This window comes from Streptomyces sp. NPDC085866 (genome assembly GCF_044541035.1).
GTDB lineage: Bacteria > Actinomycetota > Actinomycetes > Streptomycetales > Streptomycetaceae > Streptomyces.
The window spans coordinates 263,405-319,260 of record NZ_JBITSQ010000004.1; the positions used below are offsets into that span (position 1 = coordinate 263,405).

53 protein-coding genes and 2 pseudogenes (2 of these 55 running past the window's edge) are annotated in these 55,856 nt (G+C 71.3%); 35 read left to right on the top strand and 20 right to left on the bottom strand.

The window, feature by feature from the left end:
* Positions 1–1,114: the 3' portion of a jacalin-like lectin gene (locus tag ACIF83_RS11265; protein WP_399725657.1), read on the top strand. The gene continues 203 nt to the left of window position 1, outside the view; only the last 1,114 of its 1,317 coding nucleotides appear in the window; its start codon lies off the left edge, out of view; the stop codon is at positions 1,112–1,114.
* On the opposite strand, the gene ACIF83_RS11270 is transcribed toward ACIF83_RS11265, so the two are convergent.
* On the bottom strand, positions 1,107–1,505 hold the full coding sequence (locus tag ACIF83_RS11270; protein WP_399725661.1) for an ATP-binding protein: 399 nt from the start codon (positions 1,503–1,505) through the stop codon (positions 1,107–1,109). The two genes, ACIF83_RS11265 and ACIF83_RS11270, sit on opposite strands and share 8 nt — an antisense overlap.
* Positions 1,506–1,620: 115 nt before the next feature.
* Between ACIF83_RS11270 and ACIF83_RS11275 the strand changes: the two genes are divergently transcribed.
* The 5 genes from ACIF83_RS11275 (at position 1,621) to ACIF83_RS11295 (ending at position 5,550) form a co-directional block, all read left to right on the top strand.
* Complete coding sequence (locus tag ACIF83_RS11275) at positions 1,621–2,466, top strand: helix-turn-helix domain-containing protein (RefSeq protein WP_399725664.1); 846 nt, start codon at positions 1,621–1,623, stop codon at positions 2,464–2,466.
* Positions 2,463–2,654 carry a DUF397 domain-containing protein gene (locus ACIF83_RS11280; protein ID WP_393473252.1) on the top strand — a complete coding sequence of 64 codons (192 nt, stop codon included), beginning with the start codon at positions 2,463–2,465 and terminating at the stop codon, positions 2,652–2,654. The genes ACIF83_RS11275 and ACIF83_RS11280 overlap by 4 nt, the downstream gene beginning before the upstream one ends.
* Positions 2,651–4,195 (top strand): hypothetical protein, encoded by a 1,545-nt coding sequence (locus tag ACIF83_RS11285; protein WP_399725667.1) that lies wholly within the window; start codon positions 2,651–2,653, stop codon positions 4,193–4,195. Before ACIF83_RS11280 ends, ACIF83_RS11285 begins: the two co-directional genes overlap by 4 nt.
* Before the next feature lie 61 nt (positions 4,196–4,256).
* Positions 4,257–4,841, top strand: a complete 585-nt coding sequence (locus ACIF83_RS11290) for a TetR/AcrR family transcriptional regulator (protein WP_399725670.1) — start codon at positions 4,257–4,259, stop codon at positions 4,839–4,841.
* On the top strand, positions 4,834–5,550 hold the full coding sequence (locus ACIF83_RS11295) for an alpha/beta fold hydrolase (RefSeq protein WP_399725673.1): 717 nt from the start codon (positions 4,834–4,836) through the stop codon (positions 5,548–5,550). Before ACIF83_RS11290 ends, ACIF83_RS11295 begins: the two co-directional genes overlap by 8 nt.
* Here ACIF83_RS11295 and ACIF83_RS11300 read toward each other — a convergent pair.
* Together ACIF83_RS11300 and ACIF83_RS11305 are read right to left on the bottom strand one after the other, a co-directional pair.
* The gene (locus ACIF83_RS11300) at positions 5,484–6,302 is read right to left on the bottom strand and encodes an isocitrate lyase/phosphoenolpyruvate mutase family protein (protein ID WP_399725676.1); all 819 of its coding nucleotides are present in this window, start codon (positions 6,300–6,302) and stop codon (positions 5,484–5,486) included. The two genes, ACIF83_RS11295 and ACIF83_RS11300, sit on opposite strands and share 67 nt — an antisense overlap.
* An 89-nt stretch (positions 6,303–6,391) precedes the next feature.
* Entirely contained in the window at positions 6,392–6,760 is a 369-nt protein-coding gene (locus tag ACIF83_RS11305) for a VOC family protein (RefSeq protein ID WP_399725679.1), read from the bottom strand.
* 79 nt (positions 6,761–6,839) lie between these two features.
* Here ACIF83_RS11305 and ACIF83_RS11310 point away from each other — a divergent pair, with 79 nt between their 5' ends.
* A complete protein-coding gene (locus ACIF83_RS11310) occupies positions 6,840–7,214 on the top strand; it encodes a hypothetical protein (RefSeq protein WP_399725682.1) in 375 nt (124 codons plus the stop codon).
* Here ACIF83_RS11310 and ACIF83_RS11315 read toward each other — a convergent pair.
* The gene (locus ACIF83_RS11315) at positions 7,159–8,880 is read right to left on the bottom strand and encodes a DUF2264 domain-containing protein (protein ID WP_399726295.1); all 1,722 of its coding nucleotides are present in this window, start codon (positions 8,878–8,880) and stop codon (positions 7,159–7,161) included. The genes ACIF83_RS11310 and ACIF83_RS11315 overlap by 56 nt on opposite strands.
* Before the next feature lie 92 nt (positions 8,881–8,972).
* A complete protein-coding gene (locus ACIF83_RS11320) occupies positions 8,973–10,016 on the bottom strand; it encodes a rhamnogalacturonan acetylesterase (RefSeq protein ID WP_399725685.1) in 1,044 nt (347 codons plus the stop codon).
* Positions 10,017–10,206: 190 nt separating this feature from the next.
* On the opposite strand from ACIF83_RS11320, the gene ACIF83_RS11325 reads away from it, so the two are divergent.
* On the top strand, positions 10,207–11,886 hold the full coding sequence (locus ACIF83_RS11325; RefSeq protein WP_399725688.1) for a rhamnogalacturonan lyase B N-terminal domain-containing protein: 1,680 nt from the start codon (positions 10,207–10,209) through the stop codon (positions 11,884–11,886).
* Positions 11,887–12,221: 335 nt separating this feature from the next.
* Positions 12,222–12,782, top strand: coding sequence for an acyl carrier protein (locus ACIF83_RS11330; protein WP_399725691.1), 561 nt, complete (start codon positions 12,222–12,224; stop codon positions 12,780–12,782).
* A 12-nt stretch (positions 12,783–12,794) separates the two neighbouring features.
* On the opposite strand, the gene ACIF83_RS11335 is transcribed toward ACIF83_RS11330, so the two are convergent.
* Together ACIF83_RS11335 and ACIF83_RS11340 are read right to left on the bottom strand one after the other, a co-directional pair.
* Complete coding sequence (locus ACIF83_RS11335) at positions 12,795–14,204, bottom strand: RICIN domain-containing protein (protein ID WP_399725694.1); 1,410 nt, start codon at positions 14,202–14,204, stop codon at positions 12,795–12,797.
* 1 nt (position 14,205) lies between these two features.
* A complete protein-coding gene (locus ACIF83_RS11340) occupies positions 14,206–15,300 on the bottom strand; it encodes a family 43 glycosylhydrolase (RefSeq protein WP_399725697.1) in 1,095 nt (364 codons plus the stop codon).
* A 196-nt stretch (positions 15,301–15,496) separates the two neighbouring features.
* Between ACIF83_RS11340 and ACIF83_RS11345 the strand changes: the two genes are divergently transcribed.
* Complete coding sequence (locus ACIF83_RS11345) at positions 15,497–17,602, top strand: autotransporter (RefSeq protein WP_399725700.1); 2,106 nt, start codon at positions 15,497–15,499, stop codon at positions 17,600–17,602.
* A 75-nt stretch (positions 17,603–17,677) separates the two neighbouring features.
* Here the strand turns inward: ACIF83_RS11345 and argG are convergent, their stop codons facing one another.
* Positions 17,678–19,126: an argininosuccinate synthase gene (gene argG / locus ACIF83_RS11350; protein WP_393473285.1), complete on the bottom strand. Its 1,449-nt coding sequence runs from the start codon at positions 19,124–19,126 to the stop codon at positions 17,678–17,680.
* Positions 19,127–19,378: 252 nt separating this feature from the next.
* Between argG and mmuM the strand changes: the two genes are divergently transcribed.
* On the top strand, positions 19,379–20,302 hold the full coding sequence (gene mmuM, locus ACIF83_RS11355) for a homocysteine S-methyltransferase (RefSeq protein WP_399725703.1): 924 nt from the start codon (positions 19,379–19,381) through the stop codon (positions 20,300–20,302).
* A 51-nt stretch (positions 20,303–20,353) separates the two neighbouring features.
* Here the strand turns inward: mmuM and ACIF83_RS11360 are convergent, their stop codons facing one another.
* A complete protein-coding gene (locus ACIF83_RS11360; protein ID WP_399725706.1) occupies positions 20,354–23,074 on the bottom strand; it encodes a hypothetical protein in 2,721 nt (906 codons plus the stop codon).
* Positions 23,075–23,268: 194 nt separating this feature from the next.
* Between ACIF83_RS11360 and ACIF83_RS11365 the strand changes: the two genes are divergently transcribed.
* A complete protein-coding gene (locus ACIF83_RS11365; RefSeq protein ID WP_399725709.1) occupies positions 23,269–23,478 on the top strand; it encodes a hypothetical protein in 210 nt (69 codons plus the stop codon).
* A gap of 73 nt (positions 23,479–23,551) precedes the next feature.
* On the opposite strand, the gene ACIF83_RS11370 is transcribed toward ACIF83_RS11365, so the two are convergent.
* Complete coding sequence (locus ACIF83_RS11370; RefSeq protein ID WP_399725712.1) at positions 23,552–24,172, bottom strand: TetR/AcrR family transcriptional regulator; 621 nt, start codon at positions 24,170–24,172, stop codon at positions 23,552–23,554.
* Positions 24,173–24,277: 105 nt separating this feature from the next.
* On the opposite strand from ACIF83_RS11370, the gene ACIF83_RS11375 reads away from it, so the two are divergent.
* Positions 24,278–24,706 (top strand): nuclear transport factor 2 family protein, encoded by a 429-nt coding sequence (locus tag ACIF83_RS11375; RefSeq protein WP_399725715.1) that lies wholly within the window; start codon positions 24,278–24,280, stop codon positions 24,704–24,706.
* Complete coding sequence (locus ACIF83_RS11380) at positions 24,703–25,590, top strand: NmrA family NAD(P)-binding protein (protein WP_399725718.1); 888 nt, start codon at positions 24,703–24,705, stop codon at positions 25,588–25,590. The genes ACIF83_RS11375 and ACIF83_RS11380 overlap by 4 nt, the downstream gene beginning before the upstream one ends.
* 21 nt (positions 25,591–25,611) lie before the next feature.
* Here the strand turns inward: ACIF83_RS11380 and ACIF83_RS11385 are convergent, their stop codons facing one another.
* Positions 25,612–27,180, bottom strand: coding sequence for a carboxylesterase/lipase family protein (locus tag ACIF83_RS11385; RefSeq protein ID WP_399725721.1), 1,569 nt, complete (start codon positions 27,178–27,180; stop codon positions 25,612–25,614).
* Between the two features lie 283 nt (positions 27,181–27,463).
* Here ACIF83_RS11385 and ACIF83_RS11390 point away from each other — a divergent pair, with 283 nt between their 5' ends.
* From ACIF83_RS11390 to ACIF83_RS11405, 4 genes are all read left to right on the top strand, one after another.
* On the top strand, positions 27,464–27,838 hold the full coding sequence (locus ACIF83_RS11390; protein WP_399725724.1) for a VOC family protein: 375 nt from the start codon (positions 27,464–27,466) through the stop codon (positions 27,836–27,838).
* 171 nt (positions 27,839–28,009) lie between these two features.
* Complete coding sequence (locus tag ACIF83_RS11395) at positions 28,010–28,552, top strand: GNAT family N-acetyltransferase (RefSeq protein WP_393473308.1); 543 nt, start codon at positions 28,010–28,012, stop codon at positions 28,550–28,552.
* Positions 28,553–28,804: 252 nt separating this feature from the next.
* Positions 28,805–29,869, top strand: a complete 1,065-nt coding sequence (locus tag ACIF83_RS11400) for a LacI family DNA-binding transcriptional regulator (protein WP_399725727.1) — start codon at positions 28,805–28,807, stop codon at positions 29,867–29,869.
* 30 nt (positions 29,870–29,899) lie between these two features.
* Complete coding sequence (locus tag ACIF83_RS11405) at positions 29,900–30,103, top strand: hypothetical protein (RefSeq protein WP_398138395.1); 204 nt, start codon at positions 29,900–29,902, stop codon at positions 30,101–30,103.
* A 54-nt stretch (positions 30,104–30,157) separates the two neighbouring features.
* On the opposite strand, the gene ACIF83_RS11410 is transcribed toward ACIF83_RS11405, so the two are convergent.
* Positions 30,158–30,619: a MarR family winged helix-turn-helix transcriptional regulator gene (locus tag ACIF83_RS11410; RefSeq protein WP_399725730.1), complete on the bottom strand. Its 462-nt coding sequence runs from the start codon at positions 30,617–30,619 to the stop codon at positions 30,158–30,160.
* Positions 30,620–30,721: 102 nt separating this feature from the next.
* Here ACIF83_RS11410 and ACIF83_RS11415 point away from each other — a divergent pair, with 102 nt between their 5' ends.
* Positions 30,722–31,570, top strand: coding sequence for an SDR family oxidoreductase (locus tag ACIF83_RS11415; RefSeq protein WP_398138396.1), 849 nt, complete (start codon positions 30,722–30,724; stop codon positions 31,568–31,570).
* A 110-nt stretch (positions 31,571–31,680) separates the two neighbouring features.
* Here ACIF83_RS11415 and ACIF83_RS11420 read toward each other — a convergent pair whose 3' ends face one another.
* From ACIF83_RS11420 to ACIF83_RS11430, 3 genes are all read right to left on the bottom strand, one after another.
* On the bottom strand, positions 31,681–31,944 hold the full coding sequence (locus ACIF83_RS11420; RefSeq protein WP_393473322.1) for a hypothetical protein: 264 nt from the start codon (positions 31,942–31,944) through the stop codon (positions 31,681–31,683).
* Positions 31,941–32,804 (bottom strand): oxaloacetate decarboxylase, encoded by an 864-nt coding sequence (locus ACIF83_RS11425; RefSeq protein ID WP_393473324.1) that lies wholly within the window; start codon positions 32,802–32,804, stop codon positions 31,941–31,943. The genes ACIF83_RS11420 and ACIF83_RS11425 overlap by 4 nt, the downstream gene beginning before the upstream one ends.
* 162 nt (positions 32,805–32,966) lie before the next feature.
* Positions 32,967–33,617: a ThuA domain-containing protein gene (locus ACIF83_RS11430; protein WP_399725734.1), complete on the bottom strand. Its 651-nt coding sequence runs from the start codon at positions 33,615–33,617 to the stop codon at positions 32,967–32,969.
* Between the two features lie 222 nt (positions 33,618–33,839).
* On the opposite strand from ACIF83_RS11430, the gene ACIF83_RS11435 reads away from it, so the two are divergent.
* Together ACIF83_RS11435 and ACIF83_RS11440 are read left to right on the top strand one after the other, a co-directional pair.
* On the top strand, positions 33,840–34,472 hold the full coding sequence (locus ACIF83_RS11435; protein WP_393473330.1) for a VOC family protein: 633 nt from the start codon (positions 33,840–33,842) through the stop codon (positions 34,470–34,472).
* A 127-nt stretch (positions 34,473–34,599) separates the two neighbouring features.
* On the top strand, positions 34,600–35,118 hold the full coding sequence (locus ACIF83_RS11440) for a hypothetical protein (protein WP_398138398.1): 519 nt from the start codon (positions 34,600–34,602) through the stop codon (positions 35,116–35,118).
* A gap of 6 nt (positions 35,119–35,124) precedes the next feature.
* Here the strand turns inward: ACIF83_RS11440 and ACIF83_RS11445 are convergent, their stop codons facing one another.
* Complete coding sequence (locus ACIF83_RS11445) at positions 35,125–36,135, bottom strand: hypothetical protein (RefSeq protein ID WP_399725738.1); 1,011 nt, start codon at positions 36,133–36,135, stop codon at positions 35,125–35,127.
* A 176-nt stretch (positions 36,136–36,311) separates the two neighbouring features.
* Between ACIF83_RS11445 and ACIF83_RS11450 the strand changes: the two genes are divergently transcribed.
* Complete coding sequence (locus tag ACIF83_RS11450) at positions 36,312–36,710, top strand: VOC family protein (RefSeq protein WP_393474090.1); 399 nt, start codon at positions 36,312–36,314, stop codon at positions 36,708–36,710.
* Here ACIF83_RS11450 and ACIF83_RS11455 read toward each other — a convergent pair.
* A pseudogene (locus ACIF83_RS11455) lies at positions 36,702–37,391 on the bottom strand (helix-turn-helix domain-containing protein); the annotation flags it as partial. The gene ACIF83_RS11450 and the pseudogene ACIF83_RS11455 sit on opposite strands and share 9 nt — an antisense overlap.
* Positions 37,392–37,401: 10 nt before the next feature.
* On the bottom strand, positions 37,402–38,373 hold the full coding sequence (locus tag ACIF83_RS11460) for an AraC family transcriptional regulator (RefSeq protein WP_399725741.1): 972 nt from the start codon (positions 38,371–38,373) through the stop codon (positions 37,402–37,404).
* A gap of 81 nt (positions 38,374–38,454) precedes the next feature.
* Here ACIF83_RS11460 and ACIF83_RS11465 point away from each other — a divergent pair.
* A pseudogene (locus ACIF83_RS11465) lies at positions 38,455–39,367 on the top strand (NAD(P)H-binding protein).
* 27 nt (positions 39,368–39,394) lie between these two features.
* On the opposite strand, the gene ACIF83_RS11470 reads toward ACIF83_RS11465, so the two are convergent.
* The gene (locus tag ACIF83_RS11470; RefSeq protein WP_393473342.1) at positions 39,395–40,579 is read right to left on the bottom strand and encodes a YihY/virulence factor BrkB family protein; all 1,185 of its coding nucleotides are present in this window, start codon (positions 40,577–40,579) and stop codon (positions 39,395–39,397) included.
* Positions 40,580–40,709: 130 nt separating this feature from the next.
* Between ACIF83_RS11470 and ACIF83_RS11475 the strand changes: the two genes are divergently transcribed.
* The 4 genes from ACIF83_RS11475 (at position 40,710) to ACIF83_RS11490 (ending at position 46,052) form a co-directional block, all read left to right on the top strand.
* Positions 40,710–42,347 (top strand): acyl-CoA dehydrogenase family protein, encoded by a 1,638-nt coding sequence (locus tag ACIF83_RS11475; protein ID WP_399725744.1) that lies wholly within the window; start codon positions 40,710–40,712, stop codon positions 42,345–42,347.
* Between the two features lie 320 nt (positions 42,348–42,667).
* Positions 42,668–43,933, top strand: a complete 1,266-nt coding sequence (locus tag ACIF83_RS11480; RefSeq protein ID WP_393473348.1) for a GAF domain-containing protein — start codon at positions 42,668–42,670, stop codon at positions 43,931–43,933.
* 164 nt (positions 43,934–44,097) lie between these two features.
* Entirely contained in the window at positions 44,098–45,432 is a 1,335-nt protein-coding gene (locus ACIF83_RS11485) for a hypothetical protein (protein WP_399725747.1), read from the top strand.
* A 56-nt stretch (positions 45,433–45,488) separates the two neighbouring features.
* Entirely contained in the window at positions 45,489–46,052 is a 564-nt protein-coding gene (locus ACIF83_RS11490) for a GNAT family N-acetyltransferase (protein ID WP_399725750.1), read from the top strand.
* Here ACIF83_RS11490 and ACIF83_RS11495 read toward each other — a convergent pair.
* Positions 46,049–48,970 (bottom strand): NACHT domain-containing protein, encoded by a 2,922-nt coding sequence (locus tag ACIF83_RS11495; protein ID WP_399725753.1) that lies wholly within the window; start codon positions 48,968–48,970, stop codon positions 46,049–46,051. The genes ACIF83_RS11490 and ACIF83_RS11495 overlap by 4 nt on opposite strands.
* 207 nt (positions 48,971–49,177) lie before the next feature.
* Here ACIF83_RS11495 and ACIF83_RS11500 point away from each other — a divergent pair, with 207 nt between their 5' ends.
* The 8 genes from ACIF83_RS11500 to ACIF83_RS11535 all read left to right on the top strand — a co-directional run.
* A complete protein-coding gene (locus ACIF83_RS11500; RefSeq protein ID WP_309486338.1) occupies positions 49,178–49,261 on the top strand; it encodes a putative leader peptide in 84 nt (27 codons plus the stop codon).
* Between the two features lie 125 nt (positions 49,262–49,386).
* Entirely contained in the window at positions 49,387–51,084 is a 1,698-nt protein-coding gene (locus ACIF83_RS11505) for a nitrite/sulfite reductase (protein ID WP_398138404.1), read from the top strand.
* Positions 51,081–51,263, top strand: coding sequence for a hypothetical protein (locus tag ACIF83_RS11510; protein WP_385840688.1), 183 nt, complete (start codon positions 51,081–51,083; stop codon positions 51,261–51,263). Before ACIF83_RS11505 ends, ACIF83_RS11510 begins: the two co-directional genes overlap by 4 nt.
* Positions 51,260–51,970, top strand: a complete 711-nt coding sequence (locus tag ACIF83_RS11515) for a phosphoadenylyl-sulfate reductase (protein WP_393473361.1) — start codon at positions 51,260–51,262, stop codon at positions 51,968–51,970. Before ACIF83_RS11510 ends, ACIF83_RS11515 begins: the two co-directional genes overlap by 4 nt.
* Positions 51,967–52,593 (top strand): adenylyl-sulfate kinase, encoded by a 627-nt coding sequence (gene cysC / locus ACIF83_RS11520; RefSeq protein WP_399725758.1) that lies wholly within the window; start codon positions 51,967–51,969, stop codon positions 52,591–52,593. Before ACIF83_RS11515 ends, cysC begins: the two co-directional genes overlap by 4 nt.
* Entirely contained in the window at positions 52,590–53,525 is a 936-nt protein-coding gene (gene cysD, locus ACIF83_RS11525) for a sulfate adenylyltransferase subunit CysD (protein WP_393473366.1), read from the top strand. The genes cysC and cysD overlap by 4 nt, the downstream gene beginning before the upstream one ends.
* A gap of 2 nt (positions 53,526–53,527) precedes the next feature.
* On the top strand, positions 53,528–54,862 hold the full coding sequence (locus ACIF83_RS11530) for a sulfate adenylyltransferase subunit 1 (RefSeq protein ID WP_399725761.1): 1,335 nt from the start codon (positions 53,528–53,530) through the stop codon (positions 54,860–54,862).
* A 222-nt stretch (positions 54,863–55,084) separates the two neighbouring features.
* Positions 55,085–55,856: the 5' portion of an aliphatic sulfonate ABC transporter substrate-binding protein gene (locus tag ACIF83_RS11535; protein ID WP_399725764.1), read on the top strand. The gene runs 335 nt beyond the window's last position; the window shows 772 of its 1,107 coding nt (coding positions 1–772); the start codon lies at positions 55,085–55,087; its stop codon lies beyond the right edge, outside the window.

Here is a 55,856-nt window from a genome sequence, read left to right on the forward strand (position 1 = left end):
CGTCAACGTCCAGGAGGACTTCAACTACCACGCGGCGCTGTACGCGGGCGACAACCACCCGTACCGCACGGCCACCAGCGGCGGCGCCGGCATCGGCGACGGTCTCAACACCCTCTCGAAGTACCCCTTCGAGGACTTCGAGCGGGTCAAGTGGAACGACTGCACCGGCACCAACTGCCTGACCCCGAAGGGCTTCACACTGGCCCGGCTGCGTCTGGCCGAAGGCGCCTTCGTCGACCTGTACAACCTGCACCCCAACGCCGACGACACCGACGACGCCCTCGCCGCCCGCCGCGCCAACATCGCCCAGGTGTCAGCCTTCATCAAGGCCAACTCGGCGGGCAACGCGGTGATCGTCATGGGCGACACCAACACCCGCTACACCCGCGCCGGCGACAACATCCGCACGCTCGTCGACGACAACGGGCTGACCGACGCCTGGGTGAAGCTGGTGAAGGGCGGTACGGCTCCCACACAGGGCGCCGACCCGCTGCTGTGCCCGACGTCGGCTCCGCCGAACGACTGCGAGGTGGTCGACAAGGTCCTCTACCGGAGCAGCGACCTGGTCTCCCTGAACGCCACCCGCTACAACGACGAGTGGGCCAAGTTCCTCGACTCCAGCGGCGGGAACCTCTCCGACCACTTCCCGCACACCGTCGACTTCTCGTACACCCTCAACACGAAGCTCCGCGCGAGCGACTTCTTCGGCGGCCCGCACGGCACGGCCTTCAACGACGCCGACGACCTCCCGGCCACCCCCGCCCCCCGCACGCTGACCCTGCGCGGCGACGCCCGCCTGGACGCGGTCTCCCTCACCCACGACGGCGGCACGACCCTCACCCACGGCGGCACGGGCGGTACGGCGACCTCCCTGGCCCTGGCCTCCGGTGAGCACCTCACCTCGGTGAAGCTGACGGAGGGCCAGAAGGGCGGCCGCACCCGGATCTTCTCGGCCGCCTTCGGCACCGACAAGGGACGCACCCTCTCCGCCGGCACGGCCACCACGGACACCGCCACCTTCACCGCGCCGTCCGGCTGGCAGATCGTCGGCTTCACCGGCCGCTCCGGCGACGAGATCGACAAGCTGGGGGTGCTGTACGCGCCGATCAGCTGAGCGGGACGTCTGCCCAGACCGTCTTGTGCACGCCGTCCGGGCGGAGTTCCACGCCCCACTTCTCCGCCAGCGCCTCGACCATCAGCAGCCCGCGCCCACCCTCGTCCGGCTCCCCCTGCGCCCGCAGGGGAAGCCGTTCCACGCGCGCGTCCAGCACCTCCACGCGCACGACATCCCCCTCCAGCAGCAGCCGTACGCGGAAGCCGCGCCCCCGGACCCGTCCGTGTCGTACGGCGTTCGCGGCGAGTTCGGCGGCGACCAGAGTGACGGCGTCACTCGTCTCGCTCCCGCGCGCGAACCCCCACACATGCATCCGATTGGCGACCAGCAGCCGCGCCTGCCGGGCGCCGTGCGGTGTCGCGCTGAAGAGCTGGGTGAACGTACGTTGCATGCCCCAACCGTCCCGCCGGACACGGGAGTCGACCAGCGACAGAACTCGTACGCCGAGCACTGTACGAGTTCACGCTCTGGACAGTCGCCGTGACTTTCCGTGACCCTTGGTCGACATGACCGACAGCACCACCAGCATCGAGCAGACCCCCACCGAGCCCGAGCCGTCCGACAGCCTGAAGGCGTTCGGCGCGGCACACAAGGCCTTTCGCAGGCGGGCGGGTTACACGCAGGAGCAGTACGCGCCGCTGGTCCGGTACCAACCGGGAACCGTCGCCTCGATCGAGCAGGGGCGGCGGTTTCCGCCCCGGGTGTTCGTCGAGCGGGCGGAGCAAGTCCTTGACGCCTTTGGTGTGTTGCAGGGGGTGTACAAGCACGCGACGAGGGAGAAGGGGCTGGCTTCGTGGTTCCGGCAGTGGGCGGAGCTGGAGGAGCAGGCGATCAGTCTGTACACGTTCGAGAACCGGTTGGTGCCGGGGTTGTTGCAGACGGAGGCGTACGCGCGAACGTTGTTCCGCGACCGAGTACCGATGCTCAGCGACTCGGAGATCGAGGCTCAAGTCACGGCCCGTCTTGAACGGCAGTCCCTGCTGAGGGAGCGCCCCAACACGGCGTTCAGCTTCATCACCGAGGAGCACGTGATCCTGCGGCAGACCGGCGGCGCGGAGGTCATGCGCGAGCAGATCGGCCACATCCTGGAGGTGGCGGCAGCGCGCAACGTCGAGTTCCAGGTGATGCCGATGTCGCGCGGCAATCACGCGGGCACCGACGGCCCCATCCAACTGCTGGAGACGCCGGACAACGAATGGTTCGCCTACTGCGAAGGGCAGGAGAACAGCCAGTTCATCACCGACGCGAAGAAGATCAGCGTGCTCCACATGCGCTGTGCGAAACTGCGTTCACAGGCTCTGACCCCGGAGGACACCCGGAGCCTGCTGGAGCAGATGCGAGGAGCACTATGACCACCACCCAACTGGCTTGGTTCAAGAGCAGCTACAGCAGCGGCAGCTCCGGCGACTGCATCGAAGTCGCCACCAGCCCCTCCGCCATCCACGTCCGCGACTCCAAGAACACCACCGGCCCCCAGCTCGCCCTCACCCCGGCCTCCTGGACGGAGTTCCTGGCGTTCGCCGCTCGCGACCGAGGGTGAGGTCGGAGCCTTTCAACCGCCGGGTGCGTCTGGTCGTCGAAGTACGTGACGACCGTGACGAACTGGAGCTGGCGGAGAGCGTGTTCGCCGCTCAGGGATGGCGGGTACGCCCGGCGCGGGACGGTGACGCGGTCGACGCGGACGACGGATACTCAGCGCTGATCGTCGAAGTCCCGCTCCGGGGCTCCCGCTTGACCGCCAGGTCGATGGCCGGCGAGCAGGTGACGACACTCGCCGCCCGGCGGAAGCTGGACGTCTGGGTACGCGAGGCCAAGCTCGTACGTCCCAAGCCCGCCGAGCCGAACACGACGTACCACGTCCATCACAAGCTGCCGGACGGCGCCACCCCCGCTCTGCGGTGGCTCGCCGAGCACTGGATAGCCGTCGGCGGGTGGGACGTACGCCATACGCTGCATCTGCGCGGCGAGTACACCGAAGAGCAACGCGACCGCGCACTCGCCGAGTTGAGCGGGCGGAACATCGGCGGCGCACCGTTCGACCCCGATGCGCACGACATCCGTCGGGCGATCGGTCCCCGTCCCCGCGACGGATCGACGGATCGACACCGTAAGGCGCTGCAGTTCACGGTCATCGGTGTGGTCGTACTCGTCAGTCTCGCGTGCGGCATCGTCCTGGGGGCGTCGACCACGCCCTGGCGGTTCCTGGCACTGGCCTGGCCCCTCGGCATGTGCTGGCCGGTGGGTACGTGGGTGTCCGCCAACGAGCCCCGGCCGTGGCTCGTCCGGCTCGGGATCGGCGTGGCCCTGGTCTGGGGTCTGACCGCCTTCGGGTTCATCTGGGGGGACTCCCAGCCGGCAGGCCTGTCCAGACAGTTCGCCGGGATTCTCCTCACCCTGCTCGTCGGCTTCACGGTCTTCGGCCTGTGGTACGCCCTGAGCGAGTCCTGGTTCAGCCGCAACATGCAGTGGTTCCTGCCCGTCCTCGCGGCGCCGTTGCCGTTCGTGCTGCCGTGGGCCGGGTCGTATCTGCACTCCATGTACCTGGAGGAGCGCTTCGGGATCCCGGCCGACTCGGTGCATGTGGCCTTCTACTGGCAGTACGCCGTGGCGCTCAGGCCGCTCGGGCTGGCCGTGGCGTGTTCGCTGGTGCTGGTCGCGCTGGGCGGCTGGGCCCGTCACTTCAACCTCCAGACGGGGGCGAGCGGGCTCGTCCGGTGGGTCCTGCCGTTGATGGTGCTGGTCGCGGTCCTGTCCGTGGCGATCGAGGCGCTGACCGGTGTGGACCATGCCGCCGACAGAACGATCGCGGACGCCACCGCCGGGAAGCGCTACCCGGCCGCGTACTTCGGCATCCGGGGCGAACTCGTCTGCGTCGCACCGCTCAACCCGAAGATTCCCGTCATCAACGGGCCGGTACCGACGACCCACCCGGTCCTCGTCTTCCAGGCGAGCGGTGACACCGTCTGGCTCTGGGACCCGGACCCGGCCCGGGGCAAGGACTCGTCCCGCCATGCGCTGCGCGTGCGGGCGGAGGACGTGCAGTTGGCCGCCGCCGGCGGTGACAGGCGGTGCGGCGCCTGAGTGACCACCTGAACCTAGATACCCTAGGATTGTTCCTAGGTTACCAAGGAGGGGGTGTCAGATGGCCCGCGCGGGACTCACCGTCGACCGACTGGTCGCGGCCGCCGCCGACCTCGCCGACGAGGCGGGCTTCGAGAACGTCAGCCTGTCCGCGCTGGCCCGGCGCTTCGGGGTGAAGGACGCGAGTCTGTACTCGCACGTCCGCAACCTGAACGACCTGCGCACCCGGCTCGCCCTGCACGCGGGCGGCGAGCTGATCGACCGGATCGCCGCGGCTGTGGCGGGCCGGGCCGGGCAGGACGCGCTGGCCGCGTTCGCGGGCGCGTACCGGTCGTACGCGCTCGACCACCCGGGCCGGTACGCGGCCACCCAGATCCGCATCGACCAGGCCCTGATCGCCGACTCCCCCGCCATGCGCCGCACGGCCGAGATCACCTACGGCATGCTCCGCGCCTACGGCCTCGACGAGCCGGATCTCACGGACGCCGTACGCCTGCTGCGCAGCACCTTCCACGGCTACTGCGCCCTGGAGTCCGCGGGCGGCTTCGGCGCGGCCCGGGACGTCCAGGTCTCCTGGGACAAGGCGGTCGATGCCCTGCACCTCGCCCTCACACACTGGCCCCGGGAGAAGAAGAACGATGACTGAGCCCCTGTCCTACGACGTCACGGGCAGCGGTCCCGTCCTCCTGCTCGTGCCGGGCGGTGCCGGGCACCCCATGGGGCTCGGCCCGCTCACCGAGCGGCTGGCACCCCGCTTCACCGTGGTGACGTACGACCCGCTGGGCCTCGCCCACGGCCGGCTCGGCCTGCCGTTCCCGGACCAGCACCCGGCCGACTGGAGCGAGGGGGCGCACCGGGTACTGGAGGCGGTACTGCCCCCGGACGAGCAGGCGTACGTGTTCGGGACCAGCTCCGGCGGCATCACCGTCCTCGACCTGCTCGCCCGGCACCCGCGGCGGCTGGCGCACGTGGTGGCGCACGAGCCGCCGTGCGTGACGGTGCTGCCGGACGGCCGGGCGCGGCGGGAGGAACTGATCGGTCAGCTGGACGGCCCCGGACGGCCGCCCACCGAGGGCGCCGACGCGACCCCGATGGGCGTCTTCCTCGCCCACGTCCTGCGCCCGTTCACCGCCCACCTACCCTCCCTCACCGCCCCCGAGCACCGTCTCACTCTCGCGGTCGGCGCCGACTCACGCGGCCAACTCCTCTATTCCACAAGTGAGTTGCTCGCCGACCGCTTCGGCAGCCGGTTGGTGGAGTTCCCGGGCGGGCATCTCGGCAGCCTGGATCACCCCGTGGAGTTCGCCGACGTCCTCGCCGACACGCTCCTCTCCAGCGCGCGCACGTCGTCGTAGGAGGGTGTCGTACCGCCCGGCACCCGCCCGGCGGCGATGTCGGCCACCGCGTCCAGGGCCGCGCCCAGCGCCCGCCGGTAGAGCAGCGAGCCGAGGCTGACACGGCGGACGCCGAGGTCGGCGAGCTGAGGCACGGTGGGTCCGGAGGGTGAGTAGAGGACGTTGAGCGGGGCGTCGACGCGCCGGACGACGTCGGCGATCCGACCGGAGTCGGTGAGCCCGGGCACGAACACCCCGTCGGCGCCCGCCTGTCGGTAGGCGTCGAGGCGGCGCAGGGTGTCCGTCTCGTCGCCGTCGCCCAGCCAGTGCGTGTCCGTACGGGCGTTGACGAACAGGCCGGGCACGGCGGCCTTCACCGCGGCGATCTTCGCGGCGTGCAGGGCGGTCGGCCCGAGCCCGTCCTCCAGGTTGATCCCGACGACCCCGACGGCCCACAACTGGCCGGCCAGCTCGGCGACTTCACCGGGGTCGGCGGAGAATCCGTCCTCGGCGTCGACGGAGAGCAGGTACGGCTCCGAGCCGAGGGTGAGGGCGAGGCGCAGGGTGTGGTCGCGGGTCGCCGCCTCGCCGTCGGGGAGGCCGACGGCCGCCGCCACGGCGAGGCTGGTCGTGCCGATCGCGGGGAAGCCGCGAGCCGCGAGGGCGGCGGCCGAGGCGTGGTCCCAGGCGTTGGGCAGGAGCAGCGGCTCGCCGGGGCGGTGGTGGAGTGCGGCGAAGGATGTCGCGGCAGGCTCTGCGGTCTCTGCGGTCATACGTCCACGCTAGGGGCGGAACGTTTCGGCTCCGGCCGAACTGTGCGCACCGGCCGCCGTTCGGATCCTCCTCCCCGCCGCCCCGGGTCCTACGCCCCGCGCTCGGCCGCGCTGCGCTCCACACAGAACTCGTTGCCCTCGGGGTCGGCGAGGAGCGCCCAGCCGGTGCCGTCGGGCTTGCGGTGGTCGTCGACCAGGGTGGCGCCGAGGGCGAGCAGCCGCTCGACCTCCTCGTCACGGGTGCGGTCCTGCGGCTGGAGGTCCAGGTGGACGCGGTTCTTGACGGTCTTGGGTTCCGGCACGGTCACGAAGAGCAGGCCGGCGGCCTCGATCAGAGCCTCCGGATCCCCCGGATTGTCGTCCTCGTGCAGGGGCTGGCCCAGGACCTCGGACCAGAAGCTGCCGAGGGCGTAGGCGTCGGCGCAGTCGATCGTCACGTGCCGGATCTTGGAAGTCATGCCTCGGATTCTGGTGGGCGCCCCCAGAAATGGAAAACGAGTTTGGCAACCTTTCCCGGCCCGGCGGCCACCGAAGGGCATGACATCTGCACGACGCACGACCCGCCACCGCCGGGTCCGGGTGGCCCGCAAGCCCGCGATCGGTGCCCTGGCGGCGGCCGGGGTGCTCGCCGGGGCGTGGTACGCGACCGCCGGGGCCGCGACGACCAGCTCCCCCGACCTCACGGTCATCAGCACCGCCGTGAGCCTGAGCGCCAAGTACCCGTACCTGTACGCGGGTTACAACAACACCCGCGAGTGGAACCGCACCGCCACCGCGGTCGCCCCCAACAGCACCCTGCGGGTCGCCTGGCCGGCCGCGGACGGCGTCCACGTCACCCCGTCCTACGCCACCCCGCTCACCGGGGCGTCACCGACCACGACGACCCTGCGGATCGCCCGTCTGACGCCGTGAACCGGAAGTTCCTGACCTCGCCCGAGACCGCCCAGCGAACACTCAGGTCGTAGTCCCCCCGCACCTCCACGGTCGCCAGGTCCCCAAGGGGCAGGGGGTCGGGCTCCGCGGTGAGGCGGGCGAGGGCGACGAACAGGGTGGGGGCGTCGCCGGTCGTGCCGGAGAGGGCGAAGCCGTCCGAGAGGCCGTGGACCGGTACGAGTTCGGCCTGCTCGTCCTCCCACGGCACCCAGCCGGTGACGTGCACCTCGGTGCCGGGGTCCGCCCCCGCCACCAGATGGGCCCGCACCTCCACCGCACCGTCGGCCACGACGAGGCTGGTCACCTCCGCCCCGGAGCCCACCGTGTACCGGGAGGCCGCCCAGTCCTCCCCCACGCCCAGTGGCACGATGCCCGCGCGGACCGGGTCGCCGCCGACCATGACGATGTTGTCGGGCGGCGACCCGAGGGGTCGCGTGACCGTGGAATACGCGAACCGCGTGTAGTAGGGGTCGTAGCGGATGTCCTCGCTGCCGTGATTGTGGAGGCGGACCACACCGTCCGAACGGGTGGACTGCAGCAGCCAGTTGGGTCCCGCGATCGGCGTCACCGCGTCGGCGCGCTCGGCCGGGCCCGGCTCCTCGGCGGCCGTCCACACCTCGTGGTCCGGCGGCAGCAGGAGCCCCAGGAAACCCTTGCTCGCCCAGTACGGGGACGCGGGCCCCGAGTAGGTCTGCAGCACCGCCTCGTCGGGGCCGTGCCAGCCGAGCGTCAGCAGACCGTCGGCGTCCACGGCTCCGCGGTCCAGGAAGTACTTCAGAGCTCCCGAGGCCAGCCGTCGTGTCTCGCCCGCCGCAAGGGGCGTACGGCCCGTGAGCGCGCCCAGCCACAGCGGGGCCGCGGTCGCGAACCGGTACGTCAACGAGCGGCCCTGGTGCATGGGCGCGCCGTCGCCGCCGAACAGGCGGGCGTAGTCGGCGAGATGGCGTTCGAGTCGGCCGCCGTACAGCTCCAGCAGCTCGGCGTCGTCGGCCAGCCAGGCGTGCAGCACCGGATACAGGTGCATGGCCCAGCCGTTGTAGTAGTCGTACTTGCGGCCGTCCCCGTCGGTGTACCAGCCGTCGCCGACGTACCAGTCCTCGATGCGCTCCAGACCGCGGTCGATCGCCTTGCGGGCGGCCTCGGGTTCGTGGCCGATCTCCGCGAGGAATCCGCCGACGGTGACCGGGAACAACTCCCAGTTGCAGGGCCAGGGTCCGGCGGTGAGCGCGTCCGTGAGCCAGGCCGCCGTCCACTCGCGCACCGACTGGTCCAGGCGGTCCCACAGCAGGGGGCGGGTCAGCCGCAGGGCGAGGGCGACCGAGGCGGCCTCGACCAGCGGCTGGCTGCGGTCGGCGACCTGCGGCCAGACGCCGCCGGGGCCGGCCGCGAGGCCCTCCGCGTAGCGGCCGAGCACGGTCTCGTCCCGGCGGAAGGCGGCCAGCAGGAGGGTCCGGGCGTATCCCTCCAGGCCGTCGGAGAGGTGGCCCGCGTGGCTCACATGGTCGCCGGGGAGGTGGTAGAGGGCGCGGTCTGCGGTGGCGTAGGGCTCGACGGCGGCGAGCAGGGCGTCGGCGGCCGCCTCCCAGTGGGCGCGGGTGTAGCCGGTGTACGGGCTCGCGGAGCGGTCGTCGGCGGGCAGTTCGATCACGGCGGTGGCTTTCCTTCCTGGCGGGCCTGGAGGGCCCGTGATCCGGCAGGCCTGGGACGCCCCGGTTCCGGTCGGGGCGCCCCAGGAGTTCATCCCACCCGCACCCTGCCCTCGGGCACCAGATGCCGGGCGAGGAGTTCGTCACGGACCAGGCCCGCGTAGACGGTGGCGCCGTGCACGGAGGTGTGCGTGTTGTCCCGCTTCTCGTTGTAGAGGTAGAGGGCCTTGGAGCCCTCGACGCCGAGGGACTCGACCAGCGCCTTCGTCTTCGCCGTGAGGTCGATCAGCGGGACGTCCTCGGCGGCGGCGACGGAGCGGATGACGGCCGGGTGGTCGACGCCGAGGCCGTTGACCAGCAGGGCGGTGTTGTTGTTCAGGGTGCCGTCGGCGTTGAACCAGCGGCGCACGATGGGGGTCACGAGCACCGGTTCGCCGCCCCGGTCCCGGATGCCGGCCACCAGGGTCTCCAGGTTCGCCCGGTAGGTCGCCTCGTCGGTGGTCTTGTCGTTGTGGGCGAGCTGCACGAGGACGAGGTCTCCGGGGCGGATCAGCGGCTGGACGGTTGCCCACAGCTGCGGGTTCTGCAGGTAGGTGACCGTACTCTCCCCGGAGTCCGCGTAGTTGGCGACGGAGACGCCCTTGCGGAGGTACTGCGGGAGCTGCTGGCCCCAGCCGGAGTACGGGTCGCCGGGCTGATCGCAGACCGTGGAGTCGCCGATCAGGATGATCTGCCGGGCGTGCCGGGCGGGGGTGACCCGGATGCCGGAGAGGGCGGGGGCGGAGCCGCCGAGGGTGAGGTCGAGACCAGGGGTGCCGTGGGGGCCGGTCGGTTCGCCCTCGGGGATGCGGACGTTCACGGTGAAGCTGCGCGTCACCCGCTCCCCGGCCGCGACGGCGGTCTCCGGGAGCAGGGAGCGGCGGGTCTCGCCGCCGATGCTGGTGCTCGACGCCGCCTCGCCGCCGAGGGTCACCCGGACGTCGTACGTGCCGGGCGGGACGTCGAAGTGGCAGGCGGTCACGGTGCAGTGGTCGATGCCGAGGGGCGGCTGCCGGTCGTGCGCCTGCGCGGGTGCGGCCGACAGCGCGCCGCTCAGGGTGACCGCCGTCAGCAGGGCGATGCCGAATCGTCTCACTCGGGGCTCCTCCGTCACGCCGACAAGGTGGCGGCTGGACCGTACCGCCTTCGGCAAGCGCTTTCTAGCCCCTGGGGTCGATTTCACAAGACTGCATACCGTCCGCTGGTGAAAGCCCTTTCGCGAAATCGATTCGACTGCCACCCTGCCAACACGCGCACCCCCACCCGTTTCCGAAGGAGGCACCCCCATGTCCGCAACGGAGAGCAGCTCGGTCGGACGCCGTACCTTCGTGCTCGGCGCCGCGGCCGCCGCCGGGTCCGCGGCCCTCGCCGGCCCGCTCGCCCCGGCCGCCTCGGCCGCCGGCTTCGGCTGGTCGGACGACGGCTCCGACTACGTCGTCGACACCGGCGCGAACCTCGTCTTCAAGGTCAGCAAGACCAACGGCGACCTGACCTCGCTGGTCTACAAGGGCACCGAGTACCAGGGCTACGGCGGCAAGAACTCGCACGTCGAATCCGGGCTCGGCACCTCTACGGTGACGATCGGTCAGTCCGGTTCGACGATCCTGATCTCGGTCGCCTACGGCACCCTCATGCACTACTACGCGGCTCGCAGCGGCGAGAACAACGTCTACCTGTGGACCAACAAGGCGGACACCTCGGTGAGCGCCACCCGCTACATCGTGCGCGTCAAGGCGGGGCTGTTCCTGAACGACGAGCCGGACTCCTACACGTACACGACCAGCACCGTCGAGGCCTCGGACGTGTTCGCGAAGTCCGACGGGCAGACGCGGTCCAAGCACTACTCGAAGCTCCGGGTCATCGACTACGACTACATCGGCTGGACGACCGGCAGCATCGGCCTGTGGATCGTGCGCAGCAACCACGAGAAGGCCTCCGGCGGCCCGTTCTACCGCTCGCTGCTGCGCCACCAGAGCGCGGACGGCGGCGGCCTGTACGAGATCCTGTACTACGGCGAGAACCAGACGGAAAATCAGCGCTTCGGCCTCCAAGGCCCGTACGTCATCGCTTTCACGGCCGGCGGCGCCCCCTCCTCGTCGCTGTACCACGCGAACCTCACCACCTCGTGGGCGGACTCGCTCGGCATCTCCGGGTACGTCGGCGCGAGCGGGCGGGGCCGGGTGGCGGGTGTCGGGATATCCGGGCGGAACACGGCGTACGCGTACACGGTCGGGCTGGCCAACTCGGCGGCGCAGTACTGGGGTTCGGCGCGCTCCTCGGACGGCTACTTCTCCCTCGCGGGGGTGCTGCCTGGCACGTACACCCTGACCGTCTTCAAGGGTGAACTCGCCGTCCACACAGGATCGGTGACGGTTTCGCCAGGCGCGACGACCACCCTCAACACCCTCACGATCCCGTCCTCCAACGATCCGGGCAACCCCACCGCCATCTGGCGCATCGGCGACTGGAACGGCAGCCCGAGCGGCTTCAAGAACGCGGACCTGATGACGTACGCGCACCCGTCGGACGTACGGGCCGCGTCCTGGACCGGCAACGTGGTGATCGGCAGCGGCAGCGAGACGTCCGCCTTCCCCTGCTACATCTGGAAGGACGTCAACAGCGGCCTGCTGGTCCACTTCAAGCTGACCGCGGCCCAGGCCGCCGCCGCGCACACCCTGCGGATCGGCGTGACGACGGCCTACGCCAACGGCCGCCCGCAGATCACCGTCAACGACACCTGGACCTCGGCGATCCCCTCCCCGCCCGCCCAGCCGAGCACCCGGTCCCTGACCGTGGGCTCCTACCGGGGCAACAATCACACGTTCACCTACAGCGTCCCGGCGAGCGCCTGGCTCACGGACACCAGCCAGTACAACGTGCTGAAGATCGACGTGGTGAGCGGTTCGGGGACGACGGGTTATCTCAGCGCGGGCACGGCGATCGACGCGATCGATCTGCTGGCCTGACCGCGAGTCGGTGATGCCGTCAGTCGGCTCGGTCGGGAGTCCCACCCCCCAGGTCGGCCTGACGCCAGGCAGCCCGTAGTTCGTGGACGGCGTGGACGAGGCTGACGCAGCCGCGGAGAACGTCTGCGGCCGCATTGGGGAGACGGGATGCCGCCGCGAGGATCACACTGAGTCCTCCGAGGGCGGCCAGGATGTGAGTGACGCTCATGTGCATTACTGTCGTCCCACCCGGCGGCGGTACGGACGAATTCCTACGGCAGCCGACACATCCGGACAGGGGGAACAGGGTGGGTGTTCCGGGGCAGTTCAAGAAGCCGTCTCTGCCGGCTGGCCGGTTGCGCGATCTCAACGACGCCCTCCACGCACTGCACCTGATCGCGGGGCAGCCGAGTCTGGAGATCATGCACCGCCTGCTGCAGAAGCGGATCTCCCGTACCCGCCTGCACGACGCCTTCACGGAGCCGCGGCTTCCGCCGTGGGACACCGTCGACGCGCTGGTCGAGATCCTCGCGGCGCGCGCTCCGGGCACGACGCCTCAGGAGGTCCTGCCCGAGATGCACGCCCTCTGGGTCCTCGCGTCCCGGCAGAGGTCGCTGCTCCATCCGCACGAGCGAGAGGTGCGGGACGAAGTGGTCGCGATCTTCGCACAGCAGATGGAGGTCAGACCGCGTGAGGTGGAGCTGGACGTGCCTCTGGAGGTGATGGCGGCCGACTCACTGACGGTGCTCGAAGCCGTGGGCGTCATCGAGAGGTGCTTCGGTGTCGTTCTGGACGAGGAGGACGTCGCGGAGGCGGAGACGATCGGGGAGATCGTGACCTTGACTCTCTCGGCACTGAGGGCGACGCAGGAGCAGGCCGCCCCTGACGACCGATGCCGGCCGCCAGGGGCGCGCTGACGGCTGTGACGGTCAACTACCCCGCGTCCACTGCTGGTTGGTTCCGCCGTTGCAGGTGTACGTGATGATCGCGGCGGAGTTGGCGGTGGACGCGCCGGACACGTCCAGGCACTCGCCGCCGGCGCGGGCCTTGATGTTCACGTAGGAGCCGGAGGTCACGACCGACCACTGCTGGGTGGTGGCGCCGGTGCAGTTCTCCTGGGTGACGTCGGAGGCGTTCTCCTGCAGGCACAGGGAGCTGCCGCGGCCCAGCAGCTCGTAGTAGCCGTTGCCCAGGTCCTTGAACCACCACTTCTGGTTGGCACCGCTGTTGCAGGTGTACTGGCTGATGGCGATCCCCTGCCAGAGGGACTGGCTCGGCACGTCGGCGCACTTGGAGCTGTGCCGTGCGACCAGGGTGTTGTACGTGGCGCTCGTGCCGGTGACCGCGCCGGCGGCGGTGTCGACCGTGACCTCCGGGGACCAGGACATGGACATCGAGGTGGAGGTCGGGAAGCCGAGCGGCAGCCACACGTAGCGGGAGTCGTTGACGGTGCCGCCGAAGGAGTTGCCCCAGCGGTCGCCCATGTACAGGTACGAGGTGCCCGAACCGCCCTGCAGGGGAAGGACGTACGCGGTCTGGGAGCCGTAGGCGGTGGAGTCGCCGACGTTCGTCCACGCGGTCCAGGGGCCGGCGAGGGAGGTGGCGGTGGCGTACTGCTGCTGGTTGGGGCTCCAGCCGGTGGCGCCCGACGTCAGCATGAAGTACACGCCGTTCCGCTTGAACAGCGCCGGCGCCTCGCGGTGGCCGCCGGGCCAGGGGTTGGCGAGCAGGCTGTCGATGCCGGTGTAGTCGGCGGTCAGCCTGTAGATGTTCAGGTCGTAGTTGTTGTTGGCGGCCGAGACCATGTAGGCGGTGCCGTCGCTGTCGACGTAGGTGGTCAGGTCGCGGGACATGTACTGGCCGAGCGGGCGGAAGCTGCCCTGGTAGGTGTAGGCGCCGTCGACCGTGTCGGAGACGGCGACGGCGGCGCGGGCCTCGCTGTAGTCGACGCCGTTCTCCTTGTGCATCCACATGACGAACTTGCCGGTGGACGCGTTGTAGATGACCTTGGGGCGCTCGATGTAGGCGGTGGCCAGCTCCGCGGCGGAGGACTGGGACAGGACGTGGCCGCGGAACTCCCAGCTCTTCAGGTCGGTGGAGCGGTAGGCGTCCACGTAGCGGAAGGTGTTGTCGGAGTTGCGGTCCTCTCCGAACCAGTAGTAGGAGGACCCGACCTTGATGACCCCGCCGCCATGGGCGTGCAGGGCGTTGCCCGAAGTGTCCGTGAACGGGGTGCCGTTGGCGATCGTCTGCGGTGCCGCCTGGGCGGGCCCCGCGGTCGCCAGGGCCGCGGCGAGCGCACAGCACAGGGCGAGCAGGATCGCGTACGCGCGTCTCATCTCACGCACTCTCCTTCACGGTGTCGGCGACGGGGACGCCGAAGTCCGGGGTGCCGTCCGGCTTCCAGCCGAGCCGCTGGATCCGGGTGTGGCGGTTGGGGTCGTGCAGCGGGTCGCCGGTGATCTCCTTGTACTGGCGGGCGTGGTAGACGAGGACGTCGCTGTGCCCGTCCTCGGCGACGGTGAAGCAGTTGTGGCCGGGCCCGTACTGCTTCGTCGTGTCGTTGCTGGTGAAGACCGGCGTCGGGGACTTGGACCAGTTCGCCGTGTTCATCAGGTCACTGGCGGCGTCGGCGGTGAGCAGGCCCATGCAGTAGTGGTGGTCGGTGGCACTGGCCGAGTAGGTGAGGAAGACGCGGCCGTGGCGCTGCAGGACGTACGGGCCCTCGTTGACCCTGTAGCCGACGCACTCCCAGTCGAATTCCGGTGTGGACAGCCTGACTTGGGGTCCGGTCAGCGTCCAGGGGTTGGCCATCCTCGACAGCCACAGCGCGGTGTTGTTGTCCATGCCGGGCTCGTGCTGGGCCCAGACGAGGTAGCGGGTGCCGCGGTGCTCGAAGGTGGTGGCGTCCAGGGAGAAGGTCTCCCAGGCCGTCCTGACCTGCCCCCGCTCCACCCAAGTCCCGCGGAATGGATCGGGGTTGGCGTTCTCCAGCACCCAGATGCGGATCGCCCACACGTCCTCGGCGGGTGCGGAGGCGAAGTAGATGTACCACTTGCCGCCGATCCGGTGCAGTTCCGGCGCCCAGATGTGCGCGCCCATCGGACCGGTGGCGTGCGCCCGCCAGATCACCGACTCGGCGGCGGTGGCCAGCCCGTTCAGGGTGCGGGAGCGGCGCAGGACGATCCGGTCGTACTCGGGGACGGTCGCGGTGAAGTAGTACCGGCCGTCGATGTGGCGGGCGATGTGGGGATCGGCGCGCTGGAGGACGAGGGGGTTCACGAAGGGGGCCGCCTCGTGGGACGTGGACGGGGACGCGAGCGCGGGGATCACAGAGGTCACAGTGGTGGCCGCCAGGGCGCCGCCGGTGGCTGCGGCGCCCTTCAACAGCAGGCGGCGGGAGGGTGGTTGGGCAAGGTGGGGGTCGCGGCTCATGCGGGCTGCCTCTCGGTGGGGAGGGCGAGGAGGAGTTGCCGAGGTTCGATATAGCGAACGCCATCTGTCATTCCGAACGTCGAAAAGGTAAGGGTGCGCAACCAGGAGGTCAACGGGTCCGGCGAGAGCGAGCGGTAAGCGATTTCCGGTGCGTGATTTTCTGTTATCGGCCCACGGGTTCTCGCGTCTCCCAGACGTGCGCACCCACACCCACAGAACAGCAGCGGCCGCAGGCGCCCTCGCGGCCGTCGCCCTCACGATCGGCGCCCCCTCACCATCCGTCGCGGCCGGCAACCGGGACGTCACCGCCGACGTCCTCGCCGGGCGGGACGTGACGCTCGCCTCGGGCGCGGTGGTCACCGTCCCGTCCGGGACGACCACGTACGACGGCGTCTTCCGCGGCCGGGGCACGCTCACCGTGCGCGGCACCGGCACGCTGATCCTCACCAGGGACAGCGACTTCACACTGCCCGAGTCCCGGCAACGACAGGTCGTGCGCGCCCGGGGCGGCAACCACCCGTACACCACCGTGACCAACCCGGACCCGCCGGCGATCACGGTCGAACGCGGCGCCACCCTGCAGTACGGAACCGGCGGCGGCACCGGCCTGATCGGCCACTTCCCGTACCAAGCCCCCGGCTACCGGTTGAACCAGCTCAACATCCGGGTCGACGGCACCCTCCGACTGTCCCTGACCCGCACCTTCAACATCGGCACCATCAGCGGCTCGGGCCTGGTCACCCAGCCCCGCAACATGTGGGGCACCCTCGACCTCGCCGGCACCCACCCCTTCTCCGGGGTCATCGACAACGGCACCGGCATGGCGGTGGGCCGCCCCGAGTACCCGGTGGCGCTGCCCCACGCCCGCGCGATCCTCAACCGGGGCTCGTGGATCATCGACACCCCGCTGTACCGGACCATCACCCTGCGCCAGAACTTCTACCAGCGGGAGTACGGCAGCGACATCGACGTCCACACCCGACCGGGCAGCAAGGTGGTGCTCACCGGGCAGTACAGCTACAGCGACCGGGGCGGCGACACCCATCCCTCGCTGAGCACTCCGTCCCTGAACTGGCGCAGCGTGCCACACCGGTTGAACAAGCGGGGCACGAACATCGAGGGTGCCGACGTGCAGTGGGGCGACGGGACCACGCACCGGATCTTCATGCCGGGTACGCGGGACACCGTGTACATCAATCTGCACACCGCCAGTGGTCGACGGTCCCGGCTGACCCTCGACTACAACGGCCCGGTGACGCTGGGCGCCCCCATAGGCGGCGGCAGGTACCACGACACACTGGCCGCGCCCGGCGCCGGCGACGTGGTGGTCGCGGGGACGCGCGGCAACGACGTGACCTTCGCGGCCGCGCAGTACTACGACGGCTCGACCACCGTCGGGAAGGGCGCGGTACTGCGGCTGGGCTCGGGCGCACAGGGCGGCGACGGCTCCCTGCTGACGGGTACGGCACGCCGACGGATCGTGAACGACGGGACGCTGTACCTGCGGAACGTCTCGACTCCCGTGCGGCTGACCCACGTCGGCGGAGGCGGTGCGCTGGTCCAGTCGGGCGCCGCGACGACCATGCTCACGGGCGACGCGGTGACGTACACCGGGACGACGACCGTCTCGAACGGCACGCTGGCCCTGCGCTCCGGGGCGACCCTGCTGCACAGCAGGGCGATCAGGCTCGCGTCGGCGGGCGCACGGATCGACGCGGGCACTTCGGGGCTGCGGGTGGCCACCTCGCTCACCGGCACGGGTACGGTGCGGGGCGCTGTGACGAACGACGGTCTGGTGGCGGGCGGTCTGACGGTGGCGGGGGACTACACGCAGCACGCGAAGGGCGAACTGAAGCTGCGGGAGAGGCCGTTGAAGGTGGCGGGCAGACTGCGGCTCGCCGGGTCCTTCGACCTGTCCGCCGTCGGTGCTCATCCGGCGCCCGAGATCACCGTCATCGAGCACGGCGGCCGTTCCCGGACCACGGGCGCCTTCGGCGGACTGCCGGAGGGCGCCCGGCTGAGGCTCGCCGACACGGACTACCGGATCGGCTACAACGGCGGCGACGGCAACGACGTCGTCCTGACCGCGGCCGACCGAAGCCCCGCCCCCGGCACTCACGCCGAGGCCGCCGCCGGCCCGGGTGCCGTGAGCCCCCGGACCGCGAACACCGTGGCCGACGGCTTCGGCTGGTGGCCCTACGTCCTCGCACTCGGCCTGCTCGGCGGCCTGGTGTTCCCGGCGACCCTGCGCACCCGGAGCAGGGGCCGGCGCAGGGGCGGCCGGCACGCGGTACAGGAGTAGGGACGTACGACGGCGGGCCCCGGCAGAACAGAATCCGCCGGGGCCCGCCGCCTGAGCGCGTATGTGCCCGCGGGCTCAGTCCGTGCCGGACTCCATCGCGGCGCGGTCCAGCATCGTCTCCTCGTCCGCGGCCTCGCCGCGCGAGGCGATCGCCTCGGCGCCGCCCTGGTCCATGGCGCCGATCAGACCGGTCGAGGCCGCCTGGGCCGCGCCGATCGGGGCCGGGTGGTCGGTGCCGACCAGGCCCAGGGTCGCGTACTGCTCCAGCCGCGCGCGGGAGTCGGCGATGTCCAGGTTTCGCATGGTGAGCTGGCCGATCCGGTCCACCGGGCCGAACGCCGAGTCCTCGGTCCGCTCCATGGAGAGCTTGTCCGGGTGGTAGCTGAGCGCCGGGCCCCGGGTGTCGAGGACCGAGTAGTCCTCGCCGCGCCGCAGCCGCAGGGTCACCTCGCCGGTGATCGCCGCGCCGACCCAGCGCTGCAGCGACTCGCGCACCATCAGCGCCTGCGGGTCCAGCCAGCGGCCCTCGTAGAGCAGCCGGCCCAGCCGCCGGCCCTCGTTGTGGTACGCGGCGACGGTGTCCTCGTTGTGGATCGCGTTGACCAGGCGCTCGTAGACGATGTGCAGCAGCGCCATGCCGGGCGCCTCGTAGATGCCGCGGCTCTTCGCCTCGATGATCCGGTTCTCGATCTGGTCGGACATGCCGAGCCCGTGCCGGCCGCCGATCGCGTTGGCCTCCATGACGAGGTCGACCGGCGTGGCGAACTCCTTGCCGTTGATGGTGACCGGGCGGCCCTGGTCGAAGCCGACCGTCACGTCCTCGGTGGCGATCTCCACCGACGGGTCCCAGAACCGTACGCCCATGATCGGGTCGACGGTCTCGATGCCGGTGTCGAGGTGCTCCAGGGTCTTGGCCTCGTGCGTGGCGCCCCAGATGTTGGCGTCCGTGGAGTACGCCTTCTCCGTCGAGTCCCGGTACGGCAGCCCGTGCGCGAGCAGCCACTCCGACATCTCCTTGCGGCCGCCCAGCTCCGTGACGAAGTCCGCGTCCAGCCAGGGCTTGTAGATCCGCAGGTGCGGGTTGGCGAGCAGCCCGTAGCGGTAGAACCGCTCGATGTCGTTGCCCTTGAAGGTGGAGCCGTCGCCCCAGATCTGCACCCCGTCCTCGAGCATCGCCCGCACCAGCAGCGTGCCCGTCACGGCACGTCCCAGAGGCGTGGTGTTGAAGTACGGGCGCCCGCCCGACCGGATGTGGAACGCGCCACAGGCGAGCGCCGCGAGCCCTTCCTCGACCAGCGCGGCACGGCAGTCCACGAGCCGGGCGATCTCGGCGCCGTACGCGAAGGCGCGGCCCGGCACCGACTCGATGTCGAGTTCGTCGTACTGGCCGATGTCGGCGGTGTAGGTGCACGGGACGGCGCCCTTGTCGCGCATCCAGGCGACGGCGACCGAGGTGTCGAGCCCGCCGGAGAAGGCGATACCGACGCGCTCGCCGGTGGGGAGGGAGGTGAGGACCTTGGACATAGCAAGACTATGCAGCATCTCGCATTTTCATGCAACGTCTGCAGCTCAGGAAGTGGCAGCAGGTCGCGGACCGGGCCGACCGGGCGGGACTGCTCGCGGGTGCCGCGCGCCGGCCGAACCAGCCGGGCGGCGGCCTCGGGCTCGGTGGCCTCGGTGGCCTCGGTGCCTCAGTGGGGGGCTGGGCAGTCATGACGGTTCGGGGGTGCGTGGACACAATCCGGATCCCGCGACCCCATCGACTAGCGTCATGCCATGAGCAGCAACACCTCCCCCAGCCTCGTCGAAGCCCTCGCCGCCGGGACGGTCGTGCTCGACGGCGGCATGTCCAACCAGCTCGAGTCCGCGGGGCACGACCTGAGCGACGAGCTGTGGTCGGCCCGCCTGCTGGCCGAGCGGCCCGAGGCGGTCACCGAGGCGCACCTCGCCTACTTCACGGCGGGCGCGAACGTAGCGATCACCGCCGGCTACCAGGCCACCTTCGAGGGTTTCGCCAAGCGTGGGATCGACCACGCGGAGGCGGCCCGGCTGCTCGGGCTGAGCGTGGAGCTGGCCCGGGACGCGGTACGGAAGGCACGGGACGCCGGGGTCGCACGGCCGCTGTGGGTGGCCGCGTCGGTCGGCCCGTACGGGGCGATGCTCGCGGACGGCTCCGAGTACCGGGGGCGGTACGGGCTGAGCGTGGACGAGCTGGAGACCTTCCATCGGCCGCGCCTGGAAGTACTGGCCGCCGCCGCTCCGGACGTGCTGGCGCTGGAGACGATCCCGGACACCGACGAGGCGACGGCGCTGCTGCGGGCGCTGCGGGGACTCGGGGTGCCGGCCTGGCTCTCGTACACCGTCGACGGTCGGCGCACCCGGGCCGGGCAGCCCCTGGAGGAGGCCTTCGCCCTGGCCGCCGACGTCGACGAGGTGATCGCGGTCGGCGTGAACTGCTGCGCCCCGGAGGATGTGGAGTACGCCGCCGGGACCGCGGCCCGGGTCACCGGCAAGCCGGTCGTCGTCTATCCCAACAGCGGGGAGACGTGGGACGCGGAGGCACGCGCCTGGAAGGGGCGGACCACGTTCGGCGCCGAGCAGGTGAAGGGGTGGCGGGATGCGGGGGCCCGGCTGATCGGGGGGTGCTGCCGGGTGGGGCCGGAGGCGATCGCGGGGATCGCCGGAGCGCTCACCGCGTAGGGCGGGCGGGCCGGTACGTGCACCGGGGCGGCCTCAGCGCAGGGCGCCCGGTCAGGACTCGTCAGGCTGGACCGACCGTCCGTGCCGGATCTCGATCCAGCCCTTGACCGCGTGCATGCCCAGTGACGGGTCGTGGTCCGGTCGGCTCGGCAGCCATGGCCGGGCCGGCTCACCGTCCGCGTCCAGCCCGTGCACCATGAGACTGCCCGCGCGCTCCGCCATGCCCGCGGCCTCCCACGTCTGGGCGAGTTCCCCCACGGCACTCGGTTCCCCCGCGTCCACCGCCACCCGGCAGAGGCGTTCGGCCTCGGTGAGGTGGCCGGCCGCCCGTCGGATGCGGGCGAGCGACACCAACGCCGGGGCGTGACCGCCCTCGGCGGCGTGCTCGTAGAGGCGCTCCGCCTCGGCCGGATCACCGAGGTCCCGGTGCCGCTGCGCCAGCCACGCCACGGCGTGCAGGTCTCCCTCGTCGGCCGCCGCCCGCAGGATCGCCTCTCCCGCTCCGGCCCCGTCCGTCGCCTCGGCGCGGTCCGCGAGCACGGCCAGGCCCTGCCATCGGCCCATGTACTCCCAGGACGACAGGTTCACCATCCGTGCCGGGCTCAGGCCACCCAGAGCCGAGGCTTTGCGAGCCATGCGTTCCCCCTCCGCGGCGTCGACGCTCATCACGAGCTGGGCCATGATCCCCAAGGTGAAGTAGTCGCCGAGCTCGGCCGCCTGATGCGCCGCCCCGACGGCACCGGGCACGTCGTCTTCGTGCACCAGCCGCATACGGGCCAGTTCGAACGCGGCAGCGTGGTCTCCGGCGGCGATGGCCGTGCGGAAGTACCGCTCCGCCGCGCCCAGTTCTCCGGCGAGCATGCGACGGCGCCCCAGGAAGGTCAGCGCCGCGGCCCCGCCGAGTTCGGCCGCGGCCTTGGCCAGCCGCTCCACCTCGCCGTCGCTGTCGGCGAGTTCCTTGCCTTCCGCGACGAAGAGCAGGGCCTCCGGATGGCCGGTCCCGATGATCTCCGGAAGGAGCCGTCGCGCCGCCTCGTCGTCGCCGTCCTCCTCGTACCAGCTGACGAGATCGAGCAGTGCGGTGGCGTCACCCGCGTCATGCCCCTTCCAGATCAGCTCGACGGCCTCCTCCCGGCATCCGCGGGTCTCCCGCAGGCTCGCCATCTCGGCCCACGCGCGGGCGTGCCCACGCTCGGCCGCCCGCCGGAAGAGAGTGTCGGCGACGCCGTACCGTCCTCTGCGGCGGGCGGATTCCGCCAGCTCGTGCAGGTCGGCGGCGTCGGCCGCGAACCGCTCGGCCGCCTCCCAGAAAGGCGCGCCGGGACAGACGTACGACCTCGCGAGACGACCGTACTGGTCCAGGTAGTCGGCCAGTCTGCGCTGCCCCGGCCGCGCGCCCATCCCGCCGGCCGCGGCCACCTCGCCCAAGGGAGCCACGACCCCCTTGATCCTCTGCCGTCCGTGGTCCAGGGCCCCTGCGAACCAGTCGGGGCCGGCACCGGCGCGCTGCGTCTCACCGAGATACGCCGGCGCGGCCGCCTCCAGGAGGCCGTCCGGGAGTGCGGGACCGTGGCCCAGGCGCCGCGCGTCCATCGCCGCCGTGAGAACCGCCTTGCCGTAGCAGGCCGGTGAGCCGTCGGCGGCCTCGTAGTACTCGACGAGCTGCGGTCCCGCCGCCAGCGTCTGGGTGAGGGTGCCGTCCCGGCTCGCGAGGCTCGCCACGGCCAGGGAGGGATCGCGCGTGCCGCTGATGCCGCGCAGGGCGTCGGGCGAGAAGGCCGCAGGAACCCGGAAGCCGATCGCCTGCGTGAGCAGTGCCCGCGCCTGCGGGTGCGGGTCCTTGCCGTGGGCGTCAGGCTGGGCGGTCAGCGAACGGTGGTGCTCACGCCACATGGTCATCAGCACGACGACCGGCTGTGGCTGCTCCAGGAGTCTGCGCAGCTGTGCGGCGGCCTCCTCGCCCCGCTCCCGGGCGAGGAAGTTCTGCCCTTCGTCCAGCCACAGCACGGTCCGTGGCCCTGCCATGCCGGCGTCGAGCAGGCCGAGCAGGCTGTCGGAGTCCTTCGGGAAGACCAGGTCCCAGTCCGGCAGGCAGTCGCGTACCGCCTCGAACGCCGTCCGTGTCTTGCCGGTGCAGGACTCGCCCAGAACGAGCACGAGGGCCGCTTCCTGCCCGAGTGCCGCCTCGTTCAGCCGGTGTCTCAAGGGTCGGTCGTGGTCGCGCAGGACATAGGCGGGCAGGACGAAGTCCATCGCCGCCGCGGGGGTCGTGCCGCCGGGAGCGCCCACGGTGCCGGGTACGGCGGGGTGCACTCCGAGGCCGCCGGGATGCCAGTCGGCGACCGGCCGGGGCAGGTCCGGCAGCGCCGCGCGGCGGGTTTCCGCGTCGTGCCGTTCGAGGGCTCGGGCGGCCTGTGCCCTCTGCACCGCCAGCCCCAGGGCGTGGTTCCGTACGCCCGCCAGCTCCGCGTAGCGCTCACGCCACCGGTCCGGTGCCAGCAGGTCCTGGTCCACAGCAGGAAGCGTCTCCCCGAGGGTGCTCGCCCGCTCGCGCAACTTCCGGACCACGCCGAGCAGATGCTCCACGTCCTTGGGCATCCGGGCGCCGTCCAGCCACGCGCTGACCGTCGACTTCGAGCTCACCCCGGCCGCCCGTGCCAGCACCGACAGGCTCGGGCTCGCGCCCAGCCGGATCCGGTACAACTCCCCGAGCCGGCGCAGGTGTGCCCGGAAGGACTCCTCCACGCTCCCCTCGCGTGTTCCGTTCGCCACCCGCTCCCCCAGCGTTCGACCGCCCCGTGGACAGGACTGGACGCCCCGGAAGTCTATGGCGCTGAACAGGCACTTCGCGGGCCCCGCCGTCCAAGGTGCGCAGACGGTCGCGGAACGCCCCGCTGGACGGACACCTTCATGCCTGCCGCCGCACGCGGCTTCCGTACCTGCCCATCCTCGATCCGGGACTACCCATGGCTGTCGTCGTCCGGTCCGCCGAGTTCCTCACCCCGTTCGGCACGCTGTTCCTCATCATGTTCCTGCTGCTGTTCGCCGGTGTGATCGTCCCGGCCGTCTGGTCCCACCACCGGCACCGGCGCAACGCCGCCCACCGCGTCCTCGTCCTCCTGCTGCACTCCGTGCGGGACGTACTGGCCGCGCTGCGCAAGGAACTGACCCGTTGAACCCCCGGCGGCGCGGGCCGGGGTGTCCGCGTCGGCGGTGTCTGGGGTGCCGGGCGGCCCGCGTGATCCCTCCTCAGCCGGGTGTGCCGCCCGCATGACGGGTACCGAGGACCGAGGCGGTGAAGTGCGCCAGTTGCTCGCGCAGTTCTTCGCGGGGCGCGGCCCTCTCACCGGCCAGGTGGGCGACCAGATCGGCCCGGGTGGCGGCGAGCAGCGCGTGGGCGGTGAAGTCGGCGGAGCCGGAGCCGGAGCCGGAGCCGGCCGACGGGATCTGCTCCAGCAGGTCACGGAGCAGGGCGTGCCAGCGTTCGTAGTGTTCGGCCCGGTAGGGGCTGGCCGCGCCGGTCTGCTCCAGGGCCAGTGCGAGGTGGCGGTTGTCGAGCTTGAAGCACAGGACGGCGTCGAGCAGTGCCGGCACGCGCACCAGTGGCGGGGTTGCGGGCCCCAGGGGCGGCGGGCCCTCTTCGACCGCGTTCCTGACCGGTTCGAGCCGTGCCTCGTAGAGCGCGCGGATCAGCCCGGTGCGATCCCCGAAGGCGCGGAAGAGGGTTGCCTTGCCGACGCCGGCCGCGGCTGCGATGTCGGCCATGGTGACGCTCTCCGGGCTCTGGCACTGAGCGAAGAGTGTGTCGGCGGCGGCGAAGACGGCAGCCCGGTTGCGCGTCGCGTCCTTGCGCGGTCTGCGCTCGGTCATGCGGCTCCTCCCTTGGTCACGTGGCCCCTCCCTTGCGATCCGGACCCGCGGTCCGTATCATCCAAAACGGACCACGGGTCCGTATCGTACGGGACGGAGGATCCCTTGCCCACACACACCTCAACGGACGTGCTCTACCGCCACAGCCTGCGCCTGCTCCTCGCCAAGGACATCCCCGCCTGGGTCGGCCTGTGGGCGGAGGACGGCGTCATGGAGTTCCCCTTCGCACCCCCGGGTTGGCCCGCACGGCTGGAGGGCCGAGAGGCCGTCGCCGCCTACATGCGCGACTACCCCGACCACATCGACCTGCACGGCTTCCCCGATCTGCGGATCCACCGGACCACCAGGCCGGAGACGATCGTGGTGGAGATGTGCGGTGTGGGCCGCCTGGTCGGGACGGGGAGTCCCTTCGACATGACCTACATCGCCGTCGTGTCCGTCCAGGACGGGCGGTTCACCTCCTACCGGGACTACTGGAACCCCCTCGCCGTCCAGCAGCCCGGCCTGGACTTCACCGGCAGCGGTGCCCGATGACCGTCACGGGCACCACCCTGGTCATCGGAGCGACCGGCACCACCGGCAGCCGAACCGTCGCCGGGCTGATCACCGCCGGCCAACCCGTCAGGGCCGCGAGCCGTCGGGCCGCCCGGATCGCGGGCGCGGAACCGGTCCGCTTCGACTGGTACGACTCCACGACCTTCGGCGACGCCCTCACCGGAGCCGAACGCGTCTACCTCGTCCCGCCGGTCGGTGACCCGGACCCGGCCGCGGTCATGCTGCCCTTCCTCCGCCGGGCCCGCACCGTAGGCGTACGCCGCGCCGTACTCCTCAGCTCGTCGGCCATCCCCGAGGGCGGCCCGGGAGTGGGAGTGGTGCACCGGGCCCTGCCCGGTCTGTTCGACCAGTGGGCGGTACTGCGGCCCTCCTGGTTCATGCAGAACTTCACCGGCACGCACGCCCACGCCCACAGCATCCGTGCGGACGGGGTCATCCTGACCGCGGCCGGCACCGGCCGGGTCGGCTTCGTCGACGCAGACGACATCGCCGCCGTAGCGGTCCGTGCTCTGACCGACGGCCGCGCGCCCGATGCCGACCTGATCCTGACCGGTCCGGAGGCGCTCAGCCACGACGACGTCGCCCGCGTCCTCACAGAGGTCACCGGCCGCTCGGTGACCCACCGGCACCTGACGTACGACCAGATGCGTGACCGTCTGGCCGTGTCCATGCCGCTGGAGTTCGCCACCATGCTGGCCGGCCTGGAACGTGCCATCGCCCAGGGAGCCGAGGACCGGACCACCGAGACCGTCCAGCGCCTCACCGGCCGCCCGCCGTACAGCTTCCGGGCGGTGGCCGAACGCGAGTTGGCAGGGGACGGAACCCGGCTTCGGCCGGCCCCGGACGTCTGTCCGACCCGGTAGGCGAGGACGATCGTGTACGTCTCAGCGGCGCCGCGCCCCCACCGATCGGCGCAACCGCCGTACCGCTGAGGCGAGTTCGGCTCCGGCGGCCCGGCCGTCGGAGGGTGAGGCCGGTTCCGGGACCTTGGCGGCGGCCGCCCAGAGGGCGAGTTCCGGATCCCGGGGACCGTACGCGGTGTGCGGGACACCGTCGTCGAAGATCCGTACCGGATGGGAGGCGTCCCAGGGCTGCCAGCCCGGGTCCCCGGTCGCGGCGAACCGTACCCAGGCCGCGTGCATCGCGGCGCTCAGCTCCGACGGGGCTCCCTCGCCGGCCAGCCTGGCGGACTCCGGGACGTCGCCGGTGTCGAAGACGAACCCGAGTTCCAGGGCGTGGCAGGCGGCGAGGCCGGGGAGGCGGGACGGCCAGGCGAACTCGTAGAGGTACGAGGTGCCGGGGCGGGCGTCGGCCAGCCGGTGCAGCGGGCCCCGCAGCAGGTGGTCGGTGACCATCTGGCCGACGATCTCGGAGGTACCGGCGTCGGGGTGCAGGGTGCGGTAGCCGCGCGGGACCTCGTGGCCGACGTGGCAGCGGGCCATGGCACCGGCCAGGGCGACGGGGCCGAGCCGGTCGACGCGCTCCAGGAGTCCGCCGGGCACCAGCCACAGCCGGTACTCGTCCCGGGTCCAGCCCATGAGGAGATCGATGCCCCGGGCGGCCTCGCCGTCGACGAGGGCCTGGAGCGGATCGCCGGGCACCAGGTCGCCGTCGACGACGATGCCGAAGGCCGGGCCGCCCAGGACGGGGCTGCTCAGCCGCCCCACCTCGGCCTGGGTGCGCAGCAGCAGGTCGCGGTCGACGGTGGCGAAGGCCTCGGCGGTGGCGGGGACCTTCAGCCGGGCGGCCATGCGGCGCACCATGCGCCGTACCTTGTCGCGTTCCGAGGCTTCCGGCGGCCCGCTCTGCAGGACCGCACGGCGTATCAGACCTTGGGCCTGAGGTGCGGCGATCAGGGCTCCGACGCTGATGGCGCCGGCCGACTGTCCGCAGAGGGTCACGTTGCCGGGGTCGCCGCCGAAGGCCGCGATGCTCTCGTGCACCCACCGCAGGGCGGCGAGCTGGTCGCGCAGGCCGGGGTTGGGCGGCGCGTCCGGGAACAGTCCGTAGCCCTCGACTCCCAGCCGGTAGTTGACCGAGACACAGACGACTCCGTCGCGGGCGAAGGTGCGCCCGTCGTAGACGGGCACGGCCGAGGATCCCCTGGTCAGGGCGCCGCCGTGCAGCCATACCAGGACCGGGAGTCGAGCGCCGGGGCCCGGCTCGGGGGTCCACACGTTGAGGTTGAGGCAGTCGTCGCCGGGGATGACGGGGTCCGACAGGTACTGGGCGAAGGCCTCGGAGTACGGGGGTTTCGGCGCCGTCGGCCCGAAGGCTCCGGCATCGCGTGTCCCGGCCCAGGGCTCGGGCGGCTCGGGCGGCCGGAACCGCCGGGGGCCGAAGGGCGGGGCGGCGTACGGGATGCCCCGGAACACCGCGACGCCGTGCTCGAACCGGCCGCGTACGGCCCCGTGGGGCGTGGTGACGACGGGGGCCGTCCGGTCTGCCGTCATCGCCCACCAGCCCTTCGCCGTGCTCGTGCACCGTTTACATCAGAGCACCACATCCCCCGGATGTATTCCGGTGCACAGACCCCACGCTGGGCCGTTCGGGCTACGTCGGTCCATTTGGCGTACATGAGGGTGCCGAAGCCGAGCCGGTCGTGTCCGCCGGAGGCGGAGCCGTGGTCCCCGCCTCCGCCCTCGGGGGCCACATGCATGCCCGCCGCAGCGGCGGGTACGACCCCTCCCGTACGGGGGCGTCGCGGAAGCGGCTGAAGAGCGAGGGGTGTCGGAAGTGATTCGAAAGCTGCAGGCGGTCGCGCTGGACTGCGCCGATCCGGTACGGCTCGCGGAGTTCTACGCGGAACTGCTCGGCGGGCGGGTGGTCGCGGATCCGGAGGATTCCGACTGGGTCGAGGTGCACGGGTTCGAGGGGACGCCGCTGGCCTGCCAGCGGGTGGACGGCTACCGAGCGCCCGAATGGCCCGGTCAGGAGCGCCCGCAACAGCTCCACCTGGACTTCGACGTGGACGACCTCGACGGGGAGGAGAAGCGGGCGCTCGCCCTCGGCGCGACCGTGCTGGAGCGGACGGACCAGCTCCGCCCGGAGGCCAACTGGCGGGTGTACGCGGACCCGGCCGGCCATCCGTTCTGCCTCTGCCTCCACTGAGTCCACCGGCCCACCGCAGTCACTGGGGCACGGCGTCAGGATCGGCCGTCGGGCGGGGACTTCGGCCCCGGGTTCGATCAGCCAGGTGCAGCCCAGCGACAGGGCCGGTGCCAACTGAGGCGACCGCATATTGGTTTGCCGCCGTCCGGTCCGGCCGTATAGGAAGTTTGCATGCTAAGAGGCAGCAAGGTCGGGCTCAGGGCCCGGCACGAGGACGACATCCCGATCCTGCACACCGAGCTCTACGACGACGTGGTCAACTCCTCGCGGGCCGAAGGCGGGCCGTGGCGGCCGATCACGCCGGGCTCGAACGATCCGCGGCTCGTGGTGGACGACAAGAATCAGGGAAGCGTCCCGTTCTCCGTGGTGGAGCTGGAGGGCGGCACGCTGGTCGGCACCGCGACGCTGTGGGGCATCGACAACCACAACCGGTCCGCGCACATCGGGCTGGGGCTGCTGCCGTCCTCCCGCGGCAAGGGCTACGGCACCGACGTGGTCGCGGTGCTGTGCCACTACGGTTTCGTCGTGCGCGGCCTGCAGCGGCTGCAGATCGAGACGCTGTCGGACAACGCCGCGATGCTGCGCTCCGCCGAGCGCAACGGCTTCGTCCGCGAGGGCGTGCTGCGCTCCTCGGCCTGGGTGTTGGGCGAGTTCCTGGACGAGGTCCTGCTCGGGCTCCTCGCCCAGGACTGGAAGCCGGACCCGAAGGGCTAGAGCCTGTCCGGGTGTGGGCAGCGCATGCCGTCCGCACGTCGACACGCGCATCGTGACGCCACGACCTTCCCGCCCTGTTCGAAGTTTCGAAAGTCCCCCGTCCGCCATCCCGCGAATTCCCATGTCTTCACGCCGTGTTGACGCGCATCTATCGTAGGAAGCGCTTTCTCCATGCTCGGCGAGCAGGCTACGGAAGCAGCGTTGGTCGCAACTTTCGGTGGCCCAAGGGCGGGTCGGAGAGGCGGGTTCCCTATGGTCCGTGCGGTGAGTGCGAGCGTGGCGGCCGGGCCGACGCTGGCGGTGGTCGCCCGCGAGGCGGGGGTGTCGGTGCCGACCGCTTCGAAGGTCGTCAACGGACGGGAAGATGTGGCTCCGGAGACTCGGCGCCGGGTCACCGAGGCGCTCGACCGGCTCGGGTACGTGCGCAGACCCCGTTTCGACGCGACGAAGACCCCGGCCCTGGTGGACCTGGTGGTGCACGCGCTCGACAGTTCCTGGACGGGTGCCGTACTGCACGGAGTCGAGGAGGCGGCGTACGAGGCGGGCCTCGAGGTGGTGGTCTCGGCGGGCCTGAACCGCACCCGGGGCGACCGCCCCGAGCGCGACTGGCTGGACAAGCTGACCGCGCGCGGTTCCTCGGGCGTGCTGTTCAACCTGGCGGAGCTGTCCCCGGCCCGGTACGCCTGGCTGGACCACCACCGCATCCCGTTCGTGATGATCGATCCCGTGCACGAGCCGCCGGCCGGAGTGATGTCGGTGGGGGCCGCCAACTGGCAGGGCGGGGTGAGCGCGACCGAACATCTGCTGGCCCTCGGACACGAGCGGATCGCGGTGATCGCCGGCCCGCGGCGCAGGATGTGCAGCAGCGCCCGGGTGGCGGGCTACCGCTCGGCCCTCGCCTCGGCCGGGGTACGACACCGCGCCGAGTACGTGCGGCACGCCGGGTTCGAGGAGCCGACCGCCCGCCTGCGCATGCACGAACTCCTGGACCTGCCGCAGCCGCCGACGGCGGTGTTCGTGTGCTCCGACCGGATGGCGTTCGGCGTGTACACCGCACTGGCCGAGCGAGGACTGAGGGTGCCGGACGACGTCAGCGTGGTCGGCTTCGACGACCTGCCGGAGGCCCGCTGGGTCACCCCGGCGCTCACCACCGTCCGCCAGCCCCTCGCGGAGATGGCGGCGACCGCGTTGCGGCTGCTGGTGCGGATGATGCAGGGGGAGCGCCCGGAGGGGACACGGACGGAACTGTCGACCCGGCTGGTGCGGCGGGCGAGTACGGCCGCGCCTCCCGCCGCCCGTTCGGCCGCATCGCGGTGACCACCCCGAACCCCGGGTTGTTCACCGGGCATGAATCCCACCACGCGCACCGCGGCGGCCCTCGCCGCGGCCGCCGTCGCTCTGGTCACCGCCTACGGCACCGCCCAGGCCGCCGGCCGCACCCTCGCCCCCGCACAGCACCGCACCACCGTGGTCGCGCCCGGCGACGGCGAACACGACCCCGAGGAGGACGTCGGACTCGACGAGAACGGCCGCCCGGACCTGGATGAGTGAGTCCGCCGCCTTCCGTGGTCGTAGGCGATCGGTGAAGACACCGGAATCACTCGTCTAGGCGTCCTTGTTGGCCTTGAGCTTCTGCCACACACTGCTGAGCGCTTGCAGGTCGCCCTCGTCCAGGAGGTCCGTGAAGACGGGGGCGAGGCACTCGCGGCGGGTCGCGTCGGCCGCCTCGAAGAGCCGATGACCCTCGGGGGTGAGCGAGACCTCGACGGAGCGGGCGTCGCGGGCCGAGGGGGTACGGGCGACGAGACCGCGGCTCTGGAGGGCGTCGACGACGCGCGAGACCTGGCTGCGGCTGAGCATGGTGCTGTTGCCCAGGACGGAGGCCGGAACGGGGTCGGGGCTGGAGGCCAGCCAGAGCAGAACCTCGAACCAGGAGACCGGAAGATCGTGCGCCTTGCTCAGGGCGCGGTCCACGCGGTCCGTCAGGACGGTCCCGGCCCAGACCAGCCCGTAGAAGGCGTGGTCCGCCACCGGCATCTCCGCCTGCGCGAGCTTCTTCTTCGGCATGTCGTCAGCTTACCGGTTGCGTGTACACGCACGTAAGTCCATTATGGTGTGTGTACACGCACTCAAATGCGCCGAGATTCCGTGCCCCGAAAGGCCACCCCCATGTCTTCCCACTCCCCCAAGGTCGTCCTCATCACCGGCACCTCCTCCGGCATCGGCCTCGCCGCCGCCGTCTCCGCCGCACGCGCCGGCTGGACGACGGTCGCCACCATGCGCGACCTCGGCCGCTCCGACGCCCTGCGCAAGGCCGCCGCCGAGGCGGGCGTGCAGGTCGACATCCGCCGGCTCGACGTCACCGACGAGGCCTCGATCGCGTCAGCGATCGATGGCGTGCTCGCCGACCACGGCCACCTGGACGCCGTCGTCAACAACGCGGGCGCCGGACACCTCGGCACCCTGGAGAACGAGTCCGTGGCCGAGGTCCGCAAGGTCATGGAGGTCAACTTCTTCGGCGTGCTCAACGTCTCGAAGGCGGCCATGCCCCACCTGCGCGCCACCGGCGGCCGTCTGATCACCGTGACCAGCGTCGGCGGCGTCATCGGACAGCCCTTCAACGAGGCCTACTGCGCGGCCAAGTTCGCCGTCGAGGGGTACATGGAGAGCCTGGCCCCCGTGGCCGCGGCGCACGGCGTGTCCGTCTCCGTGATCGAGCCCGGCGCCGTCGCCACCGAATTCGTCGCCAACGTCGGCGTCGACCTGGAAGGGGCCGTAGCCGCCGCCGGGGCGTACGCGCCTCAGCTGAACGCCTACCTGAACCGCACGATCTCGCAGTTCCTCGACGGCGCGCAGACCGCCGAGGGCGCCGCCGAGTCGGTGATCGAGGCTCTGACCGCGGACGAGCCCGCCTTCCGCCTCCAGACCTCCGACTGGGCCCGCGGCTTCGTCGGCACCAAGCTCACCGACCTGGACGGCTCCGCGGTCCTCGGCATGACCGACGGCTGGGTCGCCTGACCCACCCGCCCCAGCACGGCGGAGGGAGGGGGAACGGGCCGGGCATCCCCCGCAGAAAAGGGCCGGACATCCTCCGCACGGGGTGCCCGGCCCTTTGCGATCGGTCTGTCTCAGTCCTCGTCGTCCCGCTCCAAGTCGCCGAGGAGGGCCTGGATGGCGTCCACCGCGCTGCCGTCGTGGTCGCTGCCCGCGGTGCCCTTTCCGGTCTGCACGTTGGCCGTCCGGTCGACCTCCAGGATCGAGTCGGCCTGCGAGTTGTCGATGACGGTGATCAGACTGCTTCCGTTGGCCACCGCGGGCGCGGCACCGGTTGCGAGGAGCGCCGCCGCGATCACCGTGGCCGCCCCGAGCCGGGGTCCGGCGCCACCCGTCACACGCCCACGCCCTCGGGCTGCAGCCGCTCGCGGGCGATGTTCCGTTCCAGCAGCGTGGTCGACGCCTTCACACCGACCCCGCCGGCCGGGTCCACCTGCGGCAACCGCCCGTCCGCCGCCTTCAGCTCGCCGAGCGCCGAGTCCATCGCCTCGTGCGCGGCGAACAGGCAGGGGGTGCTGTAGATCGCGACGTCGACCCCGAGGTCGGACAGCTCGGTCAGCGACAGCCGGGGCGACTTGCCGCCGGCGATCTGGTTGAACAGCAGCGGCTTGCCCCCGACGACCTCGCGGATGCGCTTGATCCACTCGACGCTGCGCACTCCGTCGACCAGCACCACGTCGGCGTCGGTCGCGGCGAGCCGCTCGGCCCGGTGCAGGATGTCGTGCTCGTCGGTGGCATCCGTGCGGGCGACGACCACGAGGTCCTGACGGGTGGCCAGAACCTTGTCCAGCTTCTCCAGGTACTCGTCCAGCGGCAGCACCTGCTTGCCGTCGGCGTGCCCGCAGCGGCGGGGCCGCTTCTGGTCCTCGAGGATCACCCCGGAGGCACCGATCCGTTCCAGTCCTTCCACCACATGACAGGCGACCTCGGGGTCGACGTACCCGTCGTCGATGTCCACCAGCAGATGGTGGTGCGGGAACGCGCCCCGCAGTCGCTGGACGAACGCGACCATGTCCGGCCACGCGATGAATCCGATGTCCGGCAGTCCGTAGTACGACGCCGCGAAGCCGAAGCCCGAGACGAACATGCCGTCGTAGTGGTTGGCCGCGATCGAGGCCGAGTACATGTCGTACACGCCGATCAGCGGTGTGGTCCCGGGCCCGGCGATCCGCTCGCGCAGCTTTGTCCCGTAAGTCAAGGTCCGGCTCCTCCGGTGGGTGGGTGACGCGGGACCCGGGGGTCGGGTCACCGCGTCTCGACGCCCTTTGCCAAGACAAGAGCATCTCTAGATATGCACGTGACCCATCCAATAGGCCAGCTTTACTCACCCCAATGGCGGAGCAGGTTCACCGCAGAAACGTCACTCGCAGAGCCGTCCTGCCCAGGCGATACCGCCGCTCAGGTGGGTCAGGAAGGCCTCGTCCCGATAGGCCTCGGCGGCGTGTCCGAGGGCCGTGTAGAACACCCGCCCGTCCCCCTGACGGCGGCACCAGGCCAGCGGATGGTCGGCTCCCATCCCGCCACCCTCGTACGACGTCTCGTCCGCCCGCAGCAGCACCCGCACCCGCCTTCGCGGACTGGACCGGAAGTCGTACCACTCGTCCGTGAACTCCCAGACAGCCGGCAGCCGCCTTGTCGCGGGATGCCCCGGGTCCTCCACCACGGCCTTCCCGGGTTGATACTCCGGATGCCTCTCGAAGCGGGCGCCGAGGAGTTCGCCGTAGTACGGCCACCCGTACTCGGTGCACGCGGCCGCGTGCACCCCTACGAAGCCGCCGCCCGACTCGACGTATCCGCTGAGCCGTTCGCGCCCGGCGGGCGTCAACACGTCACCGCTGGTGGAGAGGAAGACGACGGCCCCGAATTCGTCCAGCGGGCGCTCCAGATCCGTGGGGTTCTCCGTGTGCTCGACAGCGAACTCCCCCAGTGCGCGTAGGGCGTTGACGGCGTCCGGGATGGAGTCGTGGCGGTAGTCGGTCGTGCGGGTGCAGATCAGCAGCCGAGTCGTCATGGGGTCGAGTCTCGATGTTCACGGGACTCGAGTCACGCTCCGTGTCCATCATGCTGCACGTGGGTTTCCGACCTCCAGGACGACAGGGCGTACGACCTCGCCCGGGCAGCCCTGCTGCGGCTCGTCGAGCGCATCGGTCCCGACCACAGGCACTCAGCGCACGAGCGATCGTGCCGCTCAGGTGTTCCGCACAGGGGTGTCGTTCCCGTACCCTCCCCCGGAATGAAGCCCATTCCTCCGCTGTTGGACCATCTCGTTCTCGCCACGCCCGATCTGGCCACGACCGTGGCCGAGTTCGCGTCGCGGACCGGGGTGACGCCCGCCCCCGGTGGGGTGCATGTCGAGCTGGGTACGCGGAACTACCTGGTCGGGTTGGGCGGCCGGAGTTACCTGGAGATCATCGGGCCGGATCCGGAGCAGCCGGAGCCGGTGGAGCTGCGGCCGTTCGGGGTCGACCGGCTGGCCGGGCCGGCCACGGTGACCTGGGCGATCAGCCCGCCCGATCTGGAGGCGGCGATCGCGGCCGCCCGTGAGCGGGGATACGACCCCGGGCCCGTCCACCCGATGAGCCGTCGCACTCCCGACGGCACCCTGCTGCAGTGGCGGCTGACCGACAGCGGCAGCGGGCACCCCTCCGGGCTGGTGCCGTTCCTCATCGACTGGGGTGAGTCGGTGCATCCGGCGGCCTCCGGACTGCCCGTCACCCCGCTGCTGGAGGTGCGGGCCACCGTGCCCGAGCCGGAGGAGTTCCGGCCCCTGCTGTCGGCGCTGGGCACCGAACTCACCCTCCACGAGGGGCCGTTCAAGATCTCCTTCACCGTTGAGACGCCGGAAGGGCCGGTGACCTTCGGCTGACAGCCCGGGATGCCCTGCGTGTCGTGGGTCGGGGGTGATTGCTCGCCACACCGACGGCTGCCAGCATCGGGGGGTGGTTATGGTCCTCCCTGGCTGGGTGTGGCGAGGCGGTCCGGTTCGCAGGGCGTTGATCATCGGACTTTCGGCCGGTGTCTTCTTCGGCGCGTTCGTGCTGGCCGAGTCGGAATCATGGGTGGGCGCAGCCGCGGCGGTTCTCGTGCTCGGACCCTTCTACGGGATCAGGGTGGCCCGACGGATGGGCCGGGTCTGGCCCGGCGCCGAGGACCTGGATCCCGCGGATCGGGCGGCAGTGGTGCGCGCCGCCCGCCGCGGTGAGGACATCGGTGATGCCCGGCTGGCGCCTGCCGTCGTCGACTACTGCAACGGCCTGCGGACAGCACGCGAACACGATCGCCTCCTCCTCTGGGTGGCCCTGGTCCTCACCGGGCTGGCGGTGGCTCTCGCGCTGATCGACACCTTCTCCGGATCGACTCGGGAGGCATGGGTGTCGTGGCTCTTCGTGCTGTTCTTCCTGGTGGAGCTGACGTGGTGGCCCCGCAGGAAGGCACGCGTCATGTCCCGTGCCGAACAGGCGGAGCGGCTGGCCCGTGTCGCATTGCGGCACCGGAATTCTCCTGGTGACTGAGACGGGCTAGGACACGCGGAACTTCGTGGGGTTCTGCAGCTGGAGGTAGAGCCTGCGCAGCCACGGCTCACGTACGGCGGGCAGTCTGGCCAGCGTGTACAGGAACAGATGGCGGTCGGGCCGGAACGTCCACCCCGGGCGCAGGGGAAGCGGGTCGTCGCGCTCGACGCCGCAGGGCAGTCCGCCGGTCACCGGCAGGCGGGGCAGGTCCTCGGGGAAGGCCAGGCCCAGCCACACGTCGGTGGGCAGCGGTACGATCGCCGGGTTGCCGGGCGGCTGCCACGCCTCGCCGGTCTGCGGGTGCACCGGGACGAGGGCGATGTCCACGTCCGACGCGCCTGACACGGGCAGGCCCGGGCCGGTCAGGGCCAGCGTGCGGGTCGGCCGCCCGGGCGGGAGCAGGGCGTCGAGTGCCCGGCCGAACATGTCCGTGACGAGTCCGCCGGGCAGGGCCACACGGGCGCCGGCCGAAGCCACCAGCAGATGGGCCAGGGCCACACCGGCGGCCGCCTCCCACTGCGGGCTCCAATACCCGGGCTGCTCGACGGGCGGCGCGCCGTGTCCCTCCTCGACCACGGTCCCCCAGTCGGTGATCCGGGGAGCGGGACCCGGAACGCGGCGTACGGCGCTGGGGTTCAGCCACACCGCCTGCCAGATCGAGCAGTCGTCCATCCGGGTCGCCACCGGCCGGTCGCACTCCTCGCAGGCCAGGTTGGGGCCGTCTCTGCCGTCAAGGCCCATGCAGTAGCCGTCATGGCCCGGGATCGGCACGGTGCCCCGGACGTCGCCCGGCGCGACCACGACCGCGCCCGGCGGCCCGGAGAAGAGGGAGTACACCGGGGCGAACACCCCCAGGGCCGCCGCCCCCTCCTCGCCCACCTCGTCCCAGGGAATCCAGGGCCCTCCCCGGGGCTCCGGGTCGACGGCGTACGTTCCCGACTCCATCAGCGCGGGGAGCATCTCGTGCCCGAAGTGGTGCCGGGCCCGCACGGGAAGCGCCACCCTCGACACGGGCACGGTCAATTCCGTACCGCAGTGATCACACACGAACACGTCGGCCAACAGCCACTCCCCCACGATCGAACGGATGGATCATTCCGGCCGTGAGAGGCGGGTGCAACCGCTTATCCGCCGCTGCCGCCGTGTCCGATTCCTTCAAGACCGGGCCCCCGGCTCCTGCCTACGGTGAGCCCATGACTCCACGATTCGCCGTGATCGGCGTGGTGGCCTCCGACCTGGCCGCCTCGCTCGCGTTCTACCGTCGCCTCGGGCTGGTCTTCCCCGAAGGGGCCGAGGACCAGCCGCATGTCGAGGCCGAGCTGCCCGGTGGTCTTGTGCTCGCGCTGGACACCGAGCAGACCGTCCGCTCGTTCCACTCCGGTTGGCGGCCGCCCGCCGGCGGGGGCCGGGTCGGGCTCGCCTTCCGGTGCGGCTCGCCGGCCGAGGTCGACTCCGTGTACGAGGATCTCGTGGGCGCCGGGTACCACGGGGAGCTGAAGCCGTGGGACGCCTTCTGGGGGCAGCGGTACGCCACCGTGCACGACCCCGACGGCAACGGCGTCGACCTGTTCGCGCCGCTGGACGCCGAGTAGCTCCCCGAGCGGCATGCCCGCCAACTGGCGTACGTCCCGGGCGAGATGGGGTTGGTCCGCGTATCCGGCGCGGGCCGCCGTCTCGGCGTACGGGACGCCGGAGCGGGCGAGGGACAAGGCGCGCTGCAGGCGCAGGACGCGGGCCAGGGTCTTGGGGCCGTAGCCGAACGCGGTCAGGCAGCGGCGGTGCAACTGGCGGGCTCCGATGCCGAGTTCGCCGGCCGTCGCCGCCACCGGGCGGCCCGCGTCCAGGCACTCCACCAGGCGGCGCAGGAGCGGGTCGGGGGCCGGCGCCCGTGCGGCCCGGTCCAGGGCGATGTCCTCCAGGGCCGTCACCGGGTCGGGCGCCGCCTCGATACGGTCGCGCAGCCGTCGTACCCGGGCGGCCGGCCACAGCTCCGTCAACTCGACGCGGGCGTCGCGCAGTTCGTGGGCCGGTACGCCGAGCAGGGCGGGCGCGGTGCCGGGGAAGAAACGGATGCCCGCCCAGGCACGGGGCGGGCCCCCGGGGACGTACGGGCGGGTGTCGGGTCCGGCGACCAGCAGCCGGCCCTCGCTGAACAGCAGGTCCATGCAGCCGTCGGGCAGTACCGGGCGGACACCCTTCAGGTCCTCCAGGTGCTCCGGGGTGCGCTGCCACACCACCGCGCCGGTCAGTCGGGACGGCCGCTCCTCGTACACGTACGCCAGGCTACGCCGCCCGGGTCCGGTGCTCCTGGGGGCTGACCCCGTACACCCGCTTGAAGGCGCTGGACAGGGCGAAGGCGCTGCCGTAGCCGACCCGGCGGGCGACGGCGGCGAGGGTGTCCTCGGTGTCGCGGAGCCGGTCGGCGGCCAGGGCGAGGCGCCAGGCGGTGAGGTAGGCCATCGGGGGTTCGCCCACCAGCTCGGTGAAGCGGCGGGCCAGGGCCGCGCGGGACACCCCGGCCTTGGCGGCGAGCGAGGACACCGTCCAGGGGTGGGCCGGGTCGTCCTGGATCAGGCGCAGGGCGCGGCCGACGACCGGGTCGCCGAGGGCCTGGTACCAGGCGGGTGCAGCCGCCTCGGGGCGGGAGAACCAGGCCCGCAGCGAGCTGATGACCAGCAGGTCGAGCAGGCGGTCCAGGACCACCTCCTGGCCGGGTTCGTCGCGGACGATCTCCTCCATGAGCAGCGGGGTGAGCGGGCACTGCCACACCTCGGCGGGGAGAGTGAGCAGCGGGGGCAGGGCGTCCAGCAGGCGGCCGCTGATCTCGCCCTGCATCAGGTAGGTGCCGATCAGCATCACGGTCGGGGCGTCCGGGCGGTCGCCCCAGGTGCGCACGCCGAGGTCCATGGAGCCCTTCAGGGCGCTGCCGTCGGGGTAGCGGCACTCGCCGCCGGGCAGGATCAGCGCCTGCGGGGCGGTGCCGGGGGTGTCGGCGCAGGTGTACGGGTCGGGCCCGCGTGCGATGGCCAGGTCGCCGGGGCGCAGCCGGACCTGCTCGCCGCCGTCGGGGGTGACCCAGGCCTCGCCGCGCGCCATGAGCATCACCGTCAGTGGGGCGCGGTCCTCCACGCGGACCGCCCAGGGCGGCTCGAAGCACGCGCGGATCATGAAGGCGCCGTGCGCGCGGGGGCCGTCCAGCAGGCCTGCGAGGGGGTCCCCCCGCGTGAGCATGTTCGAGCGTGGGGGAGCGTCCATGGGCTCAGCGTAGACGCGCGCATATGTGGGTGAGCCGATCGGCGATGGCCCCTTGGCCGGGGCCGCAGTTGACTGGCGGACATGATGCGGAACACGGGTGGGACACAGGGTTCGACGGTGGTGGTGACCGGCGCGTCCGGTCGTACGGGCAGCCGGGTCGCCGAGGCCGCGCGGACGGCCGGCTGACGGTCCGGGCGGCCTCGCGGGCGCGGGGTTTCGACTGGCGAGACCGGTCGACGTGGGAGCAGGTGCTGAGCGGCGCGGACGCGGTCTACCTGTCCACCCCTCGGACGTGGGGGGCGCCGGACGCGGCGCAGACGGTCGGGCGCCTGGCCCGCGAGGCCGTCGGTCTGGGGGTGTGACGGCTGGTGCTGTTGTCGGCACGGGGCGGGCGGGAGACTGGCGGCAGGGCCTAGGGAGCAGGCGCGGGGCGGGCGGGAGACTGGCGGCAGGACCTAGGGAACGGGCGCGGCCCACGGAGGAGGCGCTGTGGGCGTCGGGGGCGGACTGGACGGTCGTACGGGCCGCCTGGTTCGCGCAGGACTTCAGCGAGGGCCCGTTGGTCGCGGAGCTGCGGGGGTACGGGGAGCCGGTGTTCCCGGCCGGGGCCGTGCGGGAGCCGTTCGTCGACGCGCGGGACGTCGCGGACGTGGTCGTGGCGGCACTGACCGAGGGCGAGCGGTACGTCGGACAGGTGGTGGAGGTCTCCGGGCCACGGCTGCTGACCTTCGGCGAGGCGGTCGCCGAGATCGCGGCGGTGACCGGGCGGCAGCTGTCGTACCGGGCGGTGCCGGCCCGGGAGTACGGCGAGCGACTGGCCGGCTTCGGAGTGCCGCCCGAGGAGGCGGACTTCCTGGTCGGCCTCTTCGAGAGCCTCCTCGACGGCCGCAACGCCCATCTGTCGGACGGCGTACGCCAGGTCCTGGGCCGCGAGCCGCGGGACTTCGTCGACGTCGTACGGGAGAGTGCGGCGGCGGGCACCTGGAAGCCGTGACCCGGGTGCAGGCTGTCGGTCCGCCCGTCACTCGGCGTGCGGCGGTGCGCTCCCGTTCGTTCCGTTCGCGCCCTTCACCTCGTGGCTCTTGTGGGTGTGGTGGTGGGGGTTCTTCGCGTGGGTGCGCAGGCGGGCCGTGACGTCCTCCGGGGGCAGGAAGCGGGACCAGCGTTCGGGGAACTCGGACGGCATGTCGGGGTCGTCGGGGTCGGCCTCCCGGGCGGCGGCGACGCGGGCGACGTACTCGACGACCTCCGCCTCACGCAGCCGCTCGTTGGCGGCGCGGGCCGCGGCCGTGGCAGCGGCCGGCCAGACCCGGTCGATGGCGGCGTTCACCGCGGCACCGACGAGCACGGCGAAGGCCGACACGCCGATCCAGAGGAGGACGGCGACCGAGGCGGCGAGGGAGCCGTAGATCGTGGCGCCCTCGATGGTGCTGGTGAGGTAGATGCGCAGGAGGAAGCTGCCCAGGACCCACATGGCCAGGGCGACCAGGGCGCCGGGGACGTCCTCGATCCAGGGGGAGCGGACGGGCACGGACACGTGGTACAGGGTCGTCAGGAAGACGATGGACAGGACGATGACGACCGGCCAGTACAGGACCTGGACGACCGTCTCCGACCAGGGCACGACGCCCACCACCGCGTCCGGCCCGGCCACCATCAGCGGCAGCGCGACCGAGCCGATCAGCAGCGCCACGATGAACAGCAGGAAGGACATCATGCGTGTCTTGACGATGCCGCGGACGCCGTCGAGGCCGTACATGACGGTGATCGTGTCGATGAAGACGTTCACCGCGCGGGAGCCCGACCACAGGGCGAACAGGAAGCCGATGGAGATGACGTCGGGCCGGCCGCCCCTCATCACGTCGTGCAGGATCGGCTCGGCGATCTCCTTCACGCCCTTGTCGGACAGGACCGTGCGGGAGGCCTCCAGGAGGTTGTTCTCCAGGCTCTGGATGGTGTCCGCGCCGGTCCATGCGTCGACGTAGCCGAGGAGGCCGATGAGGCTCAGCAGCAGGGGCGGCACGGACAGCAGCGTGAAGAACGCCGCCTCGGCCGCCAGGCCCAGGATGCGGTACTCCATGCAGGAGTTGACGGTGTCCTTGAGCAGCAGCCAGGCGGTCCTGCGCTTGGACACGTTCCGGTAGAGGGCTCGGGCCCGGTGGAGCCGGCCGGCGGGCCGCTCGGGGGTTTCACTTCCTGGCTGCACGACCTAACGGTATCCGTCGTACGGGACCGCCCTCACCTTCCGGGGCAGGTGACGGGCCCGGCGCGCCCGCAGGCGGTGCTGTGCGACTCTGGAGACCAGTATCGCCGCGATCCCGGGTAGGTTCGCAATCATGGCAGGCAACTCCACCCATACCGTGACGAACCAGCCCCCTCCGCTGGTGGGATACGACGTCTTCGGCGCCGATCGGGCCCTCGTCGAAGCGGTCGAGCGGCACACGGATCCCGAGGTGCTGGGCGAGGTGCGCGACGAGCTGTCCGTACTGGGCCGGGCCTCGGGTTCGGCGCAGGTGCAGGAGTGGGGCGTACAGGCGAACGAGCATCCGCCGCGGCTGCGCACGCACGACCGGTACGGCCACCGGGTCGACGAGGTCGAGTTCCATCCGGCCTGGCACCGGCTGCTCGGCAAGGGGGTCGGGGCGGGACTGACCGGAGCCTGGACGCGGCCTGCCGGGCATGTGCGCAGGGCGGCCGGGTTCCTCGTCTGGACCCAGGTCGAGGCGGGCAACTGCTGCCCGCTGTCCATGACCCACGCGGCCGTGCCCGCACTGCGGGCCGACCCCGCGCTGGCCGCCGAGTGGGAGCCGCGGCTGACGTCCACGATCTACGACCGTGAGCTGCGGCCCGCCGGGCAAAAGCCCGGCGCCCTCTTCGGCATGGGCATGACCGAGAAGCAGGGCGGCAGCGACGTACGGGCGAACACCACCGAGGCCCGGCCGCTCGCCGAGGCAGGGACGTACGTCCTGACCGGGCACAAGTGGTTCTGCTCGGCGCCCATGTCCGACGGCTTTCTGGTGCTGGCCCAGGCTCCCGGCGGGCTCACCTGCTTCCTCGTCCCGCGCGTCCTCCCCGACGGCACCCGCAACGTGTTCCTCATCCAGCGGCTCAAGGACAAGCTGGGCAACCGGTCCAACGCCTCCGCCGAGGTCGAGTTCGACGACACCTGGGCGCGCCGGGTCGGCGAGGAAGGGCGCGGGGTGCGCACCATCATCGAGATGGTCGCCGCGACCCGGCTGGACTGCGCGCTCGGCTCGGCCGGCCTGATGCGGCAGGCGGTGGCGCAGGCCGTCCACCACTGCGCCCACCGGGAGGCGTTCGGCGGGAAGCTGATCGACAAGCCGCTGATGCGCAACGTGCTGGCCGACCTCGCGCTGGAGTCCGAGGCCGCGACCGCGCTCACGCTCCGGCTCGCGGCCGCCTACGACGACGGGGGCGAGCAGGAACGGGCCTTCCTGCGGATCGCGGTGCCGGCCGCCAAGTACTGGATCACCAAGCGCTGTGCGCCGGTGGCGGTGGAGGCCGCCGAGTGCCTGGGCGGCAACGGGTACGTCGAGGAGTCGGGGCTGCCCCGGCTGGTGCGCGAGTCGCCGCTGAACTCCGTCTGGGAGGGCGCCGGAAACGTTCAGGCGCTGGATGTGCTGCGGGCGCTGCAGCGCGAGCCGGGCGCGCTGGACGCCTGTCTCACGGAGATCGGCAGGGCGCACGGCGCCGACCACCGGCTGGACCGGGCGGTGAAGGACCTGTTCACCGAACTCGCCGATCTGGACGGCATCGAGGGCCGCGCCCGGCGACTGGTCGAGCGCCTCGCACTGGTGCTCCAGGGTTCACTCCTGGTGCGGCACGCACCGCCGGAGGTCGCCGACGCGTTCTGCGCCTCCCGGCTCGGCGGTGACCGGGGCGCGGCCTTCGGCACCCTGCCGAAGGGCCTTGACCAGGCCTCGGTGGTGGAGCGGGCCCGGCCGCTGTTCTGACCCCGCTGACCTGTGCCTTCGCGGGGGTGCGGCACGGGGGTGGTGCTGCGCCGACACGGCACCACCCCCGCCTACTGGGCCCGTTGAAGGCCACAAAACGCCGCCCGAAGGCGGCGCCGGGTCAAGTCTCAGCCAGCCTCGTGCCATTCACCAGGGTTGCAAGGGGTTGCAACTTGTTGGTGACTGTGCGCGGACTCTGTGCCTCCGGCATGCGCCGGACGGCAGTATGGGGGAAGAGTCGGACCGGAAACCGCCGCCCGGACGGCTTGACAAGTGTGTTCGATGCCTTTTCCGGGAGGACCCCAGTGGTGAACCCGCCGATGAACGTGGCGCGTCTGGCCGCCGTGGACGCGGCGCAGGCGGCACGGGTGCTGAGCGAGATGCGCGAGGCCACGCTCGCCGGGCAACGTGCGCGGATCGCACCCCGACCGGTGATCGAGCAGTCCTGGGGACGGATGCTGCGCAGCGGCGTCGACCCCGACCACGACTCCAGATCCCGGCTGCTGCCCGCCGACGAAGTACGGCGCAGACGCGAGGAGTCACCGCTCAGGCACATTCTTCCGGTGCTGCGCCAGGGGCTGCTTTCGGTCGCCGACGTAGCCCAGCACATCATGGTGGTCGCCGACGCCGAGGGACGTGTCCTGTGGCGGGAGGGATCCCCGCCGGTGCTGCGCAAGGCCGACGGACTCGGCTTCGAACTGGGCGCGGACTGGCGGGAAGACGTCGTCGGCACCAACGGCGTGGGCACCCCCGCGGTCGTACGGCGGCCCGTACAGGTCTTCGCCGCCGAGCACTTCGTCCGCTCGCACGCCTCCTGGACGTGTACGGGCGCCCCGATCACCGACCCCAGGGACGGCCGGCTCATCGGGGTGGTGGACGTGAGCGGCCCGCTGGAGACCATGCATCCGGCGACCCTGGCCTGGGTGGACTCGGTGGCCAAACTCGCCGAGGCCCGGCTGCGGGAGCTGCACCTGGCCTCGCTGGAACGGCTGCGCGCGGTGGCGGCGCCGGTGCTGGCCCGGCTGGACGGGCGGGCGCTGGCGGTGGACGGGAACGGCTGGACGGCGGCCGTGACCGGGATGCCGTACCTGCGGCGCGTGGCGCTGCCCAAGTCCCTCACGCCGGGCCACCGGTGGCTGGCCGCACTCGGCACCTGCGCGGTGGAGCCGCTGGCCGGGGGCTGGCTGCTGCGGGTGGCGGAGGAGCCGCTGCCGTCCAGCACCACCCGGATCCTGCTGGACCTGAGCCGGCCGGGCCGCAGCTCGGTGACCGTGGCCCGGACGATGGGCTCTTGGTCCCGCGAACTGAGTCCCCGGCACGCCGAGTTGCTCTACCTGCTCACCGAACACCGCTCGGGACGCGGCGCGGCGGGCCTGGCAGAAGACCTGTTCGGCGATTCATCCAGAACAGTGACTGTTAGAGCAGAAATGTCCAGAATTCGCCGCTATCTAGGGGATCTTCTGCGACACCGGCCGTATCGTTTCTGCGAGAACACGGAGATCGAGGTGGTCCTGCCCGACAACCCCCGTGACCTGCTGCCCCGGTCGACGGCACCGGCGGTGGCACGACGCCGGACCACCGGCTGACCCGAGGGGTGACAGGTGGGTTCGATGCGGGCATCTTCCGCATATTTGCGGGTCTTGGCCCTGTGGCGCCCGCCGCTGCCGTAGCATCCCCTACGGGCCTCCCCACCTGCTCCTCGGTCAACGTACGGACCACCAGGCGCAGTTGGCCCGCCTCGGGAGGAAACATGAGACATCGCGGCAGACACCGCCGGCGCAGACGGGGCGCAGCCGTGCGCGCGTTCCTCGCCGGAACCGCGCTCGCGCTCACCGCGGCCGCCACGCTGATCAGCGCCTCACAGGCCACCGTCGCCAAGAACCCCGGCCCGCTCAAGCCCCTGACCTCCCGGGCCGACACCGCCCCGCTGCGCCTGCAGGAGCACCTGGTGCCGGCCCGCACGCTCAACCGGCTCGCCGCGTCCATGGGCCGCCCGGTCGGCGTGGACACCGTCCTGCAGAGCGCCGACCGCACCCTGAGCACGAGCACCGACTGCACCTCCGAGGACCACGCGACGCTGCCCGTCGCCCCGGCCGCCACCCGCGCCTACTGCTGGGACCCGGCCGACACCGCCACCACCGCCTGGCGGCCGGCCTCGGTGACCACCTCCGGCGACGCCGACGACGACGGCGTCTGGGGCACCCACCGGGCGATCCTCACCGGCTGGACCCACAGCACCACCACCGGAACCACCGCGGAGCAGGGCCTCGCCAGGATCGCCTTCGTCGACACCGACGACCCCGACCACCCCGTCTACCGCTGGGTGCTGCTGGTGGTCCCCGTCGACGGCGGCCGCGACTACCGAGGCCTCGTCTCCCGCGTCTCCGGCCTGGTCTGGTACCAGGACAAGCTCCTGGTCACCACCACGACCGGCAGCGCCGACGCGCTCTACGTCTACGACCTCGACCGCATCCAGCGCACCACCGTCGACGCGCCCGCGATCGGCCGGGTGCCCGGCGGCTGGTCCGCCGACGGCTACGAGTACGTGATGCCCGCCGTCGGCTCCTACCGCTACCTCGCCGGCCGCTGCACCCCTTCCGGCCCGCCCTGCCCCGCGACCCTCTCCCTGGACCGCGGCACCGCACCCGACAGCCTGGTCGCCGGCGAGTGGACCGCCCCCGGCAGCGACCGGCACGCCCGGCTGTGGCGCTACGCCTTCAGCACGGACCCCGCGCGCAGCGGACTGCTCGCCACCGACGCCGCCGGGCGGGTGGACGCGGTCGGGGCCTACCGCACCCGGGCTGCCGGGATCCGGGGCGTCCTGTCCTACCGGCAGGCCGGGTCGGCCGGTCCGTCCTGGTATGTGGGACAGCTGTCCAGCTCCGGGGACGGGCACGGCGGACTGTGGCGCCAGGACGCGAAGGGGGCGAAGGCGGCACACTGCGGCTCGGACTCGTCCCACCACTGCTGGGCCGAGTCCGCGGGTTCCCTGTCCTACTGGCAGGAGACGGGCGAGGTGTGGTCCGTCTCGGACCGGATGCTGTTCGCGGTGCCCCTGGCGGTGCTCGACCGTTCGGTGGACTGACCCGGGGTGACCTGGTCGATCGACAGACCGCAGGGCGGGATGATTCCCTGGCCCGCATGAGCAACATCCCTGTCACCACCTGGTCCCTGGAACAGACCTCGCCGGCCGACCTCCTGCCGGCCGCCGCCCCCGAGGGCGACGTCCGCATCGTCCGCGCCGAGGTCCCCTCCCCCGAGTTCAGCCGCTTCCTGTACACCGCGGTCGGCGGCGACATCCGCTGGACCGACCGCCTCGGCTGGAACTACGCCCGGTGGCAGGAGCAGCTGGACCGTCCCGGTGCGGAGACCTGGGTGGCCTACGACCGCGGCACGCCCGCCGGGTACGTCGAGCTGAACCCGCAGGACGACGGCGTCGTCGAGATCATCCTCTTCGGCCTGGTCCCCGCGTTCCGCGGCCGCCGCATCGGAGGGCATCTGCTGTCGTACGGGGCGGCCCGCGCGTGGGATCTGGCGGAGCGGTGGCCGGAGCGGACGCCGACCAAGCGGGTGTGGCTGCACACGTGCAGCAAGGATGGGAAGTTCGCCATGGACAACTATCAGCGGCGGGGGTTCAGGTTGTTCGACACGAAGGTGGAGCTGGAGGCGGAGGTGGCTACGCCTGGGTTCTGGCCGGGGGCTTAGGGGGCACCCAGATCCTCGATGAAGCGCAGCACATCCCAGGTGATGCCGGCGGTCACCTGATTGCGGTAGGTGGGGCGCAGGCAGAGGCCCATGATCGCGACCAGAAGGCACACCACGGCCGCGACGATCGAGGCCTGGAGCAGTGCCGAAAGGCCTAACGCCGTGTTGACGGGCACACTGACCAGTACCCATGTCACCACCCCGTACGAGGCGCGCAGTCCCGGCTCCTCATCGCTGCCCATGATCAGGAGGCACGCGGTCAAGCCACCCAGGACTACCAGCAGACCGACCGCAGGGACGATCCAGTGGGGGGTGAGGGGCCACGGCTGCCAGCCGAGCAGTGCGGCGACGGACCTGGCGATCACTCCCAACGTGGTAACCACATACAGCATGAGCCCCCACATGCCGGTGCTGGTCCACTCCGACTTGCGGCGGTTGGCCAGTTCGTCCGAGGACCGCTCCCACATGACCTTCGTGAGGTAGCCGGAGGTCAGCAGAGCATGGAGTGTCTTCCGGGCCTCCGTGACCGGCATCCACTCGATCAGCCGTGCACGCCAGACAGGCAGTGCGTCGGCCCGGGCCATCGCCTCCAGCACAAGCTCCCCCGCCGGGGCCTCCTCCGTCTGATCACCCAGCAGCCGCGCCCACCGGTCGACCGGGCCGCTGATCCGGACGGGGGCTTCGGGGTCCGGTTCCACGAGGGCGAGCGGTACGAGGATCCGCAGGTCGGGGCGGACAACGCCGGACAGAGTGGCGTCGGCGTCGCGGGCGAGTTCGTGCAGGTAGTCCGCCAGCACCCCGACGACCCTCGTCAGCTGCTCGTCGCCACGGCGTGCGAAGGGCTTCCACACCCACTCGAAGTGACCTCCCCCGACCCCGCGCACACGCACACCGTGGAGCACCTCTTCGAGCCCGCGGTCGCGCAGCAGGTCGGCGAGGAACGCGGCGACGACCGCGTCCTCGGGCGTGTCGTGGATCATCAGTCCGTTCCACAACGCGAGTGTCGCCTTCTCCGTGTGCACCCGCCACAGCACCCGGGCCGCCCGCTCCGTGGCGCTCGTCCACCTCTCCTCCAGCGCCGGCACCGCAAGATCCCCCATCGCCACCAGCGCCTCCTCTGCACCCGGCAGCTCCGACATCCCCTCCGCCAGGAACCGCGCCGCCTTCAACACGTTCGTGGCCGCCAGCGCCCGTACCGCCATGTGCGCCCGCGCGAAGTTCGTCGTGTCCCGAGCCGCCGCACACAGCAACTCGAACACCGCGACACCCCGTGCCCGCCGCTGCGCTGCCACCACCCCGAACGCCGCCACCACCGCCTCCTCTTCCAGCAAGGCCGACTCGTCACCCAGCAGCGCGTAGAAATGGGCGATGATCTCGTCCGCCAGGGAGTCCTCGATCAGCAGGGCGTCGGCCAGGCACTGGAAGGCCAGCAGAGGGTCGACAGCGAGGATCTCGCGTACCAGCGGAGTGCAGTCACGGGGCTCGGTTCCGCACCACAGGCGCACGACCTCGCGCCAGACCTGGGGGTCACCACGGTAGCGGTCCAGCAGGACGTCGGCCTGGAGAGCGGTTGCCGCCAGGTACTCCTGAAGGGTCAGGTGGGCGAACTGGAAGCGCTCGCCGTTGTCGATGGCCAGCAAGAGGCCGCTGCGGTCGACGATCTCCGCCAGGATGTCGTCGGTATCCTCCAGTGAACGGCCGAGGCGTTCGAGTACCGTGCCCGCCTCCCTCCGTACCTTCTCGTACGGCATCGCCAAGCGGTCGTACGCGTCCGACGGCACGCTCTGCGCGGCCAGCGCGAGCTGTTGCAGGACCGCCCGCTTCAGCGTCGGCGGGAAGCGGCGCACCTTGTCCCGGTCGCGGTCCCGCAAGAGGCTGACCGTGACCTCGTTGTAGAAGTCGGCGCGGTTGTGGGGCAGGACCTGGTCGGTGCCAGCGTACTCGTAGCTGTAGAGGTGGGCGATCATGGTGAGCAGCAGCGGATTGCGGGCCAGCGGCTTCAGCTGGGGTGTGTCCCGCAGGGCGCCGAGCAGTTGCTCCACCGTGTCCGCCGCCAGGCCCCGCGGCCAGGGCCAGCCGTGCAGGAAGCGCTGGATCAGGCGGTCGTCGAACTCCTCCACCAGGAGGACCGGGATGCCTTCCTCCGCGAACTCGCCCCGGTACACCGCCACCCGGCAGGTCACCACCGCGCGGCAGCGGTCGTACATCTTCATGAAGCGTCCGATCGCGGTGGCGACCTTCGGCCGCTGGGCGGTGGGGACCTCGTCCAAGCCGTCGAAGTACACGGCCAGGCGGCCTTCGGCGAGGGCCCGCTCCACCCAGGTGCGGGCGTTCGGGAAGTCGTTGTCGGCGAAGTGACTGACGATGTGCGCGGTGATGTCGCCCGCGTCCAGGTCGACGGAGTGGAGCGAGAGCAGCACCGGGATGTCGGTCCGCGCACCCAGGTCGACCCGGTGTCTGCGCCGCGGGTCGTACCAGGTGCGGGTCGCGGGCAGGTCGGGGCGGTAGCGCTCGCGCGCCCACGCCAGCACGGTGTGCCGCAGGAGCATCGTCTTGCCCGCGCCGGGTACGCCGAGCACCACCGCCTGGCGGGACTCGTGCAGTGAGGCGGTGGCCTCCCGCTGCTCGGCGCCGAAGCCGGTGGCGGTGCGCAGCGGGACGTACACCGACTCCATCTTCATGGCCTGGTTCTCGTCCGGCCGGAAGGAGACAGAGAAGGTCCGGTTCCGTTCGTGCGTCTTGATCGTGTAGCGGCGCAGCGCCGTGCGGCGGAGCAGGGCGCTGCCGGCCAGGCGGCGGTAGAGTGCGGCGGCCGCCTTGTCCACCAGTCGTTTGAACCAGTCCTTGAGTTTGAGGACCAGAACCCCCAGGACGAAGGCGCCCATCGCCGGCAGCCACTGCCGCACCTGGTCCCCCACGGCCGTCCCCCGTTCGCCGTCTCAGCCACTGGATCGGCAGGATAGGGGCGGAGATGTCCGGGCGTCCCCGGGATCGGACACAGGCCGCGAGGCGGTTCCGACGCCACCCACGAGACGCACATCACAGTGTCCCGGCATTCGAGACAGTCTTGTCCAACATGCGGATAACAGTGGACTGCCCAGAGATCCCCGTGACACGCTTCCGTCATGTCTGGAACTGGAATTGCCTTGGTGAGTCGGCGGCACGTCGACCTCGGCCGCATGTCCAGCGCCATCTGTCCGGCGAGCTGACCGCTCCAGCACCGCCGATCTCCTCGTACACCTGATTCCTGCCTGCGCAGAGCCGCGCACGCCTGCCCGCGTGCACCTATGCGCAGGTCAGAGCCGCTTCCCGCCTGTCCGAAGGACGTAGAACCATGGCCGCCAACCCGCAGAACCCCGCCGCGTCCGCGCCCGGCCGCAAGGTGAGCCGTCACCGCGGCGAGGGTCAGTGGGCCGCGGGTCACTTCACCCCGCTGAACGGCAACGAGCAGTTCAAGAAGGACGACGACGGTCTCAATGTGCGGACACGCATTGAGACGATCTACTCCAAGCGCGGCTTCGACTCCATCGACCCCAACGACCTGCGCGGGCGGATGCGCTGGTGGGGTCTCTACACCCAGCGTCGGCCCGGGATCGACGGCGGCAAGACCGCGATCCTGGAGCCGGAGGAGCTGGACGACGAGTACTTCATGCTGCGGGTGCGGATCGACGGCGGGCGGCTGTCGACCCAGCAGCTGCGGGTGATCGGCGAGATCTCGCAGGAGTTCGCGCGGGGCACCGCCGACATCACCGACCGGCAGAACGTGCAGTTCCACTGGATCCGGATCGAGGACGTCCCGGAGATCTGGGAGCGCCTCGAGGCCGTCGGGCTGTCCACCACCGAGGCCTGCGGTGACACGCCCCGTGTGATCCTCGGTTCGCCGGTCGCGGGCATCGCCGCGGACGAGATCATCGACGGCACCCCGGCCGTCGAGGAGATCAACCGCCGGATCGTCGGCAACAAGGCGTTCTCGAACCTGCCCCGCAAGTTCAAGTCCGCGGTCTCCGGCTCGCCGCTGCTGGACGTGGCGCACGAGATCAACGACGTAGCGTTCGTCGGCGTGGTCCACCCCGAGCACGGGCCCGGGTTCGACCTGTGGGTCGGCGGCGGTCTGTCCACCAACCCGAAGATCGGTGTGCGGCTCGGCGCCTGGGTGCCGCTGGACGAGGTCCCGGACGTCTACGAGGGCGTCATCTCGATCTTCCGCGACTACGGCTACCGGCGCCTGCGCACCCGCGCCCGGCTGAAGTTCCTGGTCGCCGACTGGGGTGCGGAGAAGTTCCGGCAGGTGCTGGAGGACGAGTACCTGCAGCGCAAGCTGGTCGACGGTCCGGCGCCCGCGCAGCCCGTGGAACGCTGGCGCGACCACGTCGGTGTGCACCGGCAGCAGGACGGGCGGTTCTACGTCGGTTTCGCACCGCGTGTCGGACGCGTCGACGGTACGACGCTGGCGAAGATCGCCGACGTCGCCGAGGCGCACGGCTCGGGCCGGGTGCGTACCACCGTCGAGCAGAAGATGATCGTGCTGGACGTCGAGGAGGCGCAGGTCGAGTCCCTGGTGGCGGGGCTCGAGGCGCTGGATCTCAGCGTCAGCCCGTCCCCGTTCCGGCGCGGCACCATGGCCTGCACCGGCATCGAGTTCTGCAAGCTCGCCATCGTGGAGACCAAGGCGCGCGGCATCTCGCTGATCGACGAACTGGAGCGGCGCCTCCCGGAGTTCGACGAGCCGATCACGATCAACATCAACGGCTGCCCGAACGCCTGCGCCCGTATCCAGGTGGCGGACATCGGTCTCAAGGGCCAGCTGGTCCTGGACGACAACGGCGAGCAGGTCGAGGGCTTCCAGGTGCACCTCGGCGGCGCGCTGGGCCTGGAGGCGGGCTTCGGCCGCAAGGTCCGCGGCCTGAAGGTCACTTCGGAGGAGCTGCCCGACTACGTCGAGCGCGTCCTGAAGCGCTATCAGGCGGAGCGCGAGGACGGCGAGCGGTTCGCCACCTGGGCGGCCCGGGCGTCCGAGGAGGCCCTGTCGTGAGCGAGCGGGCCGCACCTTTCTACTGCCCCTACTGCGGTGACGAGGACCTGCGTCCCGGCGAGCAGGGCCATGGCGCCTGGGAGTGCGGGGCGTGCAACCGCGCATTCCAGCTGAAGTTCCTCGGGCTGCTCGCCCGGGGTCTCCAGCGAGCCGACAACGGAGGGGATGACCGGATATGACGACGGCTCAGGAAGAACGCACGACCGAGGAGTTGAAGCAACTCGCCGAGCAGGCGGGCCGTGACCTGGAGGACGCCTCCGCGCTGGAGATCCTCCAGTGGGCGGTGGACACCTTCGGCAAGCGGTTCTGCGTCACCTCCTCCATGGAGGACGCGGTGGTCGCCCATCTGGCGTCCCGCGTGCTGAAGGGTGTCGACGTCGTCTTCCTCGACACCGGCTACCACTTCCCGGAGACCATCGGCACCCGGGACGCGGTCGAGGCCGTGATGGACGTCAACGTCATCACCCTCACGCCGCGGCAGACGGTCGCCGAGCAGGACGCGGAGTACGGCCCCAAGCTGCACGACCGCGATCCTGACCTGTGCTGTGCGTTGCGCAAGGTCCGGCCGCTGGAGGAGGGCCTGAAGGGCTACGCGGCGTGGGCGACGGGCCTGCGCCGCGACGAGTCCCCGACCCGGGCGGACACCCCGGTGGTCGGCTGGGACGAGAAGCGGCAGAAGGTCAAGATCTCCCCGATCGCCCGCTGGACCCAGGACGACGTGGACGCCTACGTCACCGAGCACGGCGTGCTGACCAACCCGCTGCTGATGGACGGTTACGCCTCGGTCGGCTGCGCCCCGTGCACCCGCAGGGTCCTGGAGGGCGAGGACGCACGCGCCGGCCGCTGGGCCGGCCGGGCCAAGACCGAGTGCGGGCTGCACGGATGACGGCGCCCACAGCAACCCACACCTCGCCCACAGTTCCGGCTGTTACTGCTGTTACCGAAGCGACCACTGCGACCCAGGAGAACCACGTGACCACCGGAGCCACCGTCTGGCTCACGGGTCTGCCGAGCGCCGGCAAGACCACCATCGCGTACGAGCTGGCCGGCCGGCTGCGCGCCGAGGGCCACCGCGTCGAGGTGCTCGACGGCGACGAGATCCGCGAGTTCATCTCGGCGGGCCTCGGCTTCAGCCGCGAGGACCGGCACACCAACGTGCAGCGCATCGGTTTCGTCGCCGAGCTGCTGGCTCGCAACGGCGTCAAGGCGCTCGTCCCGGTGATCGCCCCGTACGCGGACAGCCGCCAGGCGGTGCGCACGCGGCACGCGAAGAACGGGACGTCGTACCTGGAGATCCATGTGGCGACCCCGGTCGAGGTGTGCTCGGTACGGGACGTGAAGGGCCTGTACGCCAAGCAGGCTGCGGGCGAGCTGTCGGGGCTCACGGGGGTCGACGACCCCTACGAGGAGCCCGAGACGCCCGATCTGCGGATCGAGTCGCAGCACCAGACCGTGCAGGAGTCCGCGGCCGCGGTCCACGCGCTGCTCACCGAAAGGGGACTGGCATGACGACCGTCGCCACGGTCGAGGAGGGTACGGCCAGCCCGTACGCCCTCTCCCACCTGGACGCCCTCGAGTCCGAGGCGGTGCACATCTTCCGCGAGGTGGCGGGCGAGTTCGAGAACCCGGTGATCCTGTTCTCCGGTGGCAAGGACTCCATCGTCATGCTGCACCTCGCGCTGAAGGCGTTCGCCCCGGCGGCGATCCCCTTCTCACTGCTCCATGTGGACACGGGACACAACTTCCCCGAGGTGCTGGAGTACCGGGACCGTGTGGTCGCCGCACATGGGCTGCGCCTCCATGTGGCCTCCGTACAGGACTACATCGACCGCGGTGTGCTGAAGGAACGTCCCGACGGCACCCGCAACCCGCTGCAGACGCTCCCCCTGACAGAGCGGATCCAGAGCGAGAAGTTCGACGCGGTCTTCGGCGGCGGCCGCCGCGACGAGGAGAAGGCCCGGGCCAAGGAGCGCGTCTTCTCGCTGCGGGACGAGTTCTCCCAGTGGGACCCGCGCCGCCAGCGGCCCGAGCTGTGGAACCTGTACAACGGCCGCCACGCGCCCGGCGAGCACGTCCGCGTGTTCCCGCTCAGCAACTGGACCGAGCTGGACGTCTGGCAGTACATCGCCCGCGAGGGCATCGAGCTGCCGGAGATCTACTTCGCGCACGAGCGCGAGGTGTTCCAGCGGGCCGGCATGTGGCTGACCGCCGGCGAGTGGGGCGGCCCGAAGGAGTCCGAGACCGTCGTGAAGCGCCAGGTCCGCTACCGGACCGTCGGTGACATGTCCTGCACGGGCGCCGTCGACTCCGACGCGACCACGCTGGACGCCGTGATCGCCGAGATCGCCGCCTCCCGGCTCACCGAGCGCGGTGCCACCCGCGCCGACGACAAGCTCTCCGAGGCCGCGATGGAAGACCGCAAGCGCGAGGGGTACTTCTAAGCATGAGCACGACCACGACCGAGGCGCCCTCGGCCACCACCCTGCTGCGGTTCGCCACCGCCGGCTCCGTCGACGACGGCAAGTCCACGCTCGTCGGACGGCTGCTGCACGACTCCAAGTCGGTCCTCGCCGACCAGCTGGAGGCCGTGGAGCGCGCCTCCGCGAGCCGCGGTCAGGACGGCCCGGACCTCGCGCTGCTCACCGACGGCCTGCGCGCCGAACGCGAACAGGGCATCACCATCGACGTGGCCTACCGCTACTTCGCCACGCCGCGCCGCCGGTTCATCCTCGCCGACACGCCCGGCCATGTGCAGTACACCCGCAACATGGTCACGGGCGCCTCGACGGCCGAGCTGACGGTGGTCCTGGTCGACGCCCGCAACGGCGTGGTCGAGCAGACCCGTCGGCACGCGGCGATCGCCGCGCTGCTGCGCGTGCCGCACGTGGTCCTCGCCGTCAACAAGATGGACCTGGTCGACTACCAGGAGTCCGTGTTCGCCGCGATCGCCGAGGAGTTCACGGCGTACGCGACCGAGCTGGGCGTCCCGGAGGTCACCGCGATCCCGATCTCGGCGCTCGCCGGTGACAACGTGGTGGAGCCGTCCGCCAACATGGACTGGTACGGCGGCCCGACCGTCCTGGAGCACCTGGAGACCGTCCCGGTCAGCCACGACCTGGCGCACTGCCACGCCCGGCTGCCCGTGCAGTACGTGATCCGTCCGCAGACCGCCGAGCACCCGGACTACCGGGGCTACGCGGGCCAGATCGCGGCCGGTACCTTCCGCGTCGGCGACCCGGTCACGATCCTGCCCTCCGGCCGTACGACGACGATCTCCGGCATCGACCTGCTCGGCGAGCCGGTCGACGTGGCCTGGACCACGCAGTCGGTGACCGTGCTGCTGGCGGACGACGTCGACGTCTCGCGCGGCGACCTGATCGTGCCGACCAAGGACGCGCCGGCCACCACGCAGGACGTCGAGGCGACCGTCTGCCACGTCGCCGACCAGCCGCTGACCGTCGGACACCGGGTGCTGCTCAAGCACGGCACCCGCACGGTCAAGGCCATCGTCAAGGACATCCCGTCCCGCCTCACGCTCGACGACCTGTCCCTGCACCCTCACCCGGGACAGCTCGTCGCCAACGACATCGGCCGCGTGAAGATCCGCACCGCGGAGCCGCTGCCGGTGGACTCGTACGCCGACTCGCGGCGCACGGGCTCGTTCATCCTGATCGACCCGAACGACGGCACCACGCTCACCGCCGGCATGGTCGGTGAGTCGTTCGCCTCCCCGGAACCGGTCAAGGACGAGGCCGAGGGCGACGGGTGGGACTTCTGACATGAACTCCACCGACTACTACTCCACGTTCGCGAAGGAGGGCGGCCGCGTCGGCAGCGGCGCCCTCGGCAGCGGGCAGGGCGGAGTGGCGCGATGTGTGCGTTGACGTACGCGCACTGCCTGCGCGCCCTCACCCCCCACCGCTGTAGACGAAGACCTGCCGACCTCCCGGCCACGACCTGAGAGACCGTGACCGCCGGGCCAACGAGAGGAAAGCCTCCCGTGCCTGCCAACAGCTCCACGTTCCTTCGCCGCGGCATAGCCGCGATCGCCGCACTTCCCCTGCTGACGCTCGCCGCCTGCGGCTACGGCTCCGAGTCCGCCAAGGACAGCACCGCCAAGGTGGCCGCAGGGTCCAAGAAGATCGACGGCCTCAGCTCCGTCAAGATCGGCTACTTCGGCAACCTGACCCACGCCACCGCCCTGGTCGGCAACCAGAAGGGCTTCTTCCAGAAGGAGCTGGGCGCCACGAAGGCCGAGTACGCCACCTTCAACGCGGGCCCGTCCGAGATCGAGGCGCTCAACTCCGGCTCCATCGACATCGGCTGGATCGGCCCGTCCCCGGCGATCAACGGCTACACCAAGTCCGACGGCAAGAGCCTGAAGATCATCGGCGGTTCGGCGTCCGGTGGCGTGAAGCTGGTCGTCAACCCGAAGAAGATCAAGTCCCTGAAGGACGTCAAGGGCAAGAACATCGCCACCCCGCAGTTCGGCAACACGCAGGACGTGGCTTTCCTCAACTGGGCCGCGGACCAGGGCTGGAAGGTCGACGCGCAGAGCGGCAAGGGCGACGTCACGGTCGTCCGTACGGACAACAAGATCACCCCGGACGCCTACAAGGCCGGTTCGATCGACGGCGCCTGGGTGCCGGAGCCGACCGCGTCCAAGCTGGTCGCCGAGGGCGGCAAGGTGCTGCTCGACGAGGCGTCGCTGTGGCCCGACAAGAAGTTCGTGATCACGAACATCATCGTGCGGCAGGCCTTCCTGAAGGAGC

What these genes read in the sequence shown, in the direction of transcription:
- ACIF83_RS11335 (WP_399725694.1), bottom strand. Translation starts at nt 14,204, where the DNA reads ATGAGACGCGCGTACGCGATCCTGCTCGCCCTGTGCTGTGCGCTCGCC.
- ACIF83_RS11380 (WP_399725718.1), top strand. Translation starts at nt 24,703, where the DNA reads ATGACCGTCACGGGCACCACCCTGGTCATCGGAGCGACCGGCACCACC.
- ACIF83_RS11515 (WP_393473361.1), top strand. Translation starts at nt 51,260, where the DNA reads ATGACGACGGCTCAGGAAGAACGCACGACCGAGGAGTTGAAGCAACTC.
- cysD (WP_393473366.1), top strand. Translation starts at nt 52,590, where the DNA reads ATGACGACCGTCGCCACGGTCGAGGAGGGTACGGCCAGCCCGTACGCC.
- ACIF83_RS11530 (WP_399725761.1), top strand. Translation starts at nt 53,528, where the DNA reads ATGAGCACGACCACGACCGAGGCGCCCTCGGCCACCACCCTGCTGCGG.
- ACIF83_RS11435 (WP_393473330.1), top strand. Translation starts at nt 33,840, where the DNA reads ATGAAGCCCATTCCTCCGCTGTTGGACCATCTCGTTCTCGCCACGCCC.
- cysC (WP_399725758.1), top strand. Translation starts at nt 51,967, where the DNA reads ATGACGGCGCCCACAGCAACCCACACCTCGCCCACAGTTCCGGCTGTT.
- ACIF83_RS11310 (WP_399725682.1), top strand. Translation starts at nt 6,840, where the DNA reads ATGACATCTGCACGACGCACGACCCGCCACCGCCGGGTCCGGGTGGCC.
- ACIF83_RS11370 (WP_399725712.1), bottom strand. Translation starts at nt 24,172, where the DNA reads ATGACCGAGCGCAGACCGCGCAAGGACGCGACGCGCAACCGGGCTGCC.
- ACIF83_RS11325 (WP_399725688.1), top strand. Translation starts at nt 10,207, where the DNA reads ATGTCCGCAACGGAGAGCAGCTCGGTCGGACGCCGTACCTTCGTGCTC.
- ACIF83_RS11415 (WP_398138396.1), top strand. Translation starts at nt 30,722, where the DNA reads ATGTCTTCCCACTCCCCCAAGGTCGTCCTCATCACCGGCACCTCCTCC.
- ACIF83_RS11365 (WP_399725709.1), top strand. Translation starts at nt 23,269, where the DNA reads ATGGCTGTCGTCGTCCGGTCCGCCGAGTTCCTCACCCCGTTCGGCACG.
- ACIF83_RS11410 (WP_399725730.1), bottom strand. Translation starts at nt 30,619, where the DNA reads ATGCCGAAGAAGAAGCTCGCGCAGGCGGAGATGCCGGTGGCGGACCAC.
- mmuM (WP_399725703.1), top strand. Translation starts at nt 19,379, where the DNA reads ATGAGCAGCAACACCTCCCCCAGCCTCGTCGAAGCCCTCGCCGCCGGG.
- ACIF83_RS11395 (WP_393473308.1), top strand. Translation starts at nt 28,010, where the DNA reads ATGCTAAGAGGCAGCAAGGTCGGGCTCAGGGCCCGGCACGAGGACGAC.
- ACIF83_RS11270 (WP_399725661.1), bottom strand. Translation starts at nt 1,505, where the DNA reads ATGCAACGTACGTTCACCCAGCTCTTCAGCGCGACACCGCACGGCGCC.
- ACIF83_RS11300 (WP_399725676.1), bottom strand. Translation starts at nt 6,302, where the DNA reads ATGACCGCAGAGACCGCAGAGCCTGCCGCGACATCCTTCGCCGCACTC.
- ACIF83_RS11475 (WP_399725744.1), top strand. Translation starts at nt 40,710, where the DNA reads ATGGCAGGCAACTCCACCCATACCGTGACGAACCAGCCCCCTCCGCTG.
- ACIF83_RS11500 (WP_309486338.1), top strand. Translation starts at nt 49,178, where the DNA reads ATGTCTGGAACTGGAATTGCCTTGGTGAGTCGGCGGCACGTCGACCTC.
- ACIF83_RS11275 (WP_399725664.1), top strand. Translation starts at nt 1,621, where the DNA reads ATGACCGACAGCACCACCAGCATCGAGCAGACCCCCACCGAGCCCGAG.
- ACIF83_RS11290 (WP_399725670.1), top strand. Translation starts at nt 4,257, where the DNA reads ATGGCCCGCGCGGGACTCACCGTCGACCGACTGGTCGCGGCCGCCGCC.
- ACIF83_RS11400 (WP_399725727.1), top strand. Translation starts at nt 28,805, where the DNA reads ATGGTCCGTGCGGTGAGTGCGAGCGTGGCGGCCGGGCCGACGCTGGCG.
- ACIF83_RS11450 (WP_393474090.1), top strand. Translation starts at nt 36,312, where the DNA reads ATGACTCCACGATTCGCCGTGATCGGCGTGGTGGCCTCCGACCTGGCC.
- ACIF83_RS11485 (WP_399725747.1), top strand. Translation starts at nt 44,098, where the DNA reads ATGAGACATCGCGGCAGACACCGCCGGCGCAGACGGGGCGCAGCCGTG.
- ACIF83_RS11280 (WP_393473252.1), top strand. Translation starts at nt 2,463, where the DNA reads ATGACCACCACCCAACTGGCTTGGTTCAAGAGCAGCTACAGCAGCGGC.
- ACIF83_RS11480 (WP_393473348.1), top strand. Translation starts at nt 42,668, where the DNA reads ATGAACGTGGCGCGTCTGGCCGCCGTGGACGCGGCGCAGGCGGCACGG.
- ACIF83_RS11505 (WP_398138404.1), top strand. Translation starts at nt 49,387, where the DNA reads ATGGCCGCCAACCCGCAGAACCCCGCCGCGTCCGCGCCCGGCCGCAAG.
- ACIF83_RS11305 (WP_399725679.1), bottom strand. Translation starts at nt 6,760, where the DNA reads ATGACTTCCAAGATCCGGCACGTGACGATCGACTGCGCCGACGCCTAC.
- ACIF83_RS11490 (WP_399725750.1), top strand. Translation starts at nt 45,489, where the DNA reads ATGAGCAACATCCCTGTCACCACCTGGTCCCTGGAACAGACCTCGCCG.
- ACIF83_RS11405 (WP_398138395.1), top strand. Translation starts at nt 29,900, where the DNA reads ATGAATCCCACCACGCGCACCGCGGCGGCCCTCGCCGCGGCCGCCGTC.
- argG (WP_393473285.1), bottom strand. Translation starts at nt 19,126, where the DNA reads ATGTCCAAGGTCCTCACCTCCCTCCCCACCGGCGAGCGCGTCGGTATC.
- ACIF83_RS11460 (WP_399725741.1), bottom strand. Translation starts at nt 38,373, where the DNA reads ATGGACGCTCCCCCACGCTCGAACATGCTCACGCGGGGGGACCCCCTC.
- ACIF83_RS11340 (WP_399725697.1), bottom strand. Translation starts at nt 15,300, where the DNA reads ATGAGCCGCGACCCCCACCTTGCCCAACCACCCTCCCGCCGCCTGCTG.
- ACIF83_RS11385 (WP_399725721.1), bottom strand. Translation starts at nt 27,180, where the DNA reads ATGACGGCAGACCGGACGGCCCCCGTCGTCACCACGCCCCACGGGGCC.
- ACIF83_RS11430 (WP_399725734.1), bottom strand. Translation starts at nt 33,617, where the DNA reads ATGACGACTCGGCTGCTGATCTGCACCCGCACGACCGACTACCGCCAC.
- ACIF83_RS11295 (WP_399725673.1), top strand. Translation starts at nt 4,834, where the DNA reads ATGACTGAGCCCCTGTCCTACGACGTCACGGGCAGCGGTCCCGTCCTC.